The sequence below is a fragment of the Pseudomonas danubii genome (assembly GCF_042980055.1).
Taxonomy (GTDB): domain Bacteria; phylum Pseudomonadota; class Gammaproteobacteria; order Pseudomonadales; family Pseudomonadaceae; genus Aquipseudomonas; species Aquipseudomonas danubii.
The window spans coordinates 5,527,298-5,584,274 of record NZ_CP116502.1 but is presented as its reverse complement, the minus strand read 5'-3'; the positions used below and the strand labels follow the sequence as shown (position 1 = coordinate 5,584,274).

Sequence of the window (56,977 nt, the reverse complement as noted above, 5' to 3'; positions counted from 1 at the left end):
AACTGCTGTTCGAGCTGCTCACGGCGCTCGCCGATTTTCGCCAGCATGCTGTGCAACTGCTTCAGGTTGCCGCTGCTGGGGTCGTAGAGCTCGATGAGTTCACGGCATTCGGCCAGGGAAAAGCCGATGCGCTTGCCCCGCAGGATCAGCTTCAGGCTGACTTTGTCCCGAGGGGAGTAGATGCGTTCCTGACCGCGACGCTCAGGGGCCAGCAGGCCCTGCTCTTCATAGAAGCGTATGGCCCGGGTGGTGATGTCGAGCTCGCGGGCGAGGTCGGAGATGCTGTAGGTCTGGCTGCTCATGGAGGCGCTCAAGGTGGGACTTGGCGCTAAGCTAAAGGCAGGTTTACGTATACGTCAAGCAATCCGCGTCGATCCCGTTCGCCGGCAAGCCGGCTCCTACAGTGAGGGCTTGCCGGCGAAGGGGTCAGGCTGTCTGCTGGTCGAGTTTCTTTTCGTGGGCGGTCACCTGTTGGCACAACTCGATCATCTGTTCGCGCATCCAACGGTTAGCCGGGTCCTGGTCGGTGCTTTCGTGCCAATAGAGGTGGGTTTCCACCGGTGGTACATCATTGACCGGCAGATTGAAGGCCTGCAGGTCATGGCGTCGGGCAAAACGTTCCGGGACGGTCATGACCATGTCGGTTTGTTGCAACACTTGTGAAGCCATCAGGTAGTGCTGGGAGCGCAGGGTGATCTTGCGCTGGATGCCCATCTTGCCCAGCGCCAGGTCGACATGGCCCAGGCCGCTGCGACGGCTGGAAATATGGATGTGGGTCAGGGACAGGTAGTCGTCCAGGGTGAACTTTTCCTTGCCGGCCAGGGGGTGCCCCTTGCGCATGGCGCACACGTAACGGTCTTCCATGAGCTTGACGTGGCGCACCTGGGGGTCGGTGTTGAGGGGGGCGTCCACGGCAAAGTCCAGGCGCCCGGCTGCCAGTTCCTTGGTGGTCTCCCGGCGCTTGGAGAGGAAACTCTCGATGATCACCGCCGGTGCCAGGCGGCGCAGGCGTTGGAACAGGGGGGGCAGGATCACTGCCTCGGTCAGGTCGGTCATGCTGATGCGGTAGGTCTTGACCGCTTGCAGAGGGTTGAAAATCCGACTTTCCTGGACTGAAACCCGCAGCAGTGACAATGCATTGCGCACCGGGCCGATGATGTTCTGTGCCATGGGGGTGGGCACCATGCCCTGGGCGGTCCTGACGAACAGCGGATCATTGAAGGTCTCGCGCAGACGCGCCAGTGCGTTGGACACCGCCGGTTGGGTGATGCCGACGATCTGCCCGGCGCGGGTCAGGTTGGCTTCGGTGTAGATCGCGTCGAAAACGATGAAGAGGTTGAGGTCGACCTTGCTCAGATTCATGGCGCTGCACTCTTATTGTTAGGGCCTGTGAGGGAGGCTCGGAGGCCTTTCGGATCAGCCGATCATATATCGGTGATGAATGTTAATACACGCCGAGAATAGGCTAGGTAAATTTTCGTAGCTGATCTAGCATCGATTTCAGTCCCCCAACACCCGTTCTTCACAAAGGTAGAACTGCCCATGGAATTCGCCTATTCCCCCAAGGTTCAAGAGCTGCGTGAGCGCGTCACCGCGTTCATGGATGCCTATGTTTATCCGGCTGAAGCGGTCTTCGAGCGTCAGGTTGCCGAAGGTGATCGTTGGCAGCCGACCGCCATCATGGAAGAGCTCAAACTCAAGGCCAAGGCTGAAGGTCTGTGGAATTTGTTTCTGCCTGAGTCGGAACTGGGGGCCGGCCTGACCAACCTTGAATATGCGCCACTGGCGGAGATCATGGGCCGATCGCTGCTGGGTCCCGAGCCGTTCAACTGCTCGGCGCCGGATACCGGCAACATGGAAGTGCTGGTGCGTTATGCCAGCGAAGAACAGAAGCAGCGCTGGCTGGAGCCGCTGCTGCGTGGCGAGATCCGCTCCGCGTTCGCCATGACCGAGCCGGATGTGGCTTCCTCCGACGCCACCAACATGGCGGCCCGCGCGGTGCGCGACGGCGATCAGTGGGTCATCAACGGCAAGAAGTGGTGGACCTCGGGCGCCTGTGATCCGCGTTGCAAGATTCTGATCTTCATGGGCCTGAGCAATCCGGATGCGCCGCGTCATCAGCAGCACTCGATGATCCTGGTGCCGGTGGATACCCCCGGGGTGAAGATCGTCCGTCCACTGCCGGTGTTTGGCTACGACGATGCGCCGCATGGTCACGCCGAAGTGTTGTTCGACAACGTCCGCGTACCTTATGAGAACGTGCTGCTGGGAGAGGGGCGTGGTTTCGAGATTGCCCAGGGACGCCTCGGCCCGGGCCGCATTCACCACTGCATGCGTTCCATTGGCATGGCCGAGCGGGCGCTGGAATTGATGTGCAAGCGTGCGGTGAATCGCACTGCGTTCGGCAAACCGCTGGCTCGCCTGGGGGGCAATATCGACAAGATCGCCGACTCGCGGATGGAGATCGACATGGCTCGGCTGCTGACCCTCAAGGCGGCCTACATGATGGACACCGTGGGTAACAAAGTGGCCAAGAGCGAGATTGCCCAGATCAAGGTGGTGGCGCCGAATGTGGCCCTGCGGGTGATCGACCGGGCGATCCAGATTCACGGTGGGGCCGGGGTATCCAATGACTTCCCATTGGCCTACATGTACGCCATGCAGCGCACCTTGCGCCTGGCCGATGGCCCGGATGAAGTACACCGCGCGGCCATTGGCAAGTACGAAATCGGCAAGTATGTGCCGAAGGAAATGCTGCGCAGCAGCCATTGATGATCATGCAGCCGGCCTGCCGGGCGACGCCTGTGGCAGGCCGGTTGCTGTGTATTCAGTACACCCAGACTTCTACGCGCCGGTTCTTGATCCGGCCCTCGTCGGCGTTGTTGGCCGCCACTGGCAGCTCAGCGCCGAAACCGCGGATCTCGCGAAACACCACGCCGTTTTTTACCAGTTCCCTGCGCACTGTCATGGCCCGCAGCTTGGACAGCAGTGCAGCGCGTGCCGGGTCGCTCTTGGCATCCCCGAATCCGGCCAGAGTGACGTGCCGGTTCATCTTGCCGTGCTGGCGCAGGTAATCCAGGACGCGATTCAGGTCCTGGCGTGCCTTGTTGTCCAGATTGGCGCTGCCCTCCTCGAAGCGAAAGTTCACGCTCAGGCGTTGCGCGTCCCGGCTCAGTTGCTGGTAGGCCTTGGGCATCTGTGGGCTGGGCGTTACCCGCATGGCTTGCACGGTTTGGGCGACAAAGCCGTTGGCGGCGACGATGGCCTGGCCTTTGGCGCTCTGGGCAAAACTCACCAGGGCGTCCGCCCAGGGGTTCTGCCCATTGGGCGGCAAGTACAGGTACAGACGCCGCGACAGTGGGTAGTCCTCAGTAGCGATCAGGCTGTTGAGGGGCGGCATGGGCTGGGAGTCACCGTCGATAATCGCCACGGCCTTGGCCTGGCGTACGTAGGGCAAGCCGATGAAGCCGATGCCTTGAGGGTCCCGGCTCACCGCGTCCGACAGCTGTTCGCTGGACTCGAAACGCTTGGCCGCCGGGTTCAACGCCTTGCCGCGACGGCTGAGGACCAGTTCCTTGAAGGTGTCGTAGGTGCCGGACTGATCATCCCGGGCATACAGGTGGACCGGCCCGCCCGTGCTCCCCAGCTCTTCCCAGGTCTTGATCTCGCCACTGAACAGGCGGGCCAGTTGCTCGGTGCTTAGCTGGCTCAGCGGATTGCGCGGATGAAGGATGATTGCCAGCCCGTCGATGGCGATGACCTGTTCGGCGCCAGGGCTTTTCAGGTCTCCCAGGCTTTCCAGCTCCACCAGTTCGCTGTCCTTGATCGGTCGGGAGGCGGCCGCAATATCGGCCTGGGCGTTTTTCAGTGCGCTAAAGCCGGTGCTCGAACCGTGGGCGGCAACGTCCACTCTGACTGTCCGACCTTGGGCGCTCTGTCCTAGAACGCGTTTCTCATTGTCCTTGCCACCGCCCTCAATCCTGACGTTGTGCAGACCCTGTTGTTCAAGCAAGCCCTTGACCAGCGCCGGGCCAAGCTGGGCGCCGATGGTGTTGGAGCCCTGGATACGCAGCACGGCGGCATTGTCGGGCGCCAGGGGCAAGGCGGCGAACACCGACCAAGGCAGGGCATAGCAAACAAAGCCGATCAGAAACAGGCTGATGGTCCGGCACCAGATATCTCGTTCACTGACGGTGGAAGCGCGGGGCATGGCGGCACTGGCCTTCTATTGAGAAAGAGGAGAGTGCTGGCGAGATTAAGTCAGGGAGGTGACAGGTATGTGACGGGCGGCACTTTCTGGCGATAAATGGCGAAAGTCCTACATCGTAAATAGCTGTTTTCTCTAGATTTTTTGAGACTTGTCCTAAAGACCAGTCTTCGGAGGCTGCGTAGAGTTGGCAACTTTGTCTGGCGGGGATTGGGGCGACTGCCAACGCGTCATCCCCCCGCAGATGCCTCGGCAGTGTTGTGCTGCTATTTCGTAGTAAGCAAAGGAGTTACAAATGAGTGCCTGGTTCGAGCTGAAGCAGTATGGCAGTGGTGCATGCAGATTCTTGCTGAAGACAAAGGAGGCGCAGACCATGCTTCAAAGCGACCGATTCCCTTGCCGGGACAGTGCCGAGGCGGCTCTCGGCCTGTTCCGCGCACACTGCGCTTCTCCTGAGCGCTACGTCAAGAAAATTTCATCGGGCGGTAAACCTTATTTCAAGCTCAAGGCCGGCAAGGAAGTGATTCTGGTCAGCCATTTGTACGATTCGGAGCCCACTCTCGAGAGCGCCATCAACGCCATCGCAGCAGCCGGCACCACTGAACGGGTTGAAGTGGTCCACATGTAAGCGGTAGTAAAAAGCCCATCTTGCGATGGGCTTTTTTGTGCCTGTGAATCAGCTCAACTCGAGCCAGATCGGCGCATGGTCAGAGGGCTTTTCCATGCCCCGCAGTTCATAGTCGACGCCGGCGTCCTTGACCCGGGGCAGCAGCCCCTGGGATGCCATGATCAGATCGATGCGCAGGCCACGCTTGGGTTCGTCCTCGAAGCCGCGACTGCGGTAGTCGAACCAGCTGAAGCGATCGTTCACCTCGGGGTTCAGGTGACGGAAGCTGTCTACTAGACCCCAGTTCTTCAAGCGTGCCATCCACTCGCGCTCTTCCGGCAGGAAGCTGCATTTGCCGGTCTTGAGCCAGCGCTTGGCATTTTCGGCGCCGATGCCGATGTCGCAGTCTTCCGGGGAAATATTCACGTCACCCATGACCACCAGGGGCTGGTCGTTGCTAAAGCGATTTTCCAGCAGGTGCTGCAGGTCGCTGTAGAAGCGTTCCTTGGCCGGGAACTTGGTGGGATGGTCGCGGCTTTCACCTTGGGGGAAGTAGCCGTTCATGATGGTCACCGGCGTGCCGTTGGCATCGGCGAAAGTACCCCAGATAAAACGCCGCTGGGCGTCTTCGTCATCGCCCTCGAAGCCTTTATGCACGGCCAGTGGTGCCTGGCGCGAGAGCAGGGCGACACCGTAATGGCCCTTCTGGCCGTGGTAGTGCACGTGGTAGCCCAGGGCCTGGACGTCGGCGAGGGGAAACTGCTCGTCGGCGACCTTGGTTTCCTGCAGGCCGATCACGTCCGGCTGGTGTTTGTCGATCAGCGCCGCCAGCTGATGGGGGCGGGCGCGCAGCCCGTTGATATTGAACGAGACGATCTTCATGGTCGGCGGTCCTGGCAAAACAGCGATGCTAGCTGACTACGCCCGGGTCGACCAGCATGGCAGCCCCGCGAATGCGCTGCTAATGTCCTTGAGCGTGGGAACGATCAGCGCCGCGCCAGGTTCGTAATAACAAGAGCGCGGCCATTCGAGCCGGGCCCAGGGGAGAGTGACCGACATGCCTGATACCGCCAACGCCATCGCCGATATCCATATGCTCGACAGCGGCTATTCCCGTGAAGCGCGGTCGCTGCTGTACCAGGCCTATCGCCATGAGCCGACCTTCGGTTTCATTTTCGAATCCGAGCGTGCCGGTTATGAACAGCGGGTGCGGGCCACGGTGCGTGAGCTGGTGAAACAGCATTTTCTGCAAGACCTGCCGGCCATCGGCCTACTGGTCAACGATCGCTTGATCGGCATTGCCCTGATCGCCCCACCGCAACGCCGCCTGGGCATTACCGAAAGCTGGGCCTGGCGGCTGCGCATGGTGCTCAGTACCGGGTTTCGTTGCACGCGGCGCTATCTGGAGTACCACGAGGCGGTGCAGGCCTGCCTGCCCGGCGATGCGGTCCATGTGTTGCCGTTGCTAGGCGTGCACCCGCAATTCCAGGGGCAGCATTTCGGCGAACAGCTGCTGGAGGCGGTGCACAATTGGTGTGCTGTGGATGAGCATTCCCAGGGCGTGGTGCTGGATACGGGTAATCCGCGCTATCTGGAGTTCTATAAACGCCAGGGTTATGAAGAGATTGGAGAGATCGCGGTAGGGCCGGTCCGCGAGCACGTATTCTTTCATCCGAACCCGCAACTCTTACAAAGAGCAACAGCCTGATATAGAACTTTCCCAGCACTTGAGCGCTCTATCGCCCCCCCAAGCTCGTGATAGCATCCGCGCCTATGAAGTTTCCAGGAAGATTTACCAGCGGCTTTTTGCTGTTGTTCACAAGCTTTGCGGCGCTGGCGCAGAGCGAATTGGATGTCAGGGTAAAGCCCGCCAATGACGAGCTGAAAGCCAATGTGGAAGGTTACATTGGCGGTGTCGGTGATCGCGATGAAGAAGCCCTGCTGCGATTCAGCCGGGGCGCCGAGGAGCAGGCGAAGAAAGCCGCCCAGGCATTGGGCTACTACCAGCCCCGTATCGAAAGCGAAGTGCGCGGCGGCGAGAAACCCCGCCTGTTGTTGCGTATCGACCCCGGCGAGCCGGTGCATCTGCGCAACGTGACGATCCGGGTCGAAGGCCCGGCGGCTTCCCTCAAGTCCTTCCGCACCCCTGACAGTGACCAGCTCAAGCCTGGCGCTGTGCTCAATCATGGCCGTTACGAAGATGCCAAGCGCCTGATCCAGAACCAGGCCTCGCGCTACGGTTTTTTCAGCGGGCGTTTTACCCGCCAGCAATTGTCGGTAGACCCTCTGGCCGGGGTGGCGGACATCGAACTGGTGTATGACAGCGGTCCGCGTTATGCCCTGGGCAAGGTCAGCTTCACCGGGGATTCTTTGTTCGACGAAGACCTGTTGCGGCGCATGGTGCCCTTCAAGAACGGTGCTCCCTACGACTCGGAGCTGATTGCCGAACTCAACCAGGCGCTACAGTCCAGCGGCTATTTCGAGGGCGTGCGGGTCGATGCCGCGCCCACGGCTGCCGAGCACGAGGTGATTCCAGTGGCGGTCCTGCTGGAAACCCGCAAGCCCCGGACCATGGGGCTTGGCCTGGGCTACTCCACCGACGTCGGCCCCCGGGTCAAGGCCAACTGGACCCGGCACTGGGTCAATCCACAGGGTCACAGTTATGGCTGGGAGGCCGAAGTCTCGGCGCCCCGGCAGAACGTCGGCCTGTGGTATGACATTCCCCTGGACCCGCCCCTGACCGACAAGCTGCGCTTCGCCGGTGGTTATCAGAATGAAGAAATCTCCGGCACCGATACCCTGAGTAAGTTGCTCACAGTGGGCCCCGAGTGGCACAGCAAGTTGCCCAGCGGCTGGCAGCGCGTGGTCTCGCTGAAGTATCAACGTGAGGAGTATCGCCTTGGGGACGACTCGGGCCTGAGTAATCTGCTGATGCCTGGCCTGACCTATTCCTACCTGCGTAGCGACAATCGCATCGATCCGCACAATGGTTATCGCATTCAATTCGATACCAAGCTGGCCAAGGAAGGCGTGGGCTCCGACACCAACCTGTTGTACGGAACGGTCCTGCTCAAAGGCCTGACCACGGCCTGGGACAATCACCGCTTTCTGGGGCGTGTGCAGTTTGGAGGCAGCGCCACCAACGGTTACAAGTCCATTCCGCCGTCCTTGCGCTTCTTCGCCGGTGGCGACCAGAGCGTGCGTGGTTACGACTACCAGACCCTGTCCCCGAAGAACTCCGAAGGGGATCGCATCGGGGGGCGTTACATGGTGGCTGGCAGTGTCGAGTATCAGTACTCCATTGCCGAGAAATGGCGGATCGCGACCTTTGTCGATCAGGGCAACTCGTTCAACAAACTGGAGCTACCGAACCTCAAGACCGGGGTCGGTGTGGGGCTGCGCTGGGTGTCGCCGGTAGGTCCGATCCGGGTCGACCTGGCCCACGCGATGAATGACGACGGTGGGATTCGCTTGCACTTTTCCATGGGGCCAGAGCTTTGAAGCGCACCTTGAAGATAACGCTGCTGGCGATTCTTGCGCTGGTGATCCTGACGCTTCTGGCCTTGACCACGGTGCTGGGGACCCAGGCCGGCAGCCGCTGGGCCCTGGGCCTGGTGCCGGGGCTGACCCTGGACAATTTCCAGGGCCATCTGGGTGGCCAATGGAGCACAGACCATCTGCTCTGGCAGCAGGACGGCAGCCGGGTCGAGCTCGATTCGGTGAAATTTGCCTGGTCTCCTGCCTGCCTGTTGCGCATGACCCTGTGCATTGAGCAGTTGGAGGCCGATCAGGTCAGTCTGCAGTTCGCTCCCAGCAACGATACCGAAGAAAGCACAGGGCCCATCAGCCTGCCGGAACTGCGTCTGCCCGTGGCCATCGAGCTGGGACAGGTACGGGTCGGCCGCTTGTTGTTCAACGGCAGTGAAGAACTCAAGGGGCTGCAACTGGCGGCGCACTGGACCGCTCAGGGCTTGCAGATCGACTCGGTGCACCTGCAGCGCGATGACCTGAGCCTCGACCTGTCCGGTCTGTTGCAACCCAGTGGTGACTGGCCCCTGACGGCTCAGGGCAGCCTCGGCTTGCCCGCTCCTGGCGGTGTTCCCTGGGCGCTGGCTATAAAGGTCGAAGGTGATCTGCTCAAGACCCTGAAACTCAAGGCCGACAGCAGTGGCTATCTGCAAGGGCAGTTGAGCGGTGAGCTGCAACCTCTGGTGGAGAACCTACCGGCGCAAGTGCGGATCATTGCCAGTGGCTTCAAGGCCAGCGCCGACTTGCCGGACACCCTGCAACTGGATCAGTTGGAACTGACCGGCAAGGGGGACTTGAAAAACGGCTATCAGCTCGACGGCAAGGCCAGTCTGCCGGCGGAGCAAGGGCCGGTGGCTCTGCTGTTGCAAGGCAAGGTCGACGCCAAGGGCGCGCAGATCGCCACGCTGGACCTGCGAGCCAACGACAAGCAGAGCCTCAATCTCAGCGGTCAGCTTGATTGGAGCCAAGGCTTTTCGGCCGAGGCCAAGCTTGCCTGGCTGGATTTTCCCTGGCATCGCCTTTACCCATTGATCGAAGAACCGGCCGTGGCGCTGCGCAGCTTCAATGCAGAAGTGGCCTACCGGGATGGCAACTACCTGGGCAATTTCAAGGGTGATCTGGATGGCCCGGCAGGCGCCTTCAGCTTGAGCAGTCCCTTCAGCGGCGACCTGAGCAAGATCTTCCTGCCGCAATTCCAGCTCACGGCCGGACAAGGCAAGGCCCAGGGGCACCTGAACCTGCAATTTGCCGACGGTGTGGCCTGGGATACGGCGCTGGAACTGTCGGCCATCAACCCGGCGTATTGGCTGGCCGAGTTGCCCGGTACCCTGGCCGGCCCCTTGCGCAGCCAGGGGGAAATGAAGAACGAACAGCTCAAGGTCACAGCCGACCTCGACCTCAAGGGGCGCCTGCGGGGGCAGCCGGCCGTGCTGCTGGCCAAGGCCGACGGAGCAGGGGAGCAGTGGAACCTGAGTGCCCTGGATATCCGCCTGGGGGACAACCGCATCAATGGCTCCGGTAGCCTGCAGCAGAAAATCGCCGGCCAGCTGGACATCAAGCTGCCGCGTCTGGGCCAGCTATGGCCGCAGTTGCGCGGGCAACTCAATGGCCGGGTAGATCTGGCAGGCACGCTCAAGGCGCCACAGGGCAAGGTGGACCTCTCGGGGCAGCAACTGGCCTTTGCCGACAACCGCCTGCAAAGCCTCAAGCTGGGGGCGACTCTCGACGGCGCGCAACAGGCCCAGGTGGATCTCAAGGGCAGTGGAATTCAGGCCGGAGACACCCAGCTTGGCACCCTGACCCTGGCCGGCCAGGGCGATATCAAGAAACAGAAACTGCAACTGGACCTGCAAGGCCCACTGTTGAAACTGGCCCTGGGGCTGGATGGCGCGCTGGATCAGGGCAACTGGCGGGGGCGCCTGGCCAGTGGCGATGTACAGACCGGCGGCCAGGACTGGAAACTGCAGAACCCGGCGAAGCTGGAGCGTTTGGCCAATGGCACCCTCAACTTTGGCGCCCATTGCTGGACCAGCGGCGATGCCAGTCTGTGTGGCGAAGACCAGCGATTGATGCCCGATCCGAAGCTGCGTTATCACCTCAAGCGTTTCCCCATCGACAGCCTGGCTCAATGGCTGCCCAAGGATTTCGCCTGGAAGGGCATGCTCAATGCCGAGGTACAGTTGGACCTGCCGGCTAGCGGTCCCAAAGGCCAGATCCTGCTGGATGCCAGTGGTGGCACCCTGCGGGTCAAGGATAAGGGCCAATGGCTGGACTTCCCCTATCAGGCGTTGAAGCTCGATACCCGCCTCAACCCGCGGCGCATCGATACCCAACTGCAGTTCGACGGCGGCAAGTTGGGCGAACTGATGGTCCAGGCACAGATCAATCCGTTGCCCAAAAGCAAACCGTTGTCCGGGGAGTTCCGCCTCAGTGGTCTGGATCTGTCCGTGGTACGGCCGTTTGTGCCCATGGTGGAGAAACTCAGTGGCAACCTGAACGGCAGTGGACGCTTGTCTGGCGGGCTGTTGGCGCCTCAGGTCAACGGCAATCTGCAACTCAGTGGCGGTGAGGTCTCCGGTTCCGAGCTGCCCATCAGCCTTGAAGACTTGCAATTGAGCGCGCAGATCATGGGCGAGAGCGTGCAACTCAACGGCGGCTGGAAAAGCGGCAAGGCCGGGCAGGGCAACCTCAATGGCAATATCGCCTGGGGGCGAGCCTTGGCGGTGGACCTGAGCCTCAAGGGCACGCAGTTGCCCGTCACTGTCGAGCCCTATGCCGCGCTGGAAATGGCTCCGGACCTGAAGATCTCACTGCAAGACGACAAGCTGGCAATCGACGGCAAGGTGCTGATCCCCAAGGGGCAGATCACCGTACGCGAATTGCCGCCCTCGACGGTCAAGGTTTCCGATGACACGGTCATCGTCGGCCAGCAGACCGACGAGGGTAAGAAGCCCATGGCCATGGCGATGAACATCGATGTGGAAGTGGGCCAGGACAAGCTCAGCTTTGCCGGGTTCGGCCTTACCGCCAACCTGCGGGGGCATGTGCACATTGGCGACAACATGGATACCCGCGGCGAGCTGTGGCTCAACGACGGTCGTTACCGGGCCTATGGCCAGCGCCTGACGGTGCGTCGTGCACGGTTGCTGTTTGCCGGCCCCATCGACCAGCCGTACCTGGATATCGAGGCAGTGCGCCAGACCGACGACGTGATTGCCGGCATCCGCCTCAGTGGCAGCGCCGAGCAACCGGCGACGCAGATCTTCTCCGAACCGGCCATGAGTCAGGAACAGGCCTTGTCCTACCTGGTACTGGGGCGGCCGCTGAGCTCCACCGGTGAAGACAACAACATGCTGGCCCAGGCCGCCCTGGGCCTGGGGTTGATGGGCAGTTCCGAGCTTACCGGCGGCATTGCCAAGAACCTGGGCATCCAGGACTTCCAGCTCGATACCCAGGGCAGTGGCAACAGCACCAGCGTGGTGGCCAGCGGCAATATCTCCGAGAAGCTCAGCCTGCGTTATGGCGTCGGGGTGTTCGAACCTGCCAGCACCATTGCCTTGCGCTACAAACTGAGCAAGAAGGTCTACCTGGAAGCGGCCAGCGGCTTTGCCAGCTCCCTGGACATCTTCTACAAGCGCGACTTCTAAGGCTCGTCGCCAAAGGGGGCATGGCCCCCTTCTTGTCCACACCACCTCTCCCTGATCGAACAAGGCGCCCGCTGGTTTTCAAACCGGCGGCGCTGCGCCGTTGATCAATCAAATAAACAGCAAGCTAATCACTGCGTTGACATTGGCTGCCTAGGCAGTAATATCTCGACACACACTCTCTGCCTAGGCAGCTAACTGGTGGTCAGATGAAGCATTTCAAACCCGACGACTTTCACAATTGCCATCTCGGCCTGCTGCTGGGGCGTGCCGCCCTGCTCAAGGACCGGATCATTGACACCCACATGGAGCCCCACGGCATCACAGCCGCGCAGTTCAAGGTGCTGATCATCATGGCCCAGTTCGGCGTCGATACCCCGGCCGAGCTGTGCCGCCACCTGTCCCTGGACAGCGGTTCGATGACCCGCATGCTCGACCGCCTGCAGCAGAAGGACTTCCTGGCGCGTCAACGCTCGGAGGACGACCGGCGCCAGGTGCGCCTGGTGCTGACCGAGGAAGGTCGCAAGCTTGCTGATCGGCTGCCTTACATCGGTGCCAATGCAATGAACCAGTTGGCGGGTGCCATCTCTCCCGAGGAGTTGCGCACCCTTGAGCAGATTCTCAAGAAAATTTTGCTGGCTGCCGGTGACCCGATCACCATCCTGCGTTTAGGTGAAAAATGAGCAGTAAAACCTCGCGTACCCGCCTCAGCCTGGTGCTGTTGGCCATGAGTCTGGCCGGTTGTGCCAATTACAGCGGCCTGGATACCTCCGGCGTAAGCCTTGAGGCGAAAAGCCTCGCAGCGGGACAGTCTCTCAACGGTGTGACCTTGTCGCCGGCAGCCTGGCCACAAAGTGACTGGTGGAAAAGCCTGGGCGATACCCAGCTTGACGGGCTGATCCAGGAAGCCCTGCGGGACAGCCCGGACATGCAGATCGCCAGTGCCCGTGCCCATCAGGCCAATGCTGCGGCCTATGCCGCGGATGCCGAGCGGATGCCGACCCTGGATGCCAGTGCCGGTATCAGCCGCTCGCGCCTGGCCCGTGACCAGGACCCGCTGGGGCAGGGCGGGGCCTATTCCACGGTGCGCAACATTGGCGCCAGCTTCAATTACAACTTCGATCTCTGGGGGGGCCAGCGCGCGGCCTGGGAAGCAGCGCTGGGGCAGGCCCGAGCCGCTGAAGTCGACCGCCAGGCAGCGAGTCTGACCCTGGCCGCCGATGTAGCGCGTGCCTACAGCGACCTGGGGCGTGCGCATATCGTGTACGACCTGGCGAACGAGGACCTCAAGCGTACCCGGCAGATGCTCGACCTGAGTCGCCGTCGCCTGGACTCCGGGATCGACAGTCAGTACCAGTACCAGCAGACCGAAAGTCTGGAGGCCAGCTCCCAGGCCAGCCTGATCGACGCCGAGAAGCAATTGCAGAGCGCGAAGATCGCCTTGGCCGTGTTGCTCGGCAAGGGTCCGGATCGGGCCGATGACATCTCCCGACCCAAGGTCCTGCAAGCCAGCGCCGTAGCCCTGCCTTCGACGCTGCCTGCTGAACTGCTGGGGCGCCGGCCGGATCTGGTGGCGGCTCGCTGGCGGGTGGAAGCGGCGAGCAAGAACATCGATGCCAGCAAGACCCGTTTCTACCCCAACCTCAACCTCAGTGCGCGAGCGGGCACCGAGGCGTTGCTGGGGGATGCGCTGTTCGGTTCCGCCAGTCGCTTCTTCAGTATCGCGCCGACTGTCTCGCTGCCGATTTTCGACGGCGGGCGGCTGCGGGCTGACCTGGACGCCCGGGATGCCGACTACGACCTGGCAGTCGCGCAATACAACAAGACCCTGGTGGCTGCCCTGGGGGATGTCAGCGACAGCATCTCCCAGCTGCGGGAAATCGGACGGCAGATCGTCGCCCAGCAGCACGCCACCGACATCGCTCAGGACTCTTACAACACCGTGGTCCAGCGTTTCGGCTCCGGGATCGGCAACTACCTGGACGTGCTGAGCATTGAGCAGCAACTGCTGCAGGCCCAGCGCCAGCTGGCCACGCTGAATGCTCAGCAGATCGATCTGTCGATTCAATTGATGCAGGCGTTGGGGGGCGGCTTCGGTGCCCAGAACCTGGCTTCGGCCGACCCAGCCCCAGCTCCTCAGACTAAATAATTCGAGGTATTTGTCATGGCCACTGCCGACACTCAAGCAACCGAAAACACCCCGGACGCCGGTAACTCCCGCAAGCGCAAAGTCATGCTCCTGGGGCTGACGGCCATCGTCATTCTCGGCGGTCTGGGCGTGTTTGCCTGGCACGAACTTTATGGGCGCTGGAATGAAAGCACCGACGATGCCTATGTCAACGGCAACGTCGTGGAGATCACCCCGCTGGTCACCGGCACGGTGGTCAGCATCGGCGCCGACGATGGTGATCTGGTGCATGAGGGCCAGGTGCTGATCAACTTCGACCCCAACGATGCCCAGGTCGGCCTGCAGAGTGCCGAGGCCAATCTGGCCCGCACCGTACGCCAGGTGCGCGGCTTGTACAGCAACGTCGATGGCATGCGGGCCCAAGTGGCGGCGCAGAAGGCCGAAGTGCAGAAAGCCCAGGACAACTTCAATCGCCGCAAGAACCTCGCGGCCAGCGGAGCGATTTCCCAGGAGGAACTGTCCCACGCTCGTGATGACCTGACCTCGGCACAAAATGCCCTGGCCAACGCCCAGCAGCAGCTCAACACCACCAATGCCCTGGTGGACGACACCGTAGTCTCCAACCACCCGGATGTGCAGGCCGCGGCCGCACAGTTGCGCCAGGCCTACCTGAACAACGCCCGCAGCACGCTGATTGCGCCAGTGACCGGCTATGTGGCCAAGCGCACCGTGCAACTGGGCCAGCGGGTCCAGCCGGGCACTGCACTGATGGCGGTGATTCCCCTGGACCAGCTGTGGATCGACGCCAACTTCAAGGAAACCCAGCTGCGTGACATGCGCATTGGCCAGCCGGTAGACATCGAGGCCGACATCTATGGCAGCGATGTGAAGTACAGCGGCACCATCGATAGCCTCGGCGCCGGCACCGGTAGCGCCTTTGCCCTGTTGCCGGCGCAGAACGCCACCGGTAACTGGATCAAGATCGTGCAGCGTGTACCGGTGCGTATCCACATCAATGCCGATGAGCTGGCCAAGCATCCGCTGCGGGTCGGCCTGTCGACCCTGGTGAACGTCAACCTGCGGGATCAGAGCGGCCCGGTACTGGCCCAGCAACCACCGCAAAAGGCTTCCTTCAGCACCAACGTCTATGACCGTCAGTTGGGCGAGGCCGATGCCCTGATCGCCCGTCTGATCCACGACAACAGCGCGACCATCGGCAAGACGGCCCAGCGCTGATTCGCCAATCCGTCAACCCTGGTTTCGTCTAGAGACCAGGGTGCCAGCCCAGTTCCTAAGGATTCGCGATGAGCAATAACGCGTCTTTCACGCCTCCCAGCCTGCTGCTGAGCACCATCGGCCTGTCACTGGCGACCTTCATGCAGGTGCTCGATACCACCATCGCCAACGTGGCGTTGCCGACCATCTCTGGCAACCTTGGGGTGAGTTCGGAGCAGGGCACCTGGGTCATTACCTCGTTCGCCGTGAGCAACGCCATTGCCTTGCCACTGACCGGCTGGCTGAGCCGGCGTTTCGGTGAAGTGAAGCTGTTTATCTGGGCCACCCTGCTGTTTGTGCTGGCCTCGTTTCTCTGCGGTATTTCCACCTCGATGCCCGAGCTTGTTGGCTTTCGGGTGCTGCAAGGGGTGGTAGCAGGTCCCCTGTATCCCATGACCCAGACCCTGCTGATTGCCGTCTACCCGCCCGCGAAGAGGGGGATGGCCCTGGCGCTGCTGGCCATGGTCACGGTGGTGGCGCCGATTGCCGGGCCGATACTCGGTGGCTGGATCACCGACAGCTACAGCTGGCCGTGGATCTTCTTTATCAATGTGCCGATCGGCCTGTTTGCTGCCTGGGTGGTTCAGCAGCAACTGAAGGCGCGACCGGTGGTGACCAGTCGCCAGCCGATGGACTATATCGGCCTGCTGAGCCTGATCGTCGGGGTCGGTGCCTTGCAGATCGTTCTCGACAAGGGCAACGACCTGGACTGGTTCGAGTCCAACTTCATCATCGCCGGCACGCTGATCTCGGTGATTGCCCTGGCGGTGTTCGTGATCTGGGAAATGACGGATCGGCATCCGGTGGTCAACTTGCGGCTGTTCGCCCATCGCAACTTCCGCATCGGCACCATCGTGCTGGTGGGCGGTTACGCCGGGTTCTTCGGGATCAACCTGATCCTGCCGCAATGGTTGCAGACCCAGATGGGCTACACCGCCACTTGGGCCGGTCTGGCCGTGGCACCGATTGGCATTTTGCCGGTGCTGATGTCGCCCTTTGTCGGCAAGTACGCCCACAAGTTCGACCTGCGCCTGCTGGCTGGCCTGGCGTTCCTGGCCATTGGCCTGAGCTGCTTCATGCGTGCCGGATTCACCAATGAGGTGGACTTCCAGCACATCGCCCTGGTGCAGCTGTTCATGGGGATTGGTGTGGCGCTGTTCTTCATGCCGACCCTGAGCATCCTGATGTCCGACCTGCCGCCGCACCAGATCGCCGACGGCGCCGGCCTGGCGACCTTCCTGCGGACGCTGGGGGGGAGCTTTGCGGCGTCGCTGACGACCTGGATCTGGATTCGTCGGGCGGATCAGCACCATGCCTACATGAGCGAAAGCATGAGCATCTTCGATCCGGTCACCCGGGATGCGTTGAACAACCTCGGCGGTGCCAGCACCCAAGCCTACGCGCAGTTGGACCAAGTGCTCACCAGCCAGGCGTACATGCTCTCGACCGTGGACTATTTCACCTTGCTGGGCTGGGGCTTCATGGGCCTGATTCTGTTGGTGTGGTTGGCCAAGCCACCGTTTGCCGCCAAGGCCGGCCCGGCGTCGGCGGGGCATTGATGCCCTTCGCCGGTAAACCAGCTCCCTTGTAGGCGATGGCTTGCCAGCGAAGGCGTCCGTAAGGGCGATGCCGGGCCTGCTGGCCTTTTCGCCGGCAGCCGGCTCCTACAGTGGGGCATTTGTTGTAGGAGCTGGCTTGCCAGCGAAGGCGTCCGTAAGGGCGATGCAAGGCTTGCTGGCCACTTCGCCGGCAAGCCGGTTCCTACGGTGGGGCATTTGTTGTAGGGGCTACTTGCCAGCGAAGGCGTCTGTTCAGGACGAACCGGGCAACGCCAGCTGCGTGGGTACGAAATCGAACGCAGCCAGTTGGAAACCCTGCTCGTCCACCTGCAATGCCCAGCCCTGTCGATCCCAATCCCCCAGCACGATGCGTTTGGCGGCCTGTTGGCCAATCTGCAACTTGTGAATCGCCGGGCGGTGGGTATGGCCATGAACCAGGGTGCCCACTCCATGTTCGCGCATGACCCGCGGTATTTCGTCCGGGGTCACATCGACAATGTCGTTGGCTTTCATGCGCGTCTGGGCGCGGCTTTCGTTGCGCAGCTTGCGCGCCAGCTTGCGCCGGGTGCGCAAGGGCAGATGCCGCAGAATCCACAGGCTCAACGGGTTGCGCAGGTAACGACGCATGCGCATGTAGGCTTCGTCGCGGGTGCACAGGCTGTCGCCGTGCATCAGCAGTACCGGCTCACCGTAGAAGTCGACGACGCTGGGGTCCTTGAGCAGGGTGGCGCCGGCTGCCTTGCAAAAGGCCTGGCCGAGCATGAAGTCGCGATTGCCGTGCATCAGGAAGATCTGCGTGCCGCTGTCGCTGAGCTCGCGCAGTGCCTGGCAAATGGAAAGCTGGTAGGGGGTCATGGCGTCGTCGCCGATCCATACCTCGAAGAAGTCCCCGAGGATGTACAGCGCCTCGGCGGCGCGGGCGCGCCCACCGAGTAAATCCAGAAACGCCCGGGTAATGTCCGGGCGTTCCTCTTCCAGATGCAAATCTGAAATCAGCAGTATCACTCAATGATCTCGGCTTTCTCGATGATCACGTCTTCTGCGGGTACGTCCTGGTGGCCGGATTTCATGGTGGTGGCCACGCCTTTGATCTTGTCGACCACTTCAGTGCCGGCGATCACTTTACCGAATACTGCGTAGCCCCAGCCTTGAACGGTTTTGCCGCTGTGGTTGAGGAAGCTGTTGTCGGCGACGTTGATGAAGAACTGCGCGGAGGCCGAATGCGGCTCCATGGTACGGGCCATGGCGACGGTGTACTTGTCGTTGGAAAGGCCGTTGTCCGCTTCGTTCTGGATGCTTGGACGCTTGTCTTTCTTTTCTTTCATGCCAGGTTCGAAGCCGCCGCCCTGGATCATGAAGTTACCGATGACGCGGTGAAACACGGTGTTCTCGTAGTGCCCGGCTTTCACGTATTCGACGAAGTTGGCCACGGTCAACGGGGCTTTCTCGGCGTTCAATTCCAGCACGATCTCGCCGTGGTTGGTGGTCAGTTTGACTTGGGTCATGGTCGGTACTCTTTATAAGGAGAAGCGTTTTCAAGAAAATCCTGGGTAGCGGGGCACGCATGCGGTCCGCACCGATTTGGCCATCCTGCAGCCAAGGAGCGCAGTTTAGCGTGACCGCCATGAATTTCGAGGCTGTTTTTTCACTTGCACGCTATTAATAGCCGCAGTTTTAAAGCTGCGCTCTGTCAGGCACTTGACAGCATCGGCTATGATACTCGTTTTGATTTATCAGGCCGCACCCGGCCGCGCACTTGTACGTTCAAGGATCCTATGAGCAAGCCCACTGTCGACCCTACCTCGAATTCCAAGACTGGACCGGCCGTACCGGTCAACTTCCTGCGCCCGATCATCCAGGCGGACCTGGACTCGGGTAAGCACACACAGATCGTGACCCGCTTCCCTCCGGAGCCCAACGGTTACCTGCACATCGGTCACGCCAAGTCGATCTGCGTGAATTTCGGCCTGGCTCAGGAGTTCGGTGGTGTCACCCACCTGCGCTTTGACGACACCAACCCGGCCAAGGAAGACCAGGAGTACATCGACGCCATCGAAAGCGACGTCAAGTGGCTGGGCTTTGAGTGGTCCGGTGAAGTGCGCTATGCCTCGCAATATTTCGACCAATTGCACGACTGGGCCGTGGAACTGATCAAGGCAGGCAAGGCCTACGTCTGCGACCTGACTCCCGAGCAAGCCAGGGAGTACCGCGGTAGCCTCACCGAAGCGGGCAAGAACAGCCCGTTCCGCGAGCGTTCGGTTGAAGAGAACCTGGACTGGTTCGCCCGCATGCGTGCCGGCGAATTCCCAGACGGTGCACGGGTGCTGCGGGCCAAGATCGACATGGCCTCGCCGAACATGAACCTGCGCGACCCGATCATGTATCGCATCCGCCATGCCCATCACCACCAGACCGGTGACAAGTGGTGCATCTACCCCAACTACGACTTCACCCACGGTCAGTCGGACGCCATCGAAGGCATCACCCATTCGATCTGCACCCTGGAATTCGAAAGCCACCGTCCGCTGTACGAATGGTTCCTCGAGCACTTGCCGGTGCCGGCGCACCCGCGTCAGTACGAATTCAGCCGCCTGAACCTGAACTACACCATCACCAGCAAGCGCAAGCTCAAGCAACTGGTGGACGAGCAGCACGTGAATGGTTGGGACGACCCGCGCATGTCGACCCTGTCGGGCTTCCGCCGCCGTGGCTACACCCCGGCATCGATCCGCAATTTCTGCGAGATGGTTGGCACCAACCGCTCTGACGGCGTGGTCGACTACGGCATGCTGGAATTCAGCATCCGCCAGGACCTCGACGCGAATGCCCCGCGCGCCATGTGCGTGCTGCGTCCGTTGAAAGTCGTGATCACCAACTACCCGGAAGACCAGATCGAGAACCTCGAACTGCCGCGTCATCCGCAGAAAGAAGAACTGGGCGTGCGCAAGCTGCCGTTCGCCCGTGAAATCTACATCGACCGTGATGACTTCATGGAAGAGCCGCCGAAGGGCTACAAGCGCCTGGAGCCGGCCGGCGAAGTGCGTCTGCGCGGCAGCTACGTGATCCGTGCTGATGAAGCGATCAAGGATGCCGAGGGCAATGTCGTCGAGCTGCGCTGCTCCTACGATCCGGACACCCTGGGCAAGAACCCTGAAGGCCGTAAGGTCAAGGGCGTGATCCACTGGGTGCCGGCTGCCGCCAGCGTCGAGTGCGAAGTGCGCCTGTACGATCGTCTGTTCCGTTCTCCGAACCCGGAGAAGGCCGAGGACAGCGCGAGTTTCCTGGACAACATCAACCCTGACTCCCTGCAAGTGCTCACTGGTTGTCGTGCCGAACCCTCGCTGGGCAACGCACAGCCGGAAGACCGTTTCCAGTTCGAGCGCGAAGGCTACTTCTGCGCGGATATCAAGGACTCGAAACCCGGTGCTCCGGTATTCAACCGTACCGTGACCCTGCGCGACTCCTGGGGTCAGTGATTCAGTCAAGGAACTAACGTGCTAACGATCTACAACACGCTCACCAAGAGCAAAGAAGTCTTCAAGCCTTTGGATGGCAACAAGGTGCGCATGTACGTGTGCGGCATGACCGTGTACGACTACTGCCACCTTGGGCACGGCCGCAGCATGGTGGCCTTCGACCTGATTACCCGCTGGCTGCGTTTCAGCGGTTATGACCTGACGTACGTGCGCAACATCACCGATATCGATGACAAGATCATCAATCGTGCCAATGAGAACGGTGAGTCCTTCGAGGCCTTGACCGAGCGTATGATCGCGGCGATGCACGAGGACGAGGCGCGGCTGAATATCCGCAAGCCGGACATGGAGCCGCGGGCCACCGACCATATCCCTGGCATGCACGCGATGATCCAGACCCTGATCGACAAGGGTTATGCCTACGCTCCGGGCAATGGCGACGTGTACTACCGCGTCGGTAAGTTCATGGGCTATGGCAAGCTGTCGCGCAAGAAGATCGAAGACCTGCGCATCGGTGCGCGGATCGAAGTGGATGAGTCGAAGCAGGACCCGCTGGACTTCGTGCTGTGGAAAGCCGCCAAGCCGGGCGAGCCGAGCTGGGAGTCGCCGTGGGGGGCTGGTCGTCCGGGCTGGCATATCGAGTGCTCGGTGATGTCCACCTGCTGCCTGGGTGAGACCTTCGACATTCATGGCGGTGGCAGCGATCTGGAGTTCCCGCACCACGAGAACGAGATTGCCCAGAGCGAGGCGGCGACCGGCAAGACCTACGCCAATGCCTGGATGCACTGCGGCATGATCCGCATCAATGGCGAGAAGATGTCCAAGTCCTTGAACAACTTCTTCACCATTCGCGACGTGCTCGACAAGTACCATCCGGAAGTGGTGCGTTACCTGCTGGTGGCCAGCCACTACCGCAGCGCCATCAACTACTCGGAAGACAACCTCAAGGACGCCAAGGGCGCGTTGGAGCGTTTCTATCACGCGCTCAAGGGCCTGCCAAAAGTCGCTCCGGCAGGTGGCGAAGCCTTCGTCGAACGTTTTACCCAAGTAATGAACGACGACTTCGGTACTCCGGAAGCCTGTGCCGTACTGTTCGAGATGGTGCGTGAGATCAACCGCCTGCGTGAGAGCGATATCGATGCGGCGGCGGGTCTGGCAGCGCGTCTGAAAGAGCTGGCCAGCGTGCTGGGCGTGCTGCAACTGGAAGCCGATGACTTCCTGCAGGCCGGTGCCGAAGGTCGGGTCGATGGGGCACAGGTCGAGGCGCTGATCCAGGCCCGTCTGGCAGCCCGTGCCAACAAGGATTGGGCTGAGTCCGACCGTATTCGCGATCAGATCACCGCCATGGGCGTGATTCTGGAAGACGGCAAGGGCGGTACGACCTGGCGCCTGGCTGACTAAGCTGGCGTTTGCTGCAACAAGAAACCCGCCTGGTGCGGGTTTTTTGTTGCCCTTCGAACAGTGCCGGATCAGGCCAGCGAGGCGAGGCGCTCCACTGTGTCCGGGTAGCGCTCCACCAGGCGCATCAAGGTCGTGGCCTGGGCGTTGGGTGTGGCGCGGCCTTGTTCCCAGTTTTCCAGGGTACGGGTGTTGGTGCGCAGGTACATGGCGAATACTGAACGCGAGAGGTTGAGTTGCTGGCGGATGTTCATCACCTCGGTAGCAGTGATGGGGGGCAGTTTGTCCAGCTTCACTTTATGGCTGCGCAGGGTGATCTTGCCCTGGCGCTCCTGGGTGAGGGCGTCGATGCCTTCTACCAGTTCGGAAAAGATGTCACGTTTGGTCATGTCTTCTGGCCTCGATTTCACGTTCCAGCAGTTGTTTGAGCAGTTGTCGGTGCTGCGGTAGCAGGTCGTCCATCTGCTCCTTGTCGAACAGGGTGAAGAGCCAGAACTGCGCCCCTCCGGACCACCAGTAATAAATCACTCTCAGCCCGCCACGCCTGCTCTTGTTGCGTCGCTCATCGACGAAACGCATCTTGCGCAAGCCGCCAGTGCCCTGAATCAGAACCCCCGCGTGCGGGTGGCGCAGCAACTCGATCTGCAGTTCGCAGAACAACTCGTCGTCAAGGAAGTCCTTTCGGTATCGTGCAAATGCCGGTAGTTCAATAAACAGAGCATTCATTTTATACGCTTCCTGCGTATAGATTGGATGACGCTGCAGCTTTGGTCAAGGCCCGCTGAGCGCCGCGTTTGATCTGGCAACAGTCTATGCCTGCGGCATTGGGCTGAATGTCGGACCGGGCCGACGTGACAGGAAGGGCGATTCCGAGTTTCGCTGGGAAGAGGGGAGGGCAGGGCCCTGAAATGCAAAACGGCACCCGAAGGTGCCGTTCTGTTTGTTGCGTTGAAACCTAAGCGATCAACCCGCCAGGCCGGAGTGCTGGACCAGGGTCAGCAGCGGCTGTGGGTATACGCCGAGGAAGAACGCCAGGACCGCGATGGCCAGCAGCATGACGCCACCGGCTTTCTGTTCCCAGTGCAGTTGGGCATCGACGCGACGCAGGTTCGGCTCGATCAGGTACAGGGTGACCATCACTCGCAGGTAGTAGAAGACGCCGATGGCGCTGCCCATGACCAGGGAACCGACCAGCCACCATTGATGCGCTTCGACACCGGTAGCGATGATGTAGAACTTGCCGATGAAGCCCGCGGTCAGCGGGATACCGGCCAGGGACAGCATCATCACGGTGAGGACGGCGGTCAGGTACGGACGGCGCCAGAACAGGCCACGGTACTCGTACAGGGCGTCGGCATCACGGCCTTTGTACGGCGAGGACATCAGGGTGATCACACCGAAGGCACCGAGGCTGGTGATCACGTAGGTGACCAGGTACACGCCGATGGCTTCCATGGCCAGGCCCTTGCTCGCCACCAGGGCGATCAGCAGGTAACCGAAGTGGGCGATGGACGAGTAACCCAGCAGACGCTTGAGGTTGCTCTGGGTCAGCGCCAACAGGTTGCCCACCAGGATCGAGGCGATGGCGATCACCGTCAGCACGTTGCTCAGGACACCGCTGCTGGCCACTGGCGAGAGCTGGAACAGACGCACCAGTACCGCGAACACCGCCACCTTGCTGGCGGTGGCCAGGAAGGCGGCGACCGGGGCCGGGGCGCCTTCGTAGACGTCCGGAGTCCAGAGGTGGAACGGTACCAGCGACAGCTTGAAGGCCAGGCCGATCAGCATCATGCCCAGGCCCAGTTGCGCCAGCGGGCTTGGCAGCCCAGTGGCGGCCAGGGCTTGACCGATACCGCTGAAGCTCAGGCTGCCGGCTTCTGCGTAGAGCAAGGCCATGCCGAACAACAGGAAGCCCGAACCGGCGGCCGACAGCACCATGTACTTGATGCCGGCTTCCAGGGAGCGCTTGTTGAAGAAGGCATAGGCCACCAGGCCGTAGACCGGTACCGAGAGCAGCTCCAGGCCGATGAACAGGCCGGCCAGGTTCTGCGCGCTGACCAGCACCAGGCCACCGGCGGCGGCCAGCAGGATCAGCAGGTACAGCTCTTCACGGTTGCCCGGGTAGCCGCTGCTGCCGTCGCCCAGGTAGGCGTGGGCCAGGGTGACGCAGGCCAAGGTGGCCACCAGGATCAGGGCCATGTAGAGGCAGGCGAACTGGTCGATCTGCAACAGCGGGGTGACCGCCAGGGGTGCCACTTTCAGCACCGGGAAGATCGACAGCAATGCCAGGTTCAGACCGGCCACCGACAGCAGGAAGGTCTGGGCGTGGTTGCGCCGCCAGGCGATCGCCAACATCACCACCACAAGGGTGGCGCTGGTGATCAGCAGCGGCGCCAGGGCTATAAAGTGTTGAATCGTAAAGTCCATAGCGCTCTTACCGGGCCGAAGCGAGTTGAGTGAAGGCGGTGCTGAGCCATTGCTGCACGCCATGCATGGTGGCGGCAGAGGTATCGAGGAACGGTTGCGGGTACACGCCGATGTAGATCAGCAGGACCGCCAGTCCCAGCACCATGATCAGTTCGCGAGCATCCATGCCGTGCAGCACCGCGTCCGATTTGGACGGGCCGAAGTAGGCACGGTGGATCATGATTAGCGAGTAGACCGAGCCGAACACCAGGCCGGACGTCGCGATCGCGGTGATCCATGGCGCACTGACGAAGGTGCCGATCAGGATCAGGAACTCGCCGACAAAGTTACCGGTGCCCGGCAGGCCCAGAGAAGCGGCCGCAAAGAACAGGCTGATGGCCGGCAGGTAGGCGATACGCGACCACAGGCCGCCCATTTCACGCATGTCGCGGGTATGGGTGCGTTCGTACAGCTGGCCGCTGAGGATAAACAGCGCGGCTGCCGAAACACCGTGGGCCAGCATCTGGATCACCGCGCCCTGCAGGGCCTGCTGGCTGCCGGAGTAGATACCGATCAGCACGAAGCCCATGTGGGAAACGCTGGAGAAGGCGATTAGACGCTTGATGTCGGTCTGGGCGAAGGCCAGGAAGGCGCCGTAGAAGATGCCGATCAGACCCAGGGTCATGGCGATCGGTGCGAACTCTGCCGAGGCGTTGGGGAACAGTGGCAGGGCGAAACGCAGCAGGCCGTAGGCCGCCGTCTTCAACAGGATGCCCGCCAGGTCCACGGAACCGGCGGTCGGTGCCTGGGCGTGAGCGTCAGGCAGCCAGGAGTGGAACGGCACCACGGGCAGCTTCACCGCGAAGGCGATGAAGAAGCCGAGCATCAGGATGTACTCGGTGGCGGTGGACATCTTGGTCTTCAGCAACTGGGCGTAATCGAAGGTGATCACCCCGGTGTTGTTGAAGTTGACCAGCACCAGACCCAGGATCGCCACCAGCATGATCAGGCCGGAAGCCTGAGTGAAGATGAAGAACTTGGTTGCTGCGTAAATCCGGGTTTTCTTGCCGTCTGCCGAGCTGTGACCCCAGAGCGCGATGAGGAAGTACATCGGCACCAGCATCATTTCCCAGAAGAAGAAGAACATGAACAGGTCCAGCGCGAGGAACACGCCGACCACACCGCCCAGGATCCACATCAGGTTCAGGTGGAAGAAGCCCACGTGACGCTGAATCTCTTTCCAGGAGCAGAGTACCGAGAGGATACCCAGCAGGCCGGTCAGCAGGATCATCAACAGCGACAGGCCGTCCAGGGCCAGGTGCACGTTGATGCCGAAGCGCTCGATCCACACATGCTTGAACTCGATGGCCCAAGTTGGATCGGCGCCAGGCGCCGGAGCAAATGAATAGTTACCGTGGGCCCACAGCCAGAGGCCGAGAGCGAGTTCCAGGGTCATGGTCAACAGCGCAATCCAGCGGGGGAGGGTGGCGCCGAAGCGCTCACCCAGCCAGCACAGCAGGCCGCCGATGAAGGGGATCAGGATTAGCCAAGGCAGAATCATGACGGGCTCAATTCCTTTCGCAAGTTCGCAAGGTTCATATCAGACCGCTACCAGCACAATGGCGCCGATGACCAGCACGGCACCGGCTGCCATCGAGGCGGCGTACCAACGCAGTTGACCGGTCTCGGTACGGCTCAGGGAGTTGTGACCCCCTTTGGCCATACGCGGGATCAAACCGATGGTCTGATCGAGCGGGTCCTTGCGCAGTACATGGCTGATGGCCAGGTATGGCTTGACGAACAGTTTGTCGTAGATCCAGTCGAAGCCCCAGGCGGCGAACCACCAGGCCGAGAGCAGACGCCCGATGCCGCTGTTGGCGATGGCGGTCACAACGCGACGCTTGCCAAGGAACAACAGGGCGGCCAGCAGGATACCGGCCAGGGCGATGGCGCCCGAGGCGATTTCCAGGCTGTGCTTGGCTTCGCCACCGGCATGACCGACGCTCAGCGGCAGTACACCATGCAGGGGCGGAGTGATCATCGCGCCGATCCCGGTGGACAGCACGATCAGCACCACCAGCGGCAGCCAGTGGGAAATCCCGTGGCCGGCGTGGGCTTCGGTCTTGGCTTCACCGTGGAAGGTGATGAAGATCAGGCGGAAGGTGTACAGCGAGGTCATGAACGCACCCACCAGACCGGCGTACAGCAGGCCATGGTTGCCACTGGCGAAGGCTTCCCAGAGGATCTCGTCCTTGGAGTAGAAGCCTGCGGTTACCAGAGGCAGGGCTGCCAGGGCAGCACCACCGACGATGAAGCTGGCGTAGGCCAGAGGCAGTTTCTTCCACAGGCCGCCCATCTTGAAGATGTTCTGCTCGTGGTGGCAGGCAACGATCACCGCACCGGAAGCAAGGAACAGCAGGGCCTTGAAGAAGGCGTGGGTCATCAGGTGGAAGATCGCGCCGTCCCAGGCGCCAACGCCCAGGGCCAGGAACATGTAGCCGATCTGGCTCATGGTGGAGTAGGCGAGGATCCGCTTGATGTCGGTCTGCACCAGCGCGGCGAAGCCGGCCAGTACCAGGGTCACGCCGCCCACCAGGCCTACCAGGTGCAGGACCTCCGGTGCCAGTGTGAACAGGCCGTGGGTACGGGCGATCAGGTAGACGCCGGCGGTGACCATGGTCGCGGCGTGGATCAGTGCCGAAACCGGGGTCGGGCCGGCCATCGCGTCCGCCAGCCAGGTCTGCAGCGGCAGTTGCGCGGATTTACCCACGGCGCCGCCCAGCAGCATCAGGGTCGCCAGGGTGATCCAGAAGTCGCCGGCCTGGAATTTCTGCGGTGCCAGCACCAGCAGTTCCTGGACGTTCAGCGTGCCCACCTGTTGGAACAGGATGAACAGGCCGATGGCCATGAACACGTCGCCGATACGGGTGACGATAAAGGCCTTGAGTGCGGCGTTACCGTTGTTGCGGTTGCTGTAGTAGAAACCGATCAACAGGTAGGAGCACAGGCCCACGCCTTCCCAGCCGAAGTACAGGAACAACAGGTTATCGCCCAGCACCAGGAACAGCATGCTGGCGATAAACAGGTTGGTGTAGGCGAAGAAGCGCGAGTAGCCGGCTTCACCGCGCATGTACCAGGACGCGAACAGGTGGATCAAAAAGCCCACGCCCACCACCACACCCAGCATGGTCACGGACAGACCATCCAGGTACAGGGCGAAGTTCGGCGCGAAACCGTCCACCGACATCCACTGCCACAGCACCTGGGTGTAGTGACCACCCTCAGGCGGCGCAACGTTGAATTGCCAGATCACGTAGGCGGCCACGATGGCCGATAGGCCAATGGAGCCGACGCCGATCAGGGCCGAGAGGTTTTCCGAGAGGCGTCCCCGGGAGAACGACAGCAGCAGGAAACCGATCAGGGGGAATACGAAAGTCAGAAAGAGAAGGTTCATCCGCGCATCTCGCTGGCTGCATCGATATCGAGAGTGTGGAAGCGGCGGTACAGCTGCAGCAGGATCGCCAGGCCAATACTGGCCTCGGCGGCTGCCAGGCTGATCACCAGGATGAACATCACTTGTCCATCCGGTTGCGCCCAGCGGGCGCCCGCAACGATGAAGGCCAATGCCGAGGCGTTCATCATCACTTCCAGGCTCATCAACACGAAGAGGATGTTACGGCGGACCATCAGGCCGACCAGACCGAGGCAGAACAGGATGCCGGCAACTGCCAGGCCATGTTCCATCGGGATAGTACCGAGAGGGATAGTAGGCATCGTGTTACTCCTTCGCCTCGTTGCGGCCCAAGTGGAACGCCGTGACGGCTGCGGCGAGCAGCAGCATCGAGGCGAGTTCGACCACCAGTAGGTAAGGGCCGAACAGGCTGATGCCCACGGCCTTGGCGTCGACGGTGGTTTGACCGATACCGGCACCGCTCTGGTGGCTGAACAATACGTACAGCAGTTCAGCCAGCAGCAGGGCGGCGAGAATCACCGGGCCGATCCAGATGCCGGGCGTGAGCCAGATGCGCTCCTGCTGAGCCGCGGCCGGGCCGAGGTTGAGCATCATCACCACGAACACGAACAGCACCATGATGGCGCCGGCGTAGGCGATCACTTCCAGGGCACCGGCGAACGGTGCGCCGAGGCTGAAGAAGGTCATGGCCACGGCGATCAACGAAATGATCAGGTAGAGCAGGGCGTGCACAGGGTTGGTGTTGGTGACCACGCGCAGCGTGGAAACAACGGCAACACCTGATGCGAAATAGAAAGCGAATTCCATCGTTCTTCCTTAAGGCAGCAAGCTCTTCACGTTGATCGGCTCGGCTTCATTCTGCGCGGAGCCTTTTGGCTTACCGGCAATGGCCATACCTGCAACACGATAGAAGTTGTAGTCAGGGTTCTTTCCGGGACCGGAGATCAAGAGATCCTCTTTCTCGTAAACCAGGTCCTGACGTTTGAACTCGGCCATCTCGAAATCCGGTGTCAGCTGGATTGCGGTGGTCGGACAGGCTTCCTCGCAGAGGCCGCAGAAAATGCAGCGCGAGAAGTTGATGCGGAAGAAGTCCGGGTACCAGCGACCGTCTTCGGTTTCAGCTTTCTGCAGCGAGATGCAACCCACAGGGCAGGCCACGGCGCACAGGTTGCAGGCAACGCAACGCTCTTCGCCATCGGGGTCGCGAGTCAGGACGATACGGCCACGGTAGCGTGGCGGCAGGTACACCGGCTCTTCGGGGTATTGCAGGGTGTCGCGTTTGCGAAAGCCGTGACCGAACACCATCACCAGGCTGCGCAACTGGGTACCAGTACCCTTAACGATGTCGCCAATATATTTGAACATGGGTCAAATCCTCACTGAACCGCGCCCGCAGGCGTGTTCAACAACACAAGCGCAGCGGTCACCAGCAAATTGATCAGGGTCAGCGGCAGGCAGAATTTCCAGCTGAAGTCCATCACCTGGTCATAACGCGGGCGCGGGATAGAGGCGCGCAGCAGGATGAACAGCATGATGAAGAACGCGGTCTTCAGGGCGAACCAGACGAAGGACAGTTGCGGCAGGATGCCGAACGGACCGTGCCAGCCACCGAAGAACAGGGTGACCAACAGTGCCGAGATCAAGATGATGCCGATGTACTCACCAACGAAGAACATGCCCCATTTCATGCCGGCGTATTCAATGTGGTAACCGTCGGCCAGTTCCTGCTCCGCTTCCGGCTGGTCGAAGGGGTGACGGTGAGTCACGGCCACGCCAGCGATGAAGAAGGTACAGAAGCCGAAGAACTGCGGAATGATGAACCACAGGTTCTGCGCCTGGTACTCGACGATGTCGCGCATGTTGAAGGAACCGACCTGAGCCACGATGCCCATCAGCGCCAGGCCCATGAACACTTCGTAGGACACGGTCTGGGCCGAAGCCCGCAAGCTGCCCAGCAGGGCGAACTTGTTGTTACTCGACCAGCCGGCGAACAGCACCGCGTAGACCGACAGGCCCGCCATGGCGAAGAAGAACAGCAGGCCGATGTTCAGGTCCGCGACGCCCCAGGTCGGGGTGATCGGGATGATCGCGAAGGCGATCAGCAGGGCGGACATGGCGACCACCGGTGCCAGGGTGAAGATCACCTTGTCGGCAAACGGCGGGGTCCAGTCTTCCTTGAAGAACATCTTCAGCATGTCGGCGGCGATCTGGAACATGCCGAACGGGCCAACGCGGTTCGGACCGTAACGGTCCTGCCACCAGCCCAGCAGGCGACGTTCGACGAAGCTCAGCAGCGCACCGGCGATTACCACCGCCAGCAGGATCACGACGGCCTTGACGACCGTCAGGATCACGTCGATCACTTCAGGGGTAAACCAACTCATTGCGCCGCCTCCTGCAGACCGTCAACGGATTTGCCAAAGAACGCCGGAGGAATCCCCGCCAGACCGGCAGGCAGCCCCACCAGGCCAGCACCCAGCTCTTCGTTGATGCGCAGTGGCAGACGCAGGGTCTGGCCGGCTACGTTCACCGCGAGCAGGGCACCGTCGTTGACACCCAGGCGATCGGCTTCGGACTTGGCCAGGGCCACGTAGGCCGCCGGAATGCGTTCCTGTACCGGAGCGGCTTTCGAAGAGTTCTCTTCGCTGCCGAACAGGTGATAGAACGGCACCGCTTGCCAGGTGCCCTGAGCCGGAGAGAAGGCCCGCGGTACGCTGGCGAACCAGTTGAGACGGTCGCCCTGGCTTTCGATCAGGCGAGTACCCGGATCACCGGCACGCAGATGGCCGCCGACTTCGTCCTGGAACTTGTTCCAGGCTTGCGGCGAGTTCCAGCCCGGCGACCAGGCGAACGGCACTTGCGAGCGCGGTTCGGCGGAGCCCGAGTAACCTTCCATGGAGTAGGCGAAGGCGGTATCCGGGTCTTGCGGGGTGCGCGGTTCATGCACGCTCTGGTTGGCGCGCATGGCGGTACGGCCGCTGTAGCGCAGCGGTTCGCGGGCCAGTTTCAGGCCTTTGATACGGAACGCTGCGGAAGGTGCCGCGTCGATGATGGAAGCCAGTTGCGGGGTGCTCGCGGCGCAGGCAGCGGTCACGTGGTCCAGCTGGGTCCAGTCCACCGGCTTGTTCAGCAGAGTGCTGCGCAGGGCATGCAGCCAGCGCCAGCCTTCGTGGACCATGATGCTGGCGTCCAGGTAGGTCGGATCGAAGACCTGGAAGAAGCGCTGGGCGCGACCTTCCTGGCTGACCAGGGTGCCGTCGCCTTCGGCAAAGCTGGCCGCCGACAGCACCAGGTGCGCGCGCTCAAGGGTGGCGGTCTGTTGATGATCGGCAACGATCACCACCTTCGCCGCGTTCAGTGCGGCATCCACTTTGGCTGCGTCGGTGCGGGTATACAGGTCGTTTTCCAGCACCACGATGGCGTCGGCCTTACCGTCGATCACCGTCTGCAGGGCCGCGTCCACGGATTCGCCACCGAGCATGGCCAGGCCGAGGCTGTTGGCCTCTGGCACGATCAGGCTGATGGAGCCGGCTTTCTCGCGCAGCTTCAAGGCTTTGGCGATGTTCGCCGCAGCTTCGATCAGTGCCTTGGAGCCCAGGGAGGTACCGGAAATGATCAGTGGACGCTTGGCCGCCAGCAGAGCGTCGGCAATGCGCTTGGCCAGTTCCAGGGCTTCACTGTCCAGGCCTTCCACGGCAGGGGCGCTGGCGTCGATGGCGTGGGCCACGGCGAAACCGATGCGCGCCAGGTCGTCTGGAGCGGCGTGTACACACTCCTCGGCCACGTCGTCGAGCTTGGTTTCAGCCAGGCTGGCAATGAACAGCGGGTTCAGCGCGTGCTGGCCGATGTTCTTCACGGCGGCGTCGAGCCAAGGCTGGACGCGCATGGCGTCGGCCATTTCCTCGGCCTTGCCCTTGACCGACTGGCGCAGGGCCAGGGCCATGCGTGCGGCGGTTTGGGTCAGGTCTTCGCCAAGGACGAAGATGGCATCGTGGTCTTCGATCTCGCGCATGTTCGGAACCGGCAGCGGACTGTCGTTCAGAACCTGCAGAACCAGGCGGATGCGCTCCAGTTCAGAAGCTTCGATACCACTGTAGAAGTGCTCGGCACCGACCAGCTCACGCAGCGCGTAGTTGCTTTCCAGGCTGGCGCGAGGCGAGCCGATACCGACGATGTTGCGACCGCGTAGCAGGTCGGCCGCCTGGTCCAGCGCCTGGTCCAGAGTCAGCTGGGTGCCATCGGCCAGGCGTGGCTGGCGCGGACGGTCCTTGCGGTTGACGTAGCCGTAGCCAAAACGGCCGCGGTCGCAGAGGAAATACTGGTTCACCGAACCGTTGTAGCGGTTCTCGATGCGCCGCAGCTCGCCGTAGCGCTCGCCCGGGGAGATGTTGCAACCGCTGGAGCAGCCATGGCAGATGCTCGGCGAGAACTGCATGTCCCACTTGCGGTTGTAGCGCTCGGAGTGAGTCTTGTCGGTGAACACACCGGTCGGGCAGACCTCGGTGAGGTTGCCGGAGAACTCGCTTTCCAGGGTGCCGTCTTCAACGCGACCGAAGTACACGTTGTCGTGGGCGCCGTAGACGCCCAGGTCGGTGCCGCCGGCGTAGTCCTTGTAGAAGCGCACGCAGCGATAGCAGGCGATGCAGCGGTTCATTTCGTGGGAAATGAACGGGCCGAGGTCCTGGTTCTGGTGGGTGCGCTTGGTGAAGCGATAACGGCGCTCGTTGTGGCCGGTCATCACCGTCATGTCTTGCAGGTGGCAGTGACCGCCTTCCTCACAGACCGGGCAGTCGTGGGGGTGGTTAGTCATCAGCCACTCGACAACACTGGCGCGGAAGGCCTTGGATTCTTCATCGTCGATGGAGATCCAGGTGTTGTCAGTGGCTGGGGTCATGCAGGACATGACGATACGACCACGGGTGTCGTTCTCGTCGGTGTACTGCTTGACCGCGCACTGGCGACAGGCACCGACGCTACCGAGAGCGGGATGCCAGCAGAAATAAGGGATGTCGAGGCCTAGTGACAGACAAGCCTGTAACAGGTTGTCCGCCCCATCGACTTCGAGCGCTTTGCCGTCTACGTGGATAGTGGCCATGGTTCAAAGTTCTTCGTTGGCCCGGTGTCAGCGGGCGTGGCTAATGGAATCTTGTTATGCGTGCGAATCAACACAGCCGTTCACGGCGTCATCGCACGTCGAGCGCAGGGCACGGACCCTGCGCCCTCATCTAAGCGTTAGGCGCCGACTACGATCGGTCGGGCCAGAGGCGGGACGGCGGCGCTGGTGGGCGCGATGCCGGCTTCGAACTCTGGACGGAAATACTTGATGGCACTGCCCAACGGCTCCACGGCACCCGGTGCGTGAGCACAGAAGGTCTTGCCTGGGCCGAGGAACCCCACCAGACCCAGCAGGGTCTCGATGTCGCCTTGCTGGCCCTGGCCGTTCTCCAGAGCCATCAGCAGTTTGACGCTCCATGGCAGGCCATCACGGCAAGGGGTGCAGAAGCCGCAGGATTCACGGGCGAAGAATTGCTCCATGTTGCGCAACAGCGACACCATGTTGATGCTGTCGTCCACCGCCATGGCCAGGCCGGTACCCATGCGGGTGCCCACTTTGGCGATGCCGCCGGCATACATTTGCGCATCCAGGTGTTCTGGCAGCAGGAAGCCGGTACCGGCGCCGCCTGGCTGCCAGCACTTGAGCTTGAAGCCGTCGCGCATGCCGCCGGCGTAGTCTTCGAACAGCTCGCGTGCGGTCACGCCGAAGGGCAGCTCCCACAGGCCAGGGTTCTTCACTTTGCCGGAGAAGCCCATCAGCTTGGTGCCGTGGTCTTCGCTGCCTTCGCGGGCCAGGGATTTGTACCACTCCACACCGTCGCCGATGATCGCCGGCACGTTGCACAGGGTCTCGACGTTGTTCACGCACGTCGGCTTGCCCCACACGCCTACGGCCGCAGGGAAGGGCGGCTTGGAGCGTGGGTTGGCGCGACGGCCTTCCAGGGAGTTGATCAGTGCGGTTTCTTCACCGCAGATGTAACGCCCGGCGCCGGTGTGGACGAACAGCTCGAAATCGAAACCGCTGCCCAGGATGTTCTTGCCCAACAGGCCTGCGGCCTTGGCTTCTTCCACGGCACGCCGCAGGTGCTTGGCGGCGGTGGTGTATTCGCCCCGCAGGAAGATGTAGCCGCGGTAGGTCTTCAGTGCACGGGCACTGATCAGCATGCCTTCGATCAGCAGATGGGGCAGTTGCTCCATCAGCATGCGGTCCTTCCAGGTGTTGGGTTCCATTTCGTCCGCGTTGCACAGCAGGTAGCGGATGTTCATGGACTCGTCTTTGGGCATCAGGCCCCACTTCACGCCGGTGGGGAAGCCCGCACCGCCGCGCCCCTTGAGGCCGGCATCCTTGACGGTCTGGACGATATCGTCCTGGGACAGGTCGGCGAAAGCCTTGCGGGCCGCCGCGTAACCGTTCTTGGCCTGGTACTCGTCGAACCATACAGGCTCGCCGTCGTCACGCAGACGCCAGGTCAGGGGGTGGGTTTCTGCGGTACGCGCAATGCGGTTCGCAGGGCCGAAAGAGGTCAGGGTCATACGTAGCCCTCCAACAGTTTGGCCACGCCAGCAGGCTGTACGTCGCCGAAAGTGTCGTCGTCGATCATCAGCGCCGGGGCCTTGTCGCAGTTGCCCAGGCAGCACACCGGCAGCAGGGTGAAGCGGCCGTCGGCGGTGGTCTGGCCGAGGCCGATGCCCAGCTCGCTCTGAATCTGGCTGACCACGGACTCGTGGCCGCCGATGTAGCAGACCATGCTGTCGCAGACGCGAATGATGTGGCGGCCCACTGGCTGACGGAAGATCTGGCTGTAGAACGTCGCCACGCCTTCAACGTCGCTGGCGGGGATGCCAAGGATCTCGCCGATGGCGTAGACCGCGCCGTCCGGCACCCAGCCACGTTCCTTCTGGACGATCTTCAGGGCTTCGATCGACGCCGCGCGCGGGTCTTCGTAATGATGCATCTCGTGCTCGATGGCCGAGCGCTCGGTTTCGCTCAGGGCGAAACGGTCTGTCTGGATAAGCGTGCTGTTCATGCTTAGCGGTCCACGTCGGCCATAACGAAGTCGATACTACCCAGGTACGCGATCAAGTCCGCGACCATACTGCCGCGGATCACCGAAGGGATCTGCTGCAGGTGGGCGAAGCTTGGGGTGCGAATCCGGGTGCGGTAGCTCATGGTGCCGCCATCGCTCGTCAGGTAATAACTGTTGATGCCCTTGGTCGCTTCGATCATCTGGAAGGATTCGTTGGCCGGCATCACCGGACCCCACGAAACCTGCAGGAAGTGCGTGATCAAGGTTTCGATGTGCTGCAGGGTGCGCTCTTTCGGCGGCGGCGTGGTCAGCGGGTGATCCGCCTTGTACGGCCCTTCCGGCATATTGCGCAGGCACTGATCGATGATCTTGATGCTCTGGCGCATCTCCTCGACGCGAACCATGCAGCGGTCGTAGGCGTCACCGTTGGCCGCCAGTGGAACTTCGAACTCGAAGTTCTCGTAGCCGGAGTACGGACGAGCCTTGCGCAGGTCGAAATCGCAGCCGGTGGAACGCAGGCCGGCACCGGTGACGCCCCATTCCAGGGCTTCCTTGGTGTTGTAGGCGGCAACGCCGATGGTCCGACCCTTGAGGATGCTGTTCTGCAGGGCGGCCTTGGTGTATTCGTCGAGGCGCTTGGGCAGCCATTCAACGAAGTCCTTGACCAGCTTTTCCCAGCCGCGGGGCAGGTCGTGGGCGACGCCGCCGATGCGGTACCAGGCCGGGTGCAGGCGGAAGCCGGTGATGGCTTCGATCACGGTGTAGGCACGCTGGCGGTCGGTGAAGGTGAAGAACACCGGGGTCATGGCACCGACGTCCTGGATGTAGGTACCCAGGAATAGCAGGTGGCTGGTGATGCGGAAGAACTCGGCCATCATGATGCGGATGACGTCGACCTTCTCCGGTACCTTGATGCCGGCCAGCTTCTCGACCGAGAGCACGTACGGCAGGTTGTTCATCACCCCGCCGAGGTAGTCGATACGGTCGGTGTAAGGGATGAAGCTGTGCCAGGACTGGCGCTCGGCCATCTTCTCGGCACCACGGTGGTGGTAGCCGATGTCCGGTACGCAGTCGACGATCTCTTCGCCGTCCAACTGCAGGATGATGCGGAAGGCACCGTGGGCCGATGGGTGGTTCGGGCCCAGGTTGAGGAACATGTAGTCCTCGTTGGCACCGGAACGCTTCATGCCCCAGTCTTCTGGACGGAAGCGCGCGGCTTCTTCTTCCAACTGCTGTTTGGCCAGGGTCAGGCTGAACGGGTCGAACTCGGTGGCGCGGGCCGGGAAGTCCTTGCGCAGCGGGTGACCTTCCCAGGTCGGCGGCATCATGATCCGCGAAAGGTGAGGGTGGCCGGCAAAGTCGATGCCGAACATGTCCCAGACTTCACGCTCGTACCAGTTGGCATTGGGCCAGATACCGGTGACGGTCGGCAGGCTGAGATCGCCTTCGGACAGGGCCACTTTGATCATCACGTCGCTGTTACGTTCGATCGACAGCAAGTGGTAGAACACGCTGAAATCGGCACTCGGCAGGCCTTGACGCTTGGTGCGCAGGCGCTCGTCCACGCCATGCAGGTCATAGAGCATGACGTACGGCTTGGGCAGGTTGCGCAGGAAGGTCAGGATTTCAACGAGTTTGGAGCGGGTAACCCACAGCACCGGCATGCCGGTGCGGGTGGCCTGGGCGGTGAACGCCTCAGGGCCAAAACGGTTATTGAGTTCGACAACCACATCCTGGTCGTCAGCCTTATAAGGCGGGATGTACAGAGCACTGCCTGTAGTCATGGTTTTTTATCGCTTTCGGTCAACGTAAAGAGTGAAGCCAGTGTCGTTTCTTTGTCAGAACAGATCTGGATCAGACTTCGTCAGGGCTGCGCAGGTTGGTGACCTGAATACGCTGTTCGCGGCGCTGCTCCTTTTGCGACGGCATTTCGGCGCGGTATACGCCTTGATCACCGACGACCCAGGAAAGTGGGCGACGCTCCTGGCCAATGGATTCTTGCAAGAGCATCAAGCCTTGCAGGAATGCTTCAGGGCGGGGCGGGCAGCCAGGTACGTAGACGTCCACGGGCAGGAACTTGTCCACCCCCTGAACTACGGAGTAGATGTCGTACATGCCACCGGAGTTGGCGCACGAACCCATGGAGATAACCCATTTAGGCTCGAGCATTTGCTCATAGAGACGCTGGATGATCGGCGCCATCTTGATGAAGCAGGTGCCGGCAATAACCATGAAATCCGCCTGACGCGGCGATGCCCGGATAACCTCGGCGCCAAAGCGCGCGATGTCGTGGGGCGCCGTGAAGGCAGTGGTCATTTCCACGTAGCAGCAGGACAGACCGAAGTTGTACGGCCACAGGGAGTTCTTACGCCCCCAGTTGACCGCGCCGCTCAGCACGTCTTCCAGCTTGCCCATGAAGATGTTTTTGTGGACCTGATCCTCTAACGGATCGGAAACGGTTTCCCGTTCGCCGATCGGGTACTGATCGTTAGGAGCATCGGGGTCGATCCTGGTGAGATTGTATTGCATCGCCAAAGCCTCATTGTTTTAGCTTCGCCTGCCGCTTACGACGACCTTCCGGAGCCCAGTCAAGAGCCCCCACTCGCCAAAGGTAGACAAGACCTGCCAACAGAATTGCTATGAAAACGAGAGCTTCGACGAATCCGGTCCAGCCGCTTTCGCGGACGGACACAGACCAGGCAAAGAGAAAGAGGGCTTCGATATCGAAGATCACGAAGAGCATCGCGACCAGATAGAATTTGGCTGAGAGCCGCAAGCGGGCGCCACCGGTAGGTAGCATGCCGGACTCGAACGGTTCGTTTTTGCTGCGGCCCCAGGCTTTTGACCCGAGGAGGCTGGAGACGCCGAGCATGAAGGCGCAAAGGCCGACAACACCCAGAAGGAAAATGGCAAAGCCCCAGTTGTGGGCCATGAGTCCTGTCGCTTCGGGCATGCTGGTAATCCTTAACAGAGAGCAAGAGTCTCTGAGCTTGATAAAGAAATAAAGCAGTGACGATATGTCGCAGCGCAATCAATCGCGCTGATTTTATGGCTAAACACCGGGCAAGTAAAATTTCTAAAGCGAAATTGTTTATCGTAATAAGGACATAGCTCACCCCTGTAGCCCCGTAAGCCGCGGCCTGTGGGCATTAGGGGAGGTTTTGTTAATTATGTTTTGTTGCAGCTGCAACGAAAGTTATAGCGGCTAAATGATAATCAATATTGTTTGGGTGTTGTTTTAATCTGCTTTCCTTCGGGGAGTGGGAAAGTTGCTTGTTATATCCCTGTTACTGCAAGTAGCAGGGGCGCACCTTTTAACCTGTTTCGCTCTGGGTAACACCGCTCTGGATCAATGTTTGGCGAGCTTTTTTGCAGGGGCCGGGCGTCTCGAGGTTTTTGAGGGGGCTGCAGGGGAGCGGTTCGCCGGCAAGCTGGCTGCTGCAGGTTTGGCGGGCAAAAAAACGCCCCGAACCAGTCGGGGCGTCAGTTGTACAGCAATGCAGTTGTTTTTACCGGGCCTGCATTGGCCGCTCGATCAAGGCGCGAGGCCTGGAATCAGTGGAACTGCTCTTCTTCGGTGGAACCGGTCAGAGCGGTTACCGAGGACGAGCCACCCTGGATCACAGTGGTCATGTCGTCGAAGTAGCCGGTGCCCACTTCCTGCTGGTGCGCCACGAAGGTGTAGCCTTTGGCGGCGTCAGCGAATTCCTGCTCTTGCAGCTTCACGTAGGCGGTCATGTCGTTGCGGGCGTAGTCGTGCGCCAGGTTGAACATGCTGTGCCACATGTTGTGGATGCCGGCCAGGGTGATGAACTGGTGCTTGTAACCCATGGCGGACAGTTCGCGCTGGAACTTGGCGATGGTGGCGTCGTCCAGGTTTTTCTTCCAGTTGAAGGAAGGCGAGCAGTTGTACGACAGGATTTGGTCCGGGTATTCCTTCTTGATTGCTTCGGCGAAGCGACGAGCTTCGTCCAGGTCCGGCTTGGCGGTTTCGCACCAGATCAGGTCGGCGTACGGAGCGTAAGCCAGGCCGCGGGCGATCGCTTGATCCAGGCCGGCTTTTACTTTGTAGAAGCCTTCCTGGGTGCGAGTGCCAGTCACGAACGGCTGGTCGTACGGGTCGCAGTCCGAAGTCAGCAGGTCAGCAGCGTTGGCGTCGGTACGGGCCAGGATGATGGTCGGTACACCGGCAACGTCGGCCGCCAGGCGGGCAGCGGTCAGCTTCTGTACGGCTTCCTGGGTTGGAACCAGTACCTTGCCGCCCATATGGCCGCACTTCTTCACGGAAGCCAGCTGGTCTTCGAAGTGAACGCCGGCGGCGCCCGCTTCGATCATGCTCTTCATCAGCTCGTAGGCGTTCAGTACGCCGCCGAAACCGGCTTCAGCGTCAGCTACGATAGGTGCGAAGTAGTCGATGTAGCCGTCGTCGCCCGGATTCTTGCCGGCTTTCCACTGGATTTGGTCGGCACGACGGAACGAGTTGTTGATGCGCTTGACCACTGTCGGAACCGAATCCACCGGGTACAGCGACTGGTCGGGGTACATGGATTCGGCGGAGTTGTTGTCCGCAGCCACTTGCCAGCCGGACAGATAGATTGCCTGGATGCCGGCTTTGACCTGTTGAACAGCCTGGCCGCCGGTCAGGGCGCCCATGCAGTTGACGAAATCTTTCTCAGGACGGAAGGACGGCTTGGCACCTTGGGTGACCAGGTTCCAGAGCTTCTCGGCGCCCATGCGTGCCAGGGTGTGCTCGGGTTGGACCGAACCACGCAGACGGACCACATCGGCAGCGGAATAAGTGCGAGTCACGCCTTTCCAGCGCGGGTTTTCAGCCCAGTCTTTTTCAAGGGCTGCAATTTGCTGTTCGCGTGTCAGTGCCATGGAGATAAACCTCGTCGCGTCTTGTGTAAAAAGTCGTTCTTGGTTGGAGAATTCCGGCTCCGCCGATCACGCGTCGTAACGTTGCGTGGAAGGCTGCTCGCTGACCAGGAAGCTTAGGCGGTCCAGTCGGGTCTGGCGGGGATGGCGACGGGTGAACGATGGGCTCGAGGGGAGAGTGAGCAGGTGAAGGCGAGCTGCGGTGCGCATGCGGGCGTCGTGGGCCTTGGTGCGTTCCATCAGTGTGTTGCCGATCGACCTAAATACGCTTCCGTCCCTCGGGACAACTTCGTTCCAGTCGCAATCTCGTCAAACACACCTTGTGGGCAGTACAGACACGAATCGGCTCAGGTGGGTAGGTTAGAGCGGCGATCCGAAGGCCCTTGCCAGGGCCCCTGATTAGCGGGAGCGAGGCCATCATGCCCGCGGTTTTTTGGCTCGTCAAATGTTTTGTAGTGCTTTTTTTATGGCACTACATCTTTGGTCTAATACGACTAATCAGTCAGTTTTTGGTGCTTTAGTCCAAGGCGTCGACCTTGACGCGCAAGGTCATGTCATCCCGTCCTTGAGTCGAGTAGCTGCGGCCCAGGGCCTGCTTGTCGGCCTGGGTCTGGCGATTGACCCCGGCCAGGGTGATCCACTCGCCGAGGCGCCCGCTGACAGTTGTGTCGGTACTTTGCACGTTCACTACATCAGGGCGTTCCTGGCTCATGCGGTCGCGGTTGGTGCTGATACTCAGGTGCACGGTCTCGCCGGTGACGCTGGCTGTCACGTAGAAGCCCTGGGTGACGTTGCGGTATTGAGTCTGGTTTTGCAGGCGACCGTAGGGATCGGTCTGGGTGGTGGTCAGGGGCACGCTCTGGCCAACCTGGATCAGCGCCGGCACGCCTTCGCTGGCCTGGACCTGTTGGATGCCGCCATCGCGGCTCTCGGTGCTGCGATTGATGATGCGCGTTTGCGGTGCACCATTGACCGAATAACCCTGGTTGTCCTGGAAGTTGTTCTCGTTGGTGTCGACGGTGATCAGCAGACGCTTGGCCGCGGTATCCAGTTGCGCAATGAAGGCCCGCAGTTCGGCGATCTTGCCCGGCTCGGCGTTGACGATCAGTTGGTTGCCATAGGCGCTGACCTTGCCATCCTTGCCCAGAAAATTCTGCGCCACGGGCAGCAGGTCGGCGCTGGTGCGGTTGTTGAGGGGCACGATCTCGGTGGCGGCCATGACCGAGCAGCTGAAGGTCAGCAGCAGCGTCGTGAGCAAGGTGCGTAGGGACATATCCGTTATCTCCGCGAGTAGCTGGCGTAAAGCCTTGAGTTTGACACTTTGTCGGCTTTGGGTGGGGCAAGTTGAATCCTAGACGGCAAAACGCCCCGGCATCCTGGTCTTGCGCCTGGTGGGCGCAAGGGGATGGCGGGGCGTTCGCTCTGGCTATTGCCGCTGGGGCTTGTCGGTCAGGCGCCGCGAACCATGTCGACGTGGGGGATTCCCGCTTCGAGGAATTCCTCGCTGACAATCGAGAAGCCCAGGCGCTCGTAGAACGGCGTGGCCTGGACCTGGGCGCTGAGCATCTGTTGCTTCAGGCCGCGCTTCTCGGCTTCGTCGATCACTGCACGCATCAGCGCATCGCCGACCTTGAGGCCGCGCCAGTCCTTGAGTACCGAGACCCGGCCGACATGGCCGTCCGGCAGCAGGCGCGCGGTACCGATAGGGAAATCACCCTCGCAGGCCAGAAAGTGCACCGCGCTGTCGTCGTCGGCATCCCACTCCAGCTCGGGCGGAACCGATTGCTCGGCAATGAACACTGCTTCACGAATGCGCCGGATCTCGGCGTTATCCTTTTGCCAGTCTGCGACACGTACGTGAATCTTATTCATCGGCAAACCCCAGGCTCCCTTGCTTGACCAGTTCACACAGCAGGCCGCGCCCATCTTCATCCGCCAGCCAAGGGCCGAGGTTGTCGATATGCAGGGCGTCGGCGGCGCAAATCATTTTCAGCAGCTCGCGCAGTTTACCGGGAAGCAGGCGACTTTGGCCGCTGGCGAACAGCAGCAGATCTTCATCGACCTCCGACCAGGCCAGGCGTGCGCTTGGATTGCGGATCAGGATCGCGCCCTGTTCCAGGCTGCCCAGCAGGTCGTCCTCTTCCAGTTCCGGGCCGACCACCAGTTCCGGGTAGCGTGGCTCGGTCATGAACTGGCCGAACCAGGTCAGCAGCAGGCGTTCGTCGCTCATGTGCTCGGCCAGTAGGCCTTTGAGGCGATCAAGGGCATCCTGCTGGATCTGGTGCGGGTCGCTGGCCGGCTGCACGTCGGCGTCGGTGTAGCGCTCTTCGTCCGGCAGGAACTGGCCGAGGAAGTCGGTGAAGTGAGTCAGCACTTCAGCGGCGCTCGGGGCGCGGAAGCCCACCGAGTAGGTCATGCAGTCGTTCAGCGCGACGCCGTAGTGGGCCAGGCGTGGGGGTAGGTAGAGCATATCGCCCGGCTCCAGGACCCAGCTTTCGGTCTCTTCGAATTCGGCGAGGATGCGCAGGTCCGCGTGCTGCAGCAGCGGGCTCTCGGAGTCGCACATCTGGCCGATCTTCCAGTTGCGCTTGCCGTGGCCTTGCAGCAGGAACACGTCGTAGTTGTCAAAGTGTGGGCCGACGTTACCGCCCGGTGCGGCGAAGCTGATCATCACGTCATCGATGCGCCAGCTCGGCAGGAAGCGGAAGTGCTCCAGCAGCTCGGCGACTTCCGGGACGAACTGGTCCACGGCCTGGACCAGCAGGGTCCAGTCGCGCTCCGGCAGCTTGCTGAACTCGTCTTCGGCGAACGGGCCGCGACGCAGCTCCCAGGGGCGTTCGCCTTTCTCGATCACCAGGCGCGATTCGACTTCTTCTTCCAGGGCCAGGCCGGCCAGTTCGTCAGGTTCGATCGGGCTTTCGAAGTCAGGCAGGGCCTGACGGATCAGCAGGGGCTTCTTCTGCCAGTAGTCACGCAGAAATTCCCGTGCAGTGATGCCGCCCAGAAGTTGAAGTGGAATGTCAGGATTCATTTGTAACCTATTGAAAAAGTTTACTTTTCTAGCAGGAATAAAAACGCCCGGCGCGGCCGGGCGTCAAAAGGTCGAGCAGTCGGTCAGATGCGCTTGGCCTGGGCCACGGCATTGCCGATGTAACTGGCCGGGGTGAGCTGCTTCAGCTCGGCCTTGGCCGCGGCCGGCATGTCCAGCCCGTCGATGAAAGTCTGCAGCGCTTCAGGGCTGATGCCCTTGCCGCGGGTCAGTTCCTTGAGCTTTTCGTACGGATTTTCGATGTTGTAGCGACGCATCACGGTCTGAATCGGCTCGGCCAGGACTTCCCAGCAAGCGTCCAGGTCTTCAGCGATCTTCTGGGCGTTGAGCTCCAGTTTGCTGATGCCCTTGAGGCTGGCTTCGTAGGCGATCACGCTGTGAGCGAAGCCCACGCCCAGGTTGCGCAAGACGGTGGAGTCGGTCAGGTCGCGCTGCCAGCGGGAAATCGGCAGCTTGCTCGCCAGGTGCTGGAACAGGGCGTTGGCGATCCCCAGGTTGCCTTCGGAGTTTTCGAAGTCGATCGGGTTGACCTTGTGCGGCATGGTCGAGGAACCGATTTCGCCGGCAATAGTGCGCTGCTTGAAGTAGCCCAGGGAGATGTAGCCCCAGATATCGCGATCGAAGTCGATCAGGATGGTGTTGAAGCGGGCGATGGCGTCGAACAGCTCGGCGATGTAGTCGTGCGGCTCGATCTGAGTGGTGTAGGGGTTGAAAGCCAGGCCCAGCTCGTCTTCGATGAAGGCGCGTGCGTTGGCTTCCCAGTCGATGTCCGGGTAGGCCGAGAGGTGGGCGTTGTAGTTGCCCACGGCGCCGTTGATCTTGCCCAGCAATGGCACGGCAGCGACCTGAGCGATCTGACGCTCCAGACGGTACACGACGTTGGCCAGTTCTTTGCCCAGGGTGGTCGGCGAGGCCGGCTGACCGTGGGTACGCGACAGCATCGGCACTTCGGCGAAACGGATCGCCAGTTCGCGGATGGCGTTGGCGGTCTGGCGCATCAGCGGCAGCATCACTTCATCACGGCCTTCGCGCAGCATCAGGGCGTGGGACAGGTTGTTGATGTCCTCGCTGGTGCAGGCGAAGTGGATGAATTCACTGACGTTGGCCAGCTCAGGCAGCTTGGCGGCTTGTTCCTTGAGCAGGTACTCGATGGCCTTGACGTCGTGGTTGGTGGTGCGTTCGATCTCTTTGACACGCTCGGCGTGCTCCAGGGAGAAGTTCTCTGCCAGGGCATTGAGGACGGCGTTGGCTTCGGCGGAGAACGCCGGCACTTCGCTGATGGCGCTGTGGGCGGCCAGGCGCTGGAGCCAGCGCACTTCAACGAGGACGCGAGCACGGATCAGGCCGTATTCGCTGAAAATGGGGCGCAGGGCCTGGGTTTTGCCGGCGTAGCGGCCGTCAACAGGGGAAACCGCAGTGAGCGAAGAGAGCTGCATGGGGTGTTCTCGGACAGTCGGGCAACGAAATGGGGCGCGTATCATACATGAAAATATCCGCAGGTCCGTTGCCAACTGACCAGCGTCTTACGCGCAGCTCTTGAAAAATCAGGCGCAGCTCAGCTGCTGCGCATCAATGGATAAAGCTCTTTGAGCAATTTGCGCCGGCTGATCACCAGTTGCCAGCGATGGCCGCCCAACTGGCGCCACAGGCGTGCGGAACGAATGCCGGCCAGCAGCAGGGCGCGAATTTTCGAGGCATTGCTCGGTTGCTGCAGGTTGCGCATGTCGCCATGTACCTGAATGCGCTGGCGCAGGGTGCTCAGGGTGTCCTGATACAGCCCGCCGCACGCGGCAATGACGTTTTCGTGGGCCGGGCCGAAGTGTTCGACCTGGGACTGGATCTGCGGCAGGCGCTTGCCGATGGTTTCCAGCAGGTCTTCGCGCTTGGCCAGCTGACGTTCCAGGCCGAGCATCGACAGGGCGTAGCGCAGCGGCTCGCGTTGCAGAGTGCTGGGGTCGCGCTCCAGGGCGCCGATCAGGGCGCGGTAGCCCTCGCGCAGGTTGATATCGTCGCCGCCATAGACTTCCAGGGTGTCCTTCGGATCACGGATCAGCAGGCTGCCGAGCATGCAGCTCAAGGCCGCTTCGCTGACCTGACCTGTCTTGGCAATGCGGTCCACCAGCACTGCGGCAAGGAATACGCCGCCCAGTGCCGTCAGTTGCTCCTGAATCGGGCTCATGGACGGACGTCCTTGCTGCTCCAGGGTTCGGCGACTTCGATGACGCCTCCGCCGAGGCAGATTTCACCGTCGTAGAACACCACGGACTGGCCGGGGGTTACGGCGCGCTGTGGGTCGTCGAAGGTGGCGCGGTAGCCGTTGGCGGTCTTTTCCAGGGTGCAGGGCTGGTCGCTCTGGCGGTAGCGCACCTTGGCGGTCAGGCGCCGTGGCTGGCTCAGGTCGATGGGGTTGACCCAATAGATGTCGGAGGCCAGCAGGGCGCGGGAGAACAGCCAGGGGTGATCGTTGCCCTGGCCAACGATCAACTCGTTGTGCTCCAGGTCCTTGATCAGCACGTACCACGGCTCTTCGCCGGCGTCTTTCAGGCCGCCGATGCCCAGGCCCTGGCGTTGGCCGATGGTGTGGTACATCAGGCCGTGATGGCGGCCGATGACTTCACCTTCGGTGGTCTTGATCTCGCCGGGCTGGGCCGGCAGGTATTGCTTGAGGAAGTCGCTGAAGCGCCGCTCACCGATAAAGCAGATGCCGGTGGAGTCTTTCTTCTTTGCAGTAGCCAGGTCGTGTTTCTCGGCGATGGCGCGTACTTCGGGTTTTTCCAGCTCGCCCACCGGGAACAGGGTCTTGGCGATCTGCTCGCCGCCAACGGCATGCAGGAAATAGCTCTGGTCCTTGTTCGGGTCCAGGCCCTTGAGCAGTTCGGTGCGGCCGTCGATGTCGCGGCGGCGCACATAGTGGCCGGTGGCGATCAGGTCGGCGCCGAGCATCATGGCGTAGTCGAGGAACGCCTTGAACTTGATTTCACGGTTGCACAGGATGTCCGGGTTCGGCGTGCGACCGGCCTTGTATTCGGCCAGAAAGTGCTCGAACACGTTGTCCCAGTATTCGGCGGCGAAGTTGGCGGTGTGCAGCTTGATGCCAAGCTTGTCGCACACGGCCTGGGCATCCGCCAGGTCGTCCATGGCGGTGCAGTACTCGGTTCCGTCGTCTTCCTCCCAGTTCTTCATGAACAGGCCTTCCACCTGGTATCCCTGCTCCATCAGCAGGAGGGCGGAAACGGAAGAATCCACGCCGCCGGACATGCCGACAATGACGCGCTTCTTTTGGGTGTCAGAAGGGGCTGGATCACGCATAGGAATTCAATGGGTGTCTTGAAAAAGGACGCGATTCTAACAGGCTGAGGCCTGCAAGGCTAAAACTGCGGTTAAAGCATTGGTCGGATCAGCGCCAGGCTGTGCAACTGGCCGTCCAGGTAGTCGTCCAGGCACTGCAGGATCAGCTCACTGCGCCAGTTGGCCCGTTGCTCCAGCAGTTGCTCGCGGCTCAGCCAGCGTGGGCCGATGATGCCGTCGTCCAGTTGATAGTCCGGATGATGGCGCAGCGGCTTGGCGGCAAAGCACACGCGCTGGTAGGTCACGCCGTTGCTGGGGGCGGTGTACAGGTAGATGCCGACCACGCCGGTCAACTCCACGTCCCAGCCGGTTTCCTCCAGGGTTTCGCGGATGGCCGCCTGGAGCAGGCTTTCATTGGCATCCAGGTGCCCGGCGGGCTGATTGAGCACGGCCTGTTCGCCCGAGTACTCCTCGACGAACAGGAAGCGGCCCTGGTCCTCGACGATGGTGGCGACAGTGATATGCGGTTGCCATTCCATAAAGGCACTCCTTTATAAAGGGTGAGCATTGTAGGAGCCGGCTTGCCGGCGAAGCGAGCGCTGTCTGTTTCGTCGGCAGGCCGGCTCCTGCGGACTCCAGAAGCACAAACCCCGGCGCGGGGCCGGGGTTCGTGTGTTCGCTCGTGCTTACACCAGCGCAGCGATGGCCGCGTTGAGAGTGGCGCTCGGGCGCATGGCCTGGCTCACCAGCTCAGGGTTGGCGCTGTAGTAGCCACCGATGTCCACAGGCTTGCCCTGTACGGCGTTGAGCTCGGCGACGATGGTCGCTTCGTTCTCGGTCAGGGTCTTGGCCAGGGTGCTGAACTGTGCTTGCAGGGCAGTGTCCTCGGTCTGGGCGGCCAGGGCTTGTGCCCAGTACAGCGCCAGGTAGAAGTGGCTGCCGCGGTTGTCGATGTTGCCGACTTTGCGCGATGGCGACTTGTTGTTGTCGAGGAACTGACCGGTAGCCTGGTCCAGGGTCTTGGCCAGTACCAGGGCTTTCGGGTTGTTGTAGGTGTTGCCCAGGTGCTCCAGGGAAGCGGCCAGGGCCAGGAACTCACCCAGGGAGTCCCAGCGCAGGAAGTTCTCTTCCAGCAGCTGTTGCACGTGCTTCGGAGCCGAACCGCCGGCGCCGGTTTCGAACAGGCCGCCACCGTTCATCAGTGGCACGATCGACAGCATCTTGGCGCTGGTGCCCAGTTCCATGATCGGGAACAGGTCGGTGAGGTAGTCGCGCAGTACGTTGCCGGTCACCGAGATGGTGTCCTTGCCGTCACGGGTGCGGGCCAGGGTGAACTTCATGGCTTCAACCGGGGACATGATGCGGATGTCCAGGTCGCTGGTGTCGTGATCTTTCAGGTAAGCCTGAACTTTTTCGATCATCACACCGTCGTGGGCGCGCATCGGGTCCAGCCAGAAGATCGCTGGGGTGCTGCTGGCGCGAGCACGGTTGACTGCGAGCTTGACCCAGTCCTGGATCGGCGCGTCTTTGGTCTGGCACATACGGAAGATGTCGCCAGCTTCGACTTTCTGCTCCAGCAGCAGGCTGCCTTTGCTGTCGGTTACGCGAACCACGCCGTCAGCCTTGATTTCGAAGGTCTTGTCGTGGGAGCCGTACTCTTCGGCTTTTTTCGCCATCAGGCCAACGTTCGGCACGCTGCCCATGGTGGTCGGATCGAACGCGCCGTTGGCTTTGCAGTCTTCGATCACGGCCTGGTAGATGGTGGCGTAGCAACGGTCTGGGATCACCGCCTTGGTGTCGTGCAGCTGGCCGTCGGTGCCCCACATCTTGCCGGAGTCACGGATCATGGCCGGCATCGAGGCGTCGACGATCACGTCGCTCGGCACGTGCAGGTTGGTGATGCCTTTGTCAGAGTTGACCATCGCCAGGGCAGGGCGGGCTGCGTAGACCGCCTGGATGTCGGCTTCGATTGCAGCTTGCTGGTCGGCCGGCAGGGCCTTGATGCGGGCGTACAGGTCGCCGATACCGTTGTTCAGGTTGAAGCCGATTTCCTGCAGCACAGCGGCGTGCTTGCTCAGGGCGTCCTGATAGAACTCGGCAACGATCTGGCCGAACATGATCGGGTCGGAGACTTTCATCATGGTGGCCTTGAGGTGCACCGACAGCAGTACGCCTTGTTTCTTCGCGTCTTCGATTTCAGCGGCGATGAAGGCGCGCAGGGCCTTTTTGCTCATCACGGCGCAGTCGAGGATTTCACCGGCTTGCACGGTGGTTTTTTCTTTCAGGACGGTGGCTGTGCCGTCTTGGGCGATCAGTTCGATCTTGACGCTGTCTGCGGCTTCGATCAGGGCGGCTTTTTCGCTGCCGTAGAAGTCGCCGTTGCTCATGTGGGCAACGTGGGACTTGGAGTCCTTGGCCCAGGCGCCCATCTTGTGCGGGTGCTTGCGCGCGTAGTTCTTCACCGACAGCGGAGCGCGGCGGTCGGAGTTGCCTTCACGCAGAACCGGGTTCACGGCGCTGCCCTTGACCTTGTCGTAACGCGCCTTGGCGTCTTTGTCGGCGTCGCAGGTCACGGTTTCTGGGTAGTCCGGCAGGGCGTAGCCCTGGGCCTGCAGTTCTTTGATCGCGGCTTGCAGTTGCGGTACCGAGGCGCTGATGTTCGGCAGCTTGATGATGTTGGCTTCCGGGGTAACGGCCAGTTCGCCCAGTTCGGCGAGGTGGTCCGGTACCGCTTTGGCACCCAACTGCTCAGGGAAGCTGGCGAGGATGCGGCCGGCCAGGGAGATGTCGCGGGTTTCCACGGCGATATCAGCCGAAGCGGTGAAGGCTTCTACGATAGGCAGCAGGGAATAGGTGGCTAGGGCCGGGGCTTCGTCGGTGAAGGTGTAGATGATCTTCGAGCGGGTGGGCATATTCGGATTAACTCTCTTCTTTGCTAAAGCGTGCGCAGAAACTCGAGGTGCGCCGGGTAAGCGCTTTCGTTCAAAGGTCATCCATGAGCCGAATGTCGAGGTTTCTTCGCGGTGATGTTGGGTGCATCAGTCGAGCGTCAAGCGGGTGGGCTGCGGTAACAACCCGGCTTTGGGCGGCCATTCTCGGCTTGTTTTTTTCGGTAGCAGAGCGTTCGGCCGTCGTGACTCTGTGGTCAGCGGCGGCATTATACATAGGTAGCTAGCAAAACGCCGATGCTTCATAGGAGCCCGTTCTCGTCCATTGGTCTAAAGGTCGCAGGCGGGGGGTAGGCGTAGAGTCGCTCGAGGTGCTCGATTTTGGCACTTTTCCCTTTGCTTTCAGGCTTGTAGGCCGCGAACTGTGCAGCTTTCACGGCATATGGGTGGAACATGAGGTTCCCGTCCAGATTCAACTGGGTTACGCTCGAACGCAGCCAGATGTTCAATCCACACAACGGAGTTCAGCATGGGATACAAGAAGATTCAGGTTCCAGCAGTCGGCGACAAAATCACCGTCAACGCAGACCATTCTCTCAATGTTCCTAACAACCCGATTATTCCTTTCATCGAAGGCGACGGTATTGGTGTTGATATCAGCCCGGTCATGATCAAGGTTGTCGATGCTGCGGTTAAGAAGGCTTACGGCGGCGAACGCAAGATTTCCTGGATGGAAGTGTATGCCGGGGAAAAAGCGACTCAAGTGTACGACCAGGATACCTGGCTGCCTCAGGAAACCCTGGACGCGGTAAAGGACTACGTGGTTTCCATCAAGGGGCCGCTGACCACTCCGGTCGGTGGTGGCATCCGTTCCCTGAACGTGGCCCTGCGTCAACAGTTGGACCTGTATGTGTGCCTGCGCCCGGTGCGCTGGTTCGAAGGCGTGCCTAGCCCGGTGAAAAAGCCTGGCGATGTGGACATGACCATCTTCCGTGAAAACTCCGAAGACATTTACGCCGGTATCGAGTGGAAGGCCGGTACGGCAGAAGCCACCAAGGTCATCAAGTTCCTTAAAGAAGAAATGGGCGTCACCAAGATCCGTTTCGACGAAAACTGCGGCATCGGCGTCAAGCCGGTTTCCCTGCAGGGCACCAAGCGTCTGGCGCGCAAGGCGCTGCAGTATGTAGTGGATAACGACCGCGACTCGCTGACCATCGTCCACAAAGGCAACATCATGAAGTTCACCGAAGGTGCCTTCAAAGAGTGGGCCTATGAAGTGGCGGCTGAAGAGTTCGGCGCAACCCTGCTGGACGGCGGTCCTTGGATGCAGTTCAAGAATCCGAAAACCGGCAAGAACGTCATCGTCAAGGATGCTATCGCTGACGCCATGCTCCAGCAGATCCTGCTGCGCCCGGCCGAATACGATGTGATCGCCACCCTCAACCTCAACGGTGACTACCTGTCCGACGCCCTGGCGGCGGAAGTGGGTGGTATCGGTATCGCTCCGGGTGCCAACCTTTCTGACACCGTGGCCATGTTCGAAGCGACCCACGGTACCGCGCCCAAGTATGCCGGCAAGGATCAGGTCAATCCGGGTTCGCTGATTCTCTCCGCGGAGATGATGCTGCGCCACATGGGCTGGACTGAAGCGGCCGACCTGATCATCAAGGGCACCAACGGCGCCATCTCGGCCAAGACCGTGACTTATGACTTCGAGCGTCTGATGGAGGGAGCGACCCTGCTGTCTTCGTCGGCATTCGGTGATGCACTGATCTCGCACATGTAAGCGAATTTGGGCTGAAAGCAAACCGGCCGACTCAATCCCTTGAGTCGGCCGGTTTTTTTATGACTGGATGTTGGATGAATCAGCTCAGGGCGCTTTCGGTCTGGACCTCGGCGGTGACGATTTCGCCGGGTACCTTCAAGGCGCTGATTTTGATTGCATGCAGCCCCTTGGGGCCTTGGATGATCTCGAAGCTCACTGCCTGCCCGGCTTTCAAGGTCTTGTAGCCATCCATATCGATGGCCGAGTAATGGGCAAACAGATCGTCAGTCTTGCCCTCCTCATTAATAAAGCCATAGCCCTTGGCATTGTTGAACCACTTGACCTTACCGCTAGCCATACTCATATCCCTCTGCAACAGACTCCATCACTGGAGTATCATCCAGTTCATCCGCCGCCAAACTTGGTAAAAAGGTTGACGCCGCGGACGTTTATTACCCAATGTGGGCCCTATTGGTTGTAACACCGTTTTGCCGATAGTCAAGGTGACCCGGCAGTCGGAGTTGAATTCCGTCCAGGGCGCCCCCACCACTGTATTTGCACAACTGACGAACCTTTCTTTCCATGCATGCAATCAGCCAGATTCGACTAACATTCAATCAGGATCGCCCGGACTTGCACGACGACGATTCCGCTGGCTTGGCTGTACAGGAAGCTAAGCCTGCGTTACAGGCGCCGCCGATGTACAAGGTGGTTTTGTTCAACGATGACTACACCCCGATGGATTTCGTCGTCGAAGTGCTCGAGATGTTTTTTAACCTGAATCGCGAGCTGGCGACCAAGGTCATGCTGGCCGTCCATACCGAAGGGCGGGCAGTGTGTGGATTGTTTACCCGCGACATCGCCGAGACCAAGGCTATGCAGGTCAACCAGTACGCCCGGGAAAGCCAGCATCCGCTACTCTGTGAAATCGAGAAGGACGGTTAACGCCGACCACTTGGGTATGAGGTGAAGCTATGTTAAACCGCGAGCTCGAAGTCACCCTCAATCTCGCCTTCAAGGAGGCCCGTTCGAAGCGTCATGAATTCATGACCGTCGAGCACCTTCTGTTGGCTCTTTTGGATAATGAGGCCGCCGCCACCGTTTTACGTGCCTGCGGAGCAAACCTCGACAAACTCAAGCACGACCTGCAGGAGTTCATCGACTCCACCACGCCGCTGATTCCTGTGCACGACGAGGATCGCGAGACTCAGCCGACCCTGGGTTTCCAGCGTGTGCTGCAACGTGCTGTCTTTCATGTACAGAGCTCGGGCAAGCGTGAAGTCACCGGCGCCAATGTGCTGGTGGCAATCTTCAGTGAGCAAGAGAGTCAGGCAGTGTTCCTGCTGAAACAGCAGAGCGTTGCCCGTATCGATGTGGTCAATTACATCGCCCATGGCATTTCCAAGGTGCCTGGGCATGGTGATCATTCTGAAGGTGAACAGGATATGCAGGACGAAGAGGGTGGTGAGTCGTCTTCTTCGGGCAATCCTCTGGATGCCTATGCCAGCAACCTCAATGAATTGGCCCGTCAAGGGCGGATTGATCCGTTGGTGGGTCGCGAGCAGGAGGTGGAGCGCGTTGCGCAGATCCTCGCTCGTCGACGCAAGAACAATCCGTTATTGGTAGGTGAAGCGGGTGTGGGCAAGACCGCCATTGCCGAAGGCTTGGCCAAGCGTATTGTCGACAATCAGGTTCCAGACCTGTTGGCCAGCAGCGTTGTCTACTCCCTGGATCTAGGGGCGTTGCTGGCGGGTACCAAATACCGTGGCGATTTCGAGAAGCGCTTCAAGGCGTTGCTGGGCGAATTGAAGAAGCGTCCTCAGGCGATTCTGTTCATTGACGAGATTCATACCATCATCGGTGCCGGTGCGGCCTCCGGTGGGGTAATGGATGCCTCGAATCTGCTCAAGCCGCTGCTGTCCTCAGGTGATATCCGTTGCATCGGTTCGACCACCTTCCAGGAATTCCGTGGGATCTTCGAGAAGGACCGGGCCCTGGCTCGGCGCTTCCAGAAGGTCGATGTGTCCGAGCCTTCGGTCGAGGACACCATTGGTATCCTGCGCGGTCTCAAAGGTCGCTTCGAGCAGCATCACAGCATCGAATACAGTGATGAAGCCCTGCGTGCCGCGGCTGAACTGGCCTCGCGCTACATCAATGACCGGCATATGCCGGACAAGGCCATCGACGTCATCGACGAGGCGGGCGCCTACCAGCGTCTGCAGCCGGCCGAGAAGCGCGTGAAGCGCATCGAGGTGGCTCAGGTCGAGGATATCGTGGCGAAAATTGCCCGTATTCCGCCAAAACATGTCACCAGTTCCGATAAAGAGCTGCTGCGCAACCTTGAGCGCGATCTCAAGTTGACGGTGTTTGGCCAGGATGCGGCGATTGATTCGCTGTCTACCGCCATCAAGTTGTCCCGTGCGGGCCTGAAGTCTCCGGACAAGCCGGTGGGTTCGTTCCTGTTCGCCGGTCCTACCGGTGTCGGCAAGACCGAAGCGGCTCGGCAGTTGGCCAAGGCTATGGGTATCGAGCTGGTGCGCTTCGACATGTCCGAGTACATGGAGCGGCACACCGTATCGCGCTTGATTGGTGCGCCTCCCGGCTATGTCGGTTTCGACCAGGGTGGCTTGCTGACCGAAGCGATCACCAAGCAGCCGCATTGCGTATTGCTGCTCGATGAAATCGAGAAGGCGCATCCGGAAGTCTTCAACCTGCTGCTGCAGGTGATGGATCACGGCACCCTGACCGACAACAACGGGCGCAAGGCGGATTTCCGCAATGTGATCGTCATCATGACCACCAACGCCGGTGCTGAAACCGCGGCGCGAGCCTCTATCGGCTTCACTCATCAGGATCACTCTTCCGATGCCATGGAAGTGATCAAGAAGAGCTTTACGCCAGAGTTCCGCAACCGTCTGGACACCATTATCCAGTTCGGTCGCCTGAGTCACGAAGTGATCAAGAGCGTGGTGGACAAGTTCCTTACCGAGCTTCAAGCGCAGTTGGAAGACAAGCGCGTACAGTTGGAAGTGACCGATGCCGCTCGCAGCTGGCTGGCCGCCGGTGGTTACGACGTGGCCATGGGTGCACGCCCGATGGCGCGTTTGATCCAGGACAAGATCAAACGTCCCCTGGCCGAGGAGATCCTGTTTGGCGAATTGTCCGATCATGGCGGTGTGGTACACATCGACATCAAGGATGGCGAGTTGACCTTCGATTTCGAGACCACGGCGGAAATGGCTTGATGGCCGCGTAACGCAGCAGTACCGCCAAAGGCACCGGAGGGTGCCTTTGTGCTATCTGGGGGTTGAACAGTTTTTTGCCGACGAACAAAAACGCCCGGCATAACCGGGCGTCTTGTATTGACTTGCTTAGCGAGCGCGGTAAGTGATGCGCCCTTTGCTCAAGTCATAGGGCGTCAGCTCGACGCGCACTTTGTCACCGGTAAGAATACGAATGTAGTTCTTGCGCATCTTGCCGGAAATATGCGCGGTTACGACGTGCCCATTTTCCAACTCCACACGAAACATGGTGTTGGGCAGGGTGTCGACGACAGTGCCTTCCATTTCGAAGCTGTCTTCTTTCGACATGCAGTAAAGCCCTCGGTGTCCAATGAATGGCCCGGTGCAACTGCGCCAGGCAAAAGCGGCGTGCATTGTGCCCGAAAAGTGGGGTTTAAGCCAAGACCTTCTAGTTGAGGATCACCCATCTCTGGTTAACCAGCAGCTCTATGGGGCGATATTGGGTCTTGTAGTTCATCTTTTTGCAGTTTTTGATCCAGTAGCCGAGGTACACCGCGTCCAGCCCCAGGCGCAGGGTTTCGCCGATTTGCCAGAGGATTGCGTAGCGCCCCAGGCTGCGGCGCTCTTCATCGGGTTCATAGAAGGTGTAGACCGCCGAAAGCCCGTTGGGCAATAGGTCGGTAACGGCCACCGCCAGCAGGCGCCCCTCCAGGCGGAACTCGTAGAAGCGGGAAAACGGCAGGTCACGCACCAGGAAGGTCGAGAACTGGTCGCGGCTGGGGGGGAACATGTCGCCGTCGGCGTGGCGTTGCTCGATGTAGCGTTGGTAAAGGTCGAAGTACTCTTCGCTGAAGCCGGGTTTGGCCGCTTGTACGCTCAGGTCGCTGTTTCGTTTGAGAATGCGTTTTTGCTGACGATTGGGTAGGAACTGCGCCACTGGAATGCGCGCCGGGACGCAAGCGTTGCAGTTTTGGCAGTGGGGGCGGTACAGGTGATCGCCGCTGCGACGAAACCCCATTTCCGACAGATCTGCGTAGACATGCACGTCCATGGGCTGGCTGGGATCGAGGAACAAGGTGGTGGCCTGTTCGTCGGGCAGGTAGCTGCAAGAATGGGGTTGAGTGGCATAAAACTTCAGGCGCGCCAACTCGGTCATGAGTCAACCCTCGGAATAAGCTTTGAAATTAAGTGTAAGCCACAGCCGTCAAACCCGCCTAGGAAACCCATATGGCGCGGCTCGGCTGATCCAGGTGACGCGCGAGGTAGTCGGCGAACTCGGGTCGGGAAATGGAGCGCGCACCCAGGCTGTGCAGATGCTCGGTAGGCATCTGGCAGTCGATCAATACAAATCCCCACTCCTTCATATGCTGTACCAGAGTGGCGAATCCGAATTTCGAGGCGTTGTCGGCACGGCTGAACATCGATTCGCCAAAAAACAGTTGGCCCATGGCCAGGCCGTACAGCCCTCCCACCAACATGCCTTGATCCCAGACTTCCACCGAATGGGCATAGCCGCGCTGATGCAATTGCAAATAGGCCTGTTGCATCGCCTCGCTGATCCAGGTGCCGTCGGCATAAGCCCGAGGTGCTGCGCAGGCACTGATGACCGCGGCGAAGTCCTGGTCGAACGTCACTTGATAGCGCTGTTTGCGCAACAGCTTGCCCAGGCTGCGGGAGACATGCAGCTCGTCCGGCAGTAGCACGGTGCGCGGGTCAGGGGACCACCAGAGGATCGGTTGACCCTCGGAAAACCAAGGGAAGCAGCCGTGACGATAGGCCTGAATCAGGCGATCGGCGGACAGATCACCACCCGCAGCCAGCAGCCCGTTGGGCTCGCGCATGGCCTTTTCCAATGGGGGGAAATCAAGCTTGTTGCGTTGTAACCAGGTCAGCATGGCATCCAGACTTACGGCAGGGGAGGGCGGTGGCAGGCCGATGATGGCCCGCCACAAGCGTAGGGCGAGGGCTTAGTTGTCGTCGAGGAATTTTTCTGCATCCAGAGCTGCCATGCAGCCGGCACCGGCGGACGTAATGGCCTGGCGGTAGACGTGATCGGCCACATCGCCGGCGGCGAATACTCCCGGGATGCCGGTGGCGGTGGCATTGCCTTCGCTGCCACCCTTGATCAGCAGGTAGCCGTCACGCATCTCTAGTTGCCCCTGGAACAGCTCTGTATTGGGCTTGTGGCCGATGGCGATAAACACCCCAGCCAGTGCCAGATCCTTGGTTTCTCCGCTGTGGCTGTCCTTGAGGCGGGCGCCGGTAACGCCGCTGGCATCACCCAGCACCTCGTCCAGATGCTGGTTCCAATGCAGGCGGATATTGCCGTTGGTGGCCTTGTCGAACAGTTTGTCCTGGAGGATTTTTTCTGCGCGGAGCTTGTCGCGGCGGTGCACCAGGTGCACTTCCTTGGCGATGTTGGACAGGTACAGGGCCTCTTCCACGGCGGTATTGCCACCACCCACCACGGCCACCACCTGATTGCGATAGAAAAAGCCGTCGCAGGTGGCGCAGGCGGAAACCCCTTTGCCGGCAAACGCTTCTTCCGATGGCAGGCCCAAGTACTGCGCCGACGCGCCGGTGGCGATGATCAGCGCGTCGCAACTGTAGGTGCCGCTGTCGCCGATGAGGATAAACGGCCGTTGCTGCAACTGAGCGGTGTGGATGTGGTCATAGACGATCTGGGTGTCGAAGCGCTCCGCATGTTTCTGCATGCGCTCCATCAGCACCGGGCCGGTCAGGCCTTCGGCGTCACCAGGCCAGTTGTCGACGTCGGTGGTGGTAGTCAGTTGGCCACCGGCTTGCAAGCCGGTGATCACTGTCGGTTTGAGGTTGGCACGCGCGGCATAAACGGCGGCGCTGTAACCGGCAGGGCCAGAGCCCAGAATGATCAGGCGTGAATGCTTCGCTTGGTTCATAAAAACACCTCATAAGCCTTTGTCACAAAAGAGAATGCATGCTCCAATTGAACAGTGCGTATTACGCAATTGGCTATGCTTAACAGACTGTTCTGACGTGGCATGGTGTGAACAAACCCGTACAATACGACGATGTACCAGGCTTATTCAGAATTGCACCGTTTCAG

49 protein-coding genes (1 of these 49 only partly in view) are annotated in these 56,977 nt (G+C 60.9%); 14 read left to right on the top strand and 35 right to left on the bottom strand.

Features of this window, described 5'->3' with window-relative positions; all coding sequences use genetic code 11:
• On the bottom strand, positions 1-302 hold the 5' portion of the coding sequence (locus PFZ56_RS25090) for a MerR family DNA-binding transcriptional regulator (RefSeq protein WP_102864696.1). It extends 103 nt beyond the left edge of the window; 302 of the gene's 405 nt are visible here — the first part of the coding sequence; its start codon is at positions 300-302; its stop codon lies beyond the left edge, outside the window.
• A gap of 124 nt (positions 303-426) precedes the next feature.
• Positions 427-1,362, bottom strand: a complete 936-nt coding sequence (locus PFZ56_RS25085; RefSeq protein WP_102864697.1) for a LysR family transcriptional regulator — start codon at positions 1,360-1,362, stop codon at positions 427-429.
• A gap of 180 nt (positions 1,363-1,542) precedes the next feature.
• On the opposite strand from PFZ56_RS25085, the gene PFZ56_RS25080 reads away from it, so the two are divergent.
• The gene (locus tag PFZ56_RS25080) at positions 1,543-2,772 is read left to right on the top strand and encodes an acyl-CoA dehydrogenase (protein WP_102881801.1); all 1,230 of its coding nucleotides are present in this window, start codon (positions 1,543-1,545) and stop codon (positions 2,770-2,772) included.
• A gap of 55 nt (positions 2,773-2,827) precedes the next feature.
• On the opposite strand, the gene PFZ56_RS25075 is transcribed toward PFZ56_RS25080, so the two are convergent.
• Positions 2,828-4,210: a substrate-binding domain-containing protein gene (locus tag PFZ56_RS25075; protein ID WP_170003887.1), complete on the bottom strand. Its 1,383-nt coding sequence runs from the start codon at positions 4,208-4,210 to the stop codon at positions 2,828-2,830.
• Between the two features lie 292 nt (positions 4,211-4,502).
• On the opposite strand from PFZ56_RS25075, the gene PFZ56_RS25070 reads away from it, so the two are divergent.
• Entirely contained in the window at positions 4,503-4,835 is a 333-nt protein-coding gene (locus PFZ56_RS25070) for a YegP family protein (protein WP_102881799.1), read from the top strand.
• 48 nt (positions 4,836-4,883) lie between these two features.
• Here PFZ56_RS25070 and xthA read toward each other — a convergent pair whose 3' ends face one another.
• Positions 4,884-5,696, bottom strand: coding sequence for an exodeoxyribonuclease III (gene xthA / locus PFZ56_RS25065; RefSeq protein WP_102881798.1), 813 nt, complete (start codon positions 5,694-5,696; stop codon positions 4,884-4,886).
• A gap of 175 nt (positions 5,697-5,871) precedes the next feature.
• Between xthA and PFZ56_RS25060 the strand changes: the two genes are divergently transcribed.
• The 7 genes from PFZ56_RS25060 to PFZ56_RS25030 all read left to right on the top strand — a co-directional run bounded on the left by PFZ56_RS25060 (position 5,872) and on the right by PFZ56_RS25030 (position 16,948).
• Complete coding sequence (locus PFZ56_RS25060; protein ID WP_110596189.1) at positions 5,872-6,522, top strand: N-acetyltransferase; 651 nt, start codon at positions 5,872-5,874, stop codon at positions 6,520-6,522.
• A gap of 65 nt (positions 6,523-6,587) precedes the next feature.
• Positions 6,588-8,315, top strand: coding sequence for an autotransporter assembly complex family protein (locus PFZ56_RS25055; RefSeq protein WP_170003885.1), 1,728 nt, complete (start codon positions 6,588-6,590; stop codon positions 8,313-8,315).
• Complete coding sequence (locus tag PFZ56_RS25050; protein ID WP_170003883.1) at positions 8,312-11,989, top strand: translocation/assembly module TamB domain-containing protein; 3,678 nt, start codon at positions 8,312-8,314, stop codon at positions 11,987-11,989. Before PFZ56_RS25055 ends, PFZ56_RS25050 begins: the two co-directional genes overlap by 4 nt.
• A gap of 206 nt (positions 11,990-12,195) precedes the next feature.
• The gene (locus tag PFZ56_RS25045) at positions 12,196-12,669 is read left to right on the top strand and encodes a MarR family winged helix-turn-helix transcriptional regulator (protein WP_102864704.1); all 474 of its coding nucleotides are present in this window, start codon (positions 12,196-12,198) and stop codon (positions 12,667-12,669) included.
• Positions 12,666-14,135 (top strand): efflux transporter outer membrane subunit, encoded by a 1,470-nt coding sequence (locus PFZ56_RS25040; RefSeq protein WP_170003881.1) that lies wholly within the window; start codon positions 12,666-12,668, stop codon positions 14,133-14,135. Before PFZ56_RS25045 ends, PFZ56_RS25040 begins: the two co-directional genes overlap by 4 nt.
• Before the next feature lie 15 nt (positions 14,136-14,150).
• Positions 14,151-15,350, top strand: a complete 1,200-nt coding sequence (locus PFZ56_RS25035; RefSeq protein WP_102881794.1) for an HlyD family efflux transporter periplasmic adaptor subunit — start codon at positions 14,151-14,153, stop codon at positions 15,348-15,350.
• Between the two features lie 68 nt (positions 15,351-15,418).
• A complete protein-coding gene (locus PFZ56_RS25030; RefSeq protein WP_102864707.1) occupies positions 15,419-16,948 on the top strand; it encodes a DHA2 family efflux MFS transporter permease subunit in 1,530 nt (509 codons plus the stop codon).
• 252 nt (positions 16,949-17,200) lie between these two features.
• Here the strand turns inward: PFZ56_RS25030 and lpxH are convergent, their stop codons facing one another.
• The gene (lpxH, locus tag PFZ56_RS25025) at positions 17,201-17,953 is read right to left on the bottom strand and encodes a UDP-2,3-diacylglucosamine diphosphatase (protein WP_170003879.1); all 753 of its coding nucleotides are present in this window, start codon (positions 17,951-17,953) and stop codon (positions 17,201-17,203) included.
• Entirely contained in the window at positions 17,950-18,453 is a 504-nt protein-coding gene (locus PFZ56_RS25020) for a peptidylprolyl isomerase (protein ID WP_016965727.1), read from the bottom strand. Before PFZ56_RS25020 ends, lpxH begins: the two co-directional genes overlap by 4 nt.
• 270 nt (positions 18,454-18,723) lie before the next feature.
• Between PFZ56_RS25020 and PFZ56_RS25015 the strand changes: the two genes are divergently transcribed.
• Together PFZ56_RS25015 and cysS are read left to right on the top strand one after the other, a co-directional pair.
• Positions 18,724-20,424: a glutamine--tRNA ligase/YqeY domain fusion protein gene (locus PFZ56_RS25015; RefSeq protein WP_123394607.1), complete on the top strand. Its 1,701-nt coding sequence runs from the start codon at positions 18,724-18,726 to the stop codon at positions 20,422-20,424.
• An 18-nt stretch (positions 20,425-20,442) separates the two neighbouring features.
• Positions 20,443-21,825, top strand: coding sequence for a cysteine--tRNA ligase (gene cysS / locus PFZ56_RS25010; RefSeq protein WP_102881792.1), 1,383 nt, complete (start codon positions 20,443-20,445; stop codon positions 21,823-21,825).
• 68 nt (positions 21,826-21,893) lie between these two features.
• Here the strand turns inward: cysS and PFZ56_RS25005 are convergent, their stop codons facing one another.
• The 24 genes from PFZ56_RS25005 to PFZ56_RS24890 form a co-directional block, all read right to left on the bottom strand.
• Positions 21,894-22,211, bottom strand: a complete 318-nt coding sequence (locus PFZ56_RS25005; protein ID WP_102864712.1) for a DNA-binding transcriptional regulator — start codon at positions 22,209-22,211, stop codon at positions 21,894-21,896.
• Positions 22,198-22,548: a toxin gene (locus PFZ56_RS25000; protein WP_170003877.1), complete on the bottom strand. Its 351-nt coding sequence runs from the start codon at positions 22,546-22,548 to the stop codon at positions 22,198-22,200. The genes PFZ56_RS25005 and PFZ56_RS25000 overlap by 14 nt, the downstream gene beginning before the upstream one ends.
• 237 nt (positions 22,549-22,785) lie before the next feature.
• Positions 22,786-24,249 carry an NADH-quinone oxidoreductase subunit NuoN gene (gene nuoN, locus PFZ56_RS24995; protein ID WP_015636299.1) on the bottom strand — a complete coding sequence of 488 codons (1,464 nt, stop codon included), beginning with the start codon at positions 24,247-24,249 and terminating at the stop codon, positions 22,786-22,788.
• A 7-nt stretch (positions 24,250-24,256) separates the two neighbouring features.
• Positions 24,257-25,789, bottom strand: coding sequence for an NADH-quinone oxidoreductase subunit M (gene nuoM / locus PFZ56_RS24990; protein ID WP_011062195.1), 1,533 nt, complete (start codon positions 25,787-25,789; stop codon positions 24,257-24,259).
• 39 nt (positions 25,790-25,828) lie between these two features.
• On the bottom strand, positions 25,829-27,682 hold the full coding sequence (gene nuoL, locus PFZ56_RS24985) for an NADH-quinone oxidoreductase subunit L (protein WP_115580499.1): 1,854 nt from the start codon (positions 27,680-27,682) through the stop codon (positions 25,829-25,831).
• A complete protein-coding gene (gene nuoK, locus PFZ56_RS24980; RefSeq protein WP_016964784.1) occupies positions 27,679-28,002 on the bottom strand; it encodes an NADH-quinone oxidoreductase subunit NuoK in 324 nt (107 codons plus the stop codon). The genes nuoL and nuoK overlap by 4 nt, the downstream gene beginning before the upstream one ends.
• Before the next feature lie 4 nt (positions 28,003-28,006).
• Positions 28,007-28,507 carry an NADH-quinone oxidoreductase subunit J gene (nuoJ, locus tag PFZ56_RS24975; protein ID WP_102864715.1) on the bottom strand — a complete coding sequence of 167 codons (501 nt, stop codon included), beginning with the start codon at positions 28,505-28,507 and terminating at the stop codon, positions 28,007-28,009.
• Positions 28,508-28,516: 9 nt separating this feature from the next.
• Positions 28,517-29,065 (bottom strand): NADH-quinone oxidoreductase subunit NuoI, encoded by a 549-nt coding sequence (gene nuoI, locus PFZ56_RS24970; RefSeq protein WP_003223795.1) that lies wholly within the window; start codon positions 29,063-29,065, stop codon positions 28,517-28,519.
• 11 nt (positions 29,066-29,076) lie between these two features.
• Positions 29,077-30,084: an NADH-quinone oxidoreductase subunit NuoH gene (gene nuoH, locus PFZ56_RS24965; RefSeq protein WP_102864716.1), complete on the bottom strand. Its 1,008-nt coding sequence runs from the start codon at positions 30,082-30,084 to the stop codon at positions 29,077-29,079.
• On the bottom strand, positions 30,081-32,795 hold the full coding sequence (nuoG, locus tag PFZ56_RS24960; RefSeq protein WP_170003875.1) for an NADH-quinone oxidoreductase subunit NuoG: 2,715 nt from the start codon (positions 32,793-32,795) through the stop codon (positions 30,081-30,083). The genes nuoH and nuoG overlap by 4 nt, the downstream gene beginning before the upstream one ends.
• A gap of 137 nt (positions 32,796-32,932) precedes the next feature.
• Positions 32,933-34,288, bottom strand: a complete 1,356-nt coding sequence (nuoF, locus tag PFZ56_RS24955) for an NADH-quinone oxidoreductase subunit NuoF (protein ID WP_102864718.1) — start codon at positions 34,286-34,288, stop codon at positions 32,933-32,935.
• Positions 34,285-34,782, bottom strand: coding sequence for an NADH-quinone oxidoreductase subunit NuoE (gene nuoE, locus PFZ56_RS24950; protein ID WP_011062188.1), 498 nt, complete (start codon positions 34,780-34,782; stop codon positions 34,285-34,287). The genes nuoF and nuoE overlap by 4 nt, the downstream gene beginning before the upstream one ends.
• A gap of 2 nt (positions 34,783-34,784) precedes the next feature.
• The gene (gene nuoC, locus PFZ56_RS24945; protein ID WP_102864719.1) at positions 34,785-36,566 is read right to left on the bottom strand and encodes an NADH-quinone oxidoreductase subunit C/D; all 1,782 of its coding nucleotides are present in this window, start codon (positions 36,564-36,566) and stop codon (positions 34,785-34,787) included.
• Between the two features lie 70 nt (positions 36,567-36,636).
• Positions 36,637-37,311, bottom strand: coding sequence for an NADH-quinone oxidoreductase subunit B family protein (locus PFZ56_RS24940; protein ID WP_011062186.1), 675 nt, complete (start codon positions 37,309-37,311; stop codon positions 36,637-36,639).
• Positions 37,312-37,321: 10 nt separating this feature from the next.
• Positions 37,322-37,735: an NADH-quinone oxidoreductase subunit A gene (locus PFZ56_RS24935; RefSeq protein ID WP_011062185.1), complete on the bottom strand. Its 414-nt coding sequence runs from the start codon at positions 37,733-37,735 to the stop codon at positions 37,322-37,324.
• 602 nt (positions 37,736-38,337) lie between these two features.
• Positions 38,338-39,663 carry an isocitrate lyase gene (gene aceA, locus PFZ56_RS24930; protein WP_025126589.1) on the bottom strand — a complete coding sequence of 442 codons (1,326 nt, stop codon included), beginning with the start codon at positions 39,661-39,663 and terminating at the stop codon, positions 38,338-38,340.
• A gap of 514 nt (positions 39,664-40,177) precedes the next feature.
• Entirely contained in the window at positions 40,178-40,933 is a 756-nt protein-coding gene (locus PFZ56_RS24925) for a secretin N-terminal domain-containing protein (RefSeq protein ID WP_102864720.1), read from the bottom strand.
• 176 nt (positions 40,934-41,109) lie between these two features.
• Entirely contained in the window at positions 41,110-41,532 is a 423-nt protein-coding gene (locus PFZ56_RS24920) for a GNAT family N-acetyltransferase (RefSeq protein ID WP_102864721.1), read from the bottom strand.
• On the bottom strand, positions 41,525-42,691 hold the full coding sequence (locus PFZ56_RS24915) for a cupin domain-containing protein (RefSeq protein WP_102864722.1): 1,167 nt from the start codon (positions 42,689-42,691) through the stop codon (positions 41,525-41,527). The genes PFZ56_RS24920 and PFZ56_RS24915 overlap by 8 nt, the downstream gene beginning before the upstream one ends.
• Positions 42,692-42,774: 83 nt before the next feature.
• A complete protein-coding gene (gene purB / locus PFZ56_RS24910; protein WP_102881787.1) occupies positions 42,775-44,145 on the bottom strand; it encodes an adenylosuccinate lyase in 1,371 nt (456 codons plus the stop codon).
• A 119-nt stretch (positions 44,146-44,264) separates the two neighbouring features.
• Positions 44,265-44,888, bottom strand: coding sequence for a high frequency lysogenization protein HflD (hflD, locus tag PFZ56_RS24905; RefSeq protein ID WP_025126594.1), 624 nt, complete (start codon positions 44,886-44,888; stop codon positions 44,265-44,267).
• On the bottom strand, positions 44,885-46,018 hold the full coding sequence (mnmA, locus tag PFZ56_RS24900; RefSeq protein WP_102864724.1) for a tRNA 2-thiouridine(34) synthase MnmA: 1,134 nt from the start codon (positions 46,016-46,018) through the stop codon (positions 44,885-44,887). The genes hflD and mnmA overlap by 4 nt, the downstream gene beginning before the upstream one ends.
• Positions 46,019-46,089: 71 nt before the next feature.
• Positions 46,090-46,536 (bottom strand): NUDIX hydrolase, encoded by a 447-nt coding sequence (locus PFZ56_RS24895; protein ID WP_102881785.1) that lies wholly within the window; start codon positions 46,534-46,536, stop codon positions 46,090-46,092.
• Positions 46,537-46,683: 147 nt separating this feature from the next.
• A complete protein-coding gene (locus PFZ56_RS24890) occupies positions 46,684-48,909 on the bottom strand; it encodes an NADP-dependent isocitrate dehydrogenase (protein WP_102881784.1) in 2,226 nt (741 codons plus the stop codon).
• 505 nt (positions 48,910-49,414) lie between these two features.
• Here PFZ56_RS24890 and icd point away from each other — a divergent pair.
• Entirely contained in the window at positions 49,415-50,671 is a 1,257-nt protein-coding gene (gene icd / locus PFZ56_RS24885) for an NADP-dependent isocitrate dehydrogenase (RefSeq protein WP_102864727.1), read from the top strand.
• Between the two features lie 79 nt (positions 50,672-50,750).
• Here icd and cspD read toward each other — a convergent pair whose 3' ends face one another.
• Positions 50,751-51,008: a cold shock domain-containing protein CspD gene (gene cspD / locus PFZ56_RS24880; protein ID WP_102864728.1), complete on the bottom strand. Its 258-nt coding sequence runs from the start codon at positions 51,006-51,008 to the stop codon at positions 50,751-50,753.
• Between the two features lie 224 nt (positions 51,009-51,232).
• Between cspD and clpS the strand changes: the two genes are divergently transcribed.
• Together clpS and clpA are read left to right on the top strand one after the other, a co-directional pair.
• On the top strand, positions 51,233-51,595 hold the full coding sequence (clpS, locus tag PFZ56_RS24875) for an ATP-dependent Clp protease adapter ClpS (protein WP_011062173.1): 363 nt from the start codon (positions 51,233-51,235) through the stop codon (positions 51,593-51,595).
• A gap of 29 nt (positions 51,596-51,624) precedes the next feature.
• Positions 51,625-53,895 (top strand): ATP-dependent Clp protease ATP-binding subunit ClpA, encoded by a 2,271-nt coding sequence (gene clpA / locus PFZ56_RS24870; RefSeq protein ID WP_170004533.1) that lies wholly within the window; start codon positions 51,625-51,627, stop codon positions 53,893-53,895.
• 126 nt (positions 53,896-54,021) lie between these two features.
• On the opposite strand, the gene infA is transcribed toward clpA, so the two are convergent.
• The 4 genes from infA to trxB form a co-directional block, all read right to left on the bottom strand.
• Positions 54,022-54,240 (bottom strand): translation initiation factor IF-1, encoded by a 219-nt coding sequence (infA, locus tag PFZ56_RS24865; RefSeq protein WP_002553999.1) that lies wholly within the window; start codon positions 54,238-54,240, stop codon positions 54,022-54,024.
• 100 nt (positions 54,241-54,340) lie between these two features.
• On the bottom strand, positions 54,341-55,048 hold the full coding sequence (locus PFZ56_RS24860) for an arginyltransferase (RefSeq protein WP_102864730.1): 708 nt from the start codon (positions 55,046-55,048) through the stop codon (positions 54,341-54,343).
• Positions 55,049-55,106: 58 nt separating this feature from the next.
• Positions 55,107-55,787 (bottom strand): leucyl/phenylalanyl-tRNA--protein transferase, encoded by a 681-nt coding sequence (gene aat / locus PFZ56_RS24855; protein WP_170004535.1) that lies wholly within the window; start codon positions 55,785-55,787, stop codon positions 55,107-55,109.
• 72 nt (positions 55,788-55,859) lie between these two features.
• The gene (gene trxB, locus PFZ56_RS24850) at positions 55,860-56,810 is read right to left on the bottom strand and encodes a thioredoxin-disulfide reductase (protein ID WP_110652829.1); all 951 of its coding nucleotides are present in this window, start codon (positions 56,808-56,810) and stop codon (positions 55,860-55,862) included.
• Between the last annotated feature and the right edge of the window lie 167 nt (positions 56,811-56,977).

Excerpts from the sequence above, each read along its gene's own strand:
- PFZ56_RS25085 (WP_102864697.1), bottom strand. The coding sequence starts at position 1,362 with ATGAATCTGAGCAAGGTCGACCTCAACCTCTTCATCGTTTTCGACGCG.
- PFZ56_RS25080 (WP_102881801.1), top strand. The coding sequence starts at position 1,543 with ATGGAATTCGCCTATTCCCCCAAGGTTCAAGAGCTGCGTGAGCGCGTC.
- PFZ56_RS25075 (WP_170003887.1), bottom strand. The coding sequence starts at position 4,210 with ATGCCCCGCGCTTCCACCGTCAGTGAACGAGATATCTGGTGCCGGACC.
- PFZ56_RS25070 (WP_102881799.1), top strand. The coding sequence starts at position 4,503 with ATGAGTGCCTGGTTCGAGCTGAAGCAGTATGGCAGTGGTGCATGCAGA.
- xthA (WP_102881798.1), bottom strand. The coding sequence starts at position 5,696 with ATGAAGATCGTCTCGTTCAATATCAACGGGCTGCGCGCCCGCCCCCAT.
- PFZ56_RS25060 (WP_110596189.1), top strand. The coding sequence starts at position 5,872 with ATGCCTGATACCGCCAACGCCATCGCCGATATCCATATGCTCGACAGC.
- PFZ56_RS25055 (WP_170003885.1), top strand. The coding sequence starts at position 6,588 with ATGAAGTTTCCAGGAAGATTTACCAGCGGCTTTTTGCTGTTGTTCACA.
- PFZ56_RS25045 (WP_102864704.1), top strand. The coding sequence starts at position 12,196 with ATGAAGCATTTCAAACCCGACGACTTTCACAATTGCCATCTCGGCCTG.
- PFZ56_RS25040 (WP_170003881.1), top strand. The coding sequence starts at position 12,666 with ATGAGCAGTAAAACCTCGCGTACCCGCCTCAGCCTGGTGCTGTTGGCC.
- PFZ56_RS25035 (WP_102881794.1), top strand. The coding sequence starts at position 14,151 with ATGGCCACTGCCGACACTCAAGCAACCGAAAACACCCCGGACGCCGGT.
- PFZ56_RS25030 (WP_102864707.1), top strand. The coding sequence starts at position 15,419 with ATGAGCAATAACGCGTCTTTCACGCCTCCCAGCCTGCTGCTGAGCACC.
- PFZ56_RS25020 (WP_016965727.1), bottom strand. The coding sequence starts at position 18,453 with ATGACCCAAGTCAAACTGACCACCAACCACGGCGAGATCGTGCTGGAA.
- PFZ56_RS25015 (WP_123394607.1), top strand. The coding sequence starts at position 18,724 with ATGAGCAAGCCCACTGTCGACCCTACCTCGAATTCCAAGACTGGACCG.
- PFZ56_RS25005 (WP_102864712.1), bottom strand. The coding sequence starts at position 22,211 with ATGACCAAACGTGACATCTTTTCCGAACTGGTAGAAGGCATCGACGCC.
- PFZ56_RS25000 (WP_170003877.1), bottom strand. The coding sequence starts at position 22,548 with ATGAATGCTCTGTTTATTGAACTACCGGCATTTGCACGATACCGAAAG.
- nuoN (WP_015636299.1), bottom strand. The coding sequence starts at position 24,249 with ATGGACTTTACGATTCAACACTTTATAGCCCTGGCGCCGCTGCTGATC.
- nuoM (WP_011062195.1), bottom strand. The coding sequence starts at position 25,789 with ATGATTCTGCCTTGGCTAATCCTGATCCCCTTCATCGGCGGCCTGCTG.
- nuoL (WP_115580499.1), bottom strand. The coding sequence starts at position 27,682 with ATGAACCTTCTCTTTCTGACTTTCGTATTCCCCCTGATCGGTTTCCTG.
- nuoK (WP_016964784.1), bottom strand. The coding sequence starts at position 28,002 with ATGCCTACTATCCCTCTCGGTACTATCCCGATGGAACATGGCCTGGCA.
- nuoJ (WP_102864715.1), bottom strand. The coding sequence starts at position 28,507 with ATGGAATTCGCTTTCTATTTCGCATCAGGTGTTGCCGTTGTTTCCACG.
- nuoI (WP_003223795.1), bottom strand. The coding sequence starts at position 29,065 with ATGTTCAAATATATTGGCGACATCGTTAAGGGTACTGGTACCCAGTTG.
- nuoH (WP_102864716.1), bottom strand. The coding sequence starts at position 30,084 with ATGAGTTGGTTTACCCCTGAAGTGATCGACGTGATCCTGACGGTCGTC.
- nuoG (WP_170003875.1), bottom strand. The coding sequence starts at position 32,795 with ATGGCCACTATCCACGTAGACGGCAAAGCGCTCGAAGTCGATGGGGCG.
- nuoF (WP_102864718.1), bottom strand. The coding sequence starts at position 34,288 with ATGACCCTGACCTCTTTCGGCCCTGCGAACCGCATTGCGCGTACCGCA.
- nuoE (WP_011062188.1), bottom strand. The coding sequence starts at position 34,782 with ATGAACAGCACGCTTATCCAGACAGACCGTTTCGCCCTGAGCGAAACC.
- nuoC (WP_102864719.1), bottom strand. The coding sequence starts at position 36,566 with ATGACTACAGGCAGTGCTCTGTACATCCCGCCTTATAAGGCTGACGAC.
- PFZ56_RS24940 (WP_011062186.1), bottom strand. The coding sequence starts at position 37,311 with ATGCAATACAATCTCACCAGGATCGACCCCGATGCTCCTAACGATCAG.
- PFZ56_RS24935 (WP_011062185.1), bottom strand. The coding sequence starts at position 37,735 with ATGCCCGAAGCGACAGGACTCATGGCCCACAACTGGGGCTTTGCCATT.
- aceA (WP_025126589.1), bottom strand. The coding sequence starts at position 39,663 with ATGGCACTGACACGCGAACAGCAAATTGCAGCCCTTGAAAAAGACTGG.
- PFZ56_RS24925 (WP_102864720.1), bottom strand. The coding sequence starts at position 40,933 with ATGTCCCTACGCACCTTGCTCACGACGCTGCTGCTGACCTTCAGCTGC.
- PFZ56_RS24920 (WP_102864721.1), bottom strand. The coding sequence starts at position 41,532 with ATGAATAAGATTCACGTACGTGTCGCAGACTGGCAAAAGGATAACGCC.
- PFZ56_RS24915 (WP_102864722.1), bottom strand. The coding sequence starts at position 42,691 with ATGAATCCTGACATTCCACTTCAACTTCTGGGCGGCATCACTGCACGG.
- purB (WP_102881787.1), bottom strand. The coding sequence starts at position 44,145 with ATGCAGCTCTCTTCGCTCACTGCGGTTTCCCCTGTTGACGGCCGCTAC.
- hflD (WP_025126594.1), bottom strand. The coding sequence starts at position 44,888 with ATGAGCCCGATTCAGGAGCAACTGACGGCACTGGGCGGCGTATTCCTT.
- mnmA (WP_102864724.1), bottom strand. The coding sequence starts at position 46,018 with ATGCGTGATCCAGCCCCTTCTGACACCCAAAAGAAGCGCGTCATTGTC.
- PFZ56_RS24895 (WP_102881785.1), bottom strand. The coding sequence starts at position 46,536 with ATGGAATGGCAACCGCATATCACTGTCGCCACCATCGTCGAGGACCAG.
- PFZ56_RS24890 (WP_102881784.1), bottom strand. The coding sequence starts at position 48,909 with ATGCCCACCCGCTCGAAGATCATCTACACCTTCACCGACGAAGCCCCG.
- icd (WP_102864727.1), top strand. The coding sequence starts at position 49,415 with ATGGGATACAAGAAGATTCAGGTTCCAGCAGTCGGCGACAAAATCACC.
- cspD (WP_102864728.1), bottom strand. The coding sequence starts at position 51,008 with ATGGCTAGCGGTAAGGTCAAGTGGTTCAACAATGCCAAGGGCTATGGC.
- clpS (WP_011062173.1), top strand. The coding sequence starts at position 51,233 with ATGCATGCAATCAGCCAGATTCGACTAACATTCAATCAGGATCGCCCG.
- clpA (WP_170004533.1), top strand. The coding sequence starts at position 51,625 with ATGTTAAACCGCGAGCTCGAAGTCACCCTCAATCTCGCCTTCAAGGAG.
- infA (WP_002553999.1), bottom strand. The coding sequence starts at position 54,240 with ATGTCGAAAGAAGACAGCTTCGAAATGGAAGGCACTGTCGTCGACACC.
- PFZ56_RS24860 (WP_102864730.1), bottom strand. The coding sequence starts at position 55,048 with ATGACCGAGTTGGCGCGCCTGAAGTTTTATGCCACTCAACCCCATTCT.
- aat (WP_170004535.1), bottom strand. The coding sequence starts at position 55,787 with ATGCTGACCTGGTTACAACGCAACAAGCTTGATTTCCCCCCATTGGAA.
- trxB (WP_110652829.1), bottom strand. The coding sequence starts at position 56,810 with ATGAACCAAGCGAAGCATTCACGCCTGATCATTCTGGGCTCTGGCCCT.